This window comes from Mucilaginibacter sp. P2_A5, assembly GCF_056404995.1.
The window spans coordinates 56,527-113,570 of the sequence record NZ_JBFUCY010000020.1 but is presented as its reverse complement, the minus strand read 5'-3'; the positions used below and the strand labels follow the sequence as shown (position 1 = coordinate 113,570).

General features: G+C 43.3%; 61 protein-coding genes (2 of these 61 only partly in view). 42 read left to right on the top strand and 19 right to left on the bottom strand.

Annotated elements, in window-relative coordinates:
* Positions 1-993, bottom strand: partial view of a RagB/SusD family nutrient uptake outer membrane protein gene (locus AC1DXF_RS18625; protein ID WP_477450209.1) — the 5' portion only. The gene continues 486 nt to the left of window position 1, outside the view; only the first 993 of its 1,479 coding nucleotides appear in the window; its start codon is at positions 991-993; its stop codon lies off the left edge, out of view.
* A gap of 11 nt (positions 994-1,004) precedes the next feature.
* Positions 1,005-4,139 (bottom strand): SusC/RagA family TonB-linked outer membrane protein, encoded by a 3,135-nt coding sequence (locus tag AC1DXF_RS18620; RefSeq protein ID WP_477450208.1) that lies wholly within the window; start codon positions 4,137-4,139, stop codon positions 1,005-1,007.
* Between the two features lie 892 nt (positions 4,140-5,031).
* On the opposite strand from AC1DXF_RS18620, the gene AC1DXF_RS18615 reads away from it, so the two are divergent.
* The 5 genes from AC1DXF_RS18615 to AC1DXF_RS18595 all read left to right on the top strand — a co-directional run bounded on the left by AC1DXF_RS18615 (position 5,032) and on the right by AC1DXF_RS18595 (position 8,558).
* Positions 5,032-5,592 carry an NUDIX domain-containing protein gene (locus AC1DXF_RS18615; protein ID WP_477450207.1) on the top strand — a complete coding sequence of 187 codons (561 nt, stop codon included), beginning with the start codon at positions 5,032-5,034 and terminating at the stop codon, positions 5,590-5,592.
* Positions 5,593-5,631: 39 nt separating this feature from the next.
* Positions 5,632-6,363, top strand: a complete 732-nt coding sequence (locus AC1DXF_RS18610) for a lysophospholipid acyltransferase family protein (RefSeq protein ID WP_477450206.1) — start codon at positions 5,632-5,634, stop codon at positions 6,361-6,363.
* A gap of 322 nt (positions 6,364-6,685) precedes the next feature.
* Positions 6,686-7,159, top strand: a complete 474-nt coding sequence (locus AC1DXF_RS18605) for a ribonuclease H-like YkuK family protein (protein WP_090652302.1) — start codon at positions 6,686-6,688, stop codon at positions 7,157-7,159.
* Between the two features lie 62 nt (positions 7,160-7,221).
* Positions 7,222-8,058 carry a sulfurtransferase gene (locus tag AC1DXF_RS18600; protein ID WP_477450205.1) on the top strand — a complete coding sequence of 279 codons (837 nt, stop codon included), beginning with the start codon at positions 7,222-7,224 and terminating at the stop codon, positions 8,056-8,058.
* A 35-nt stretch (positions 8,059-8,093) separates the two neighbouring features.
* Positions 8,094-8,558, top strand: coding sequence for an SRPBCC family protein (locus tag AC1DXF_RS18595; RefSeq protein ID WP_477450204.1), 465 nt, complete (start codon positions 8,094-8,096; stop codon positions 8,556-8,558).
* Between the two features lie 824 nt (positions 8,559-9,382).
* Here AC1DXF_RS18595 and AC1DXF_RS18590 read toward each other — a convergent pair.
* The 4 genes from AC1DXF_RS18590 to AC1DXF_RS18575 form a co-directional block, all read right to left on the bottom strand.
* Positions 9,383-10,165 carry a hypothetical protein gene (locus AC1DXF_RS18590; protein ID WP_477450203.1) on the bottom strand — a complete coding sequence of 261 codons (783 nt, stop codon included), beginning with the start codon at positions 10,163-10,165 and terminating at the stop codon, positions 9,383-9,385.
* A gap of 70 nt (positions 10,166-10,235) precedes the next feature.
* Positions 10,236-10,973, bottom strand: coding sequence for a hypothetical protein (locus AC1DXF_RS18585; protein ID WP_477450202.1), 738 nt, complete (start codon positions 10,971-10,973; stop codon positions 10,236-10,238).
* Positions 10,974-11,460: 487 nt separating this feature from the next.
* Entirely contained in the window at positions 11,461-12,414 is a 954-nt protein-coding gene (locus AC1DXF_RS18580) for an acetyl-CoA carboxylase carboxyltransferase subunit alpha (RefSeq protein ID WP_477450201.1), read from the bottom strand.
* 48 nt (positions 12,415-12,462) lie between these two features.
* Positions 12,463-12,963: a hypothetical protein gene (locus tag AC1DXF_RS18575; RefSeq protein WP_477450200.1), complete on the bottom strand. Its 501-nt coding sequence runs from the start codon at positions 12,961-12,963 to the stop codon at positions 12,463-12,465.
* A 185-nt stretch (positions 12,964-13,148) separates the two neighbouring features.
* Here AC1DXF_RS18575 and AC1DXF_RS18570 point away from each other — a divergent pair, with 185 nt between their 5' ends.
* Positions 13,149-13,625: a Fic/DOC family protein gene (locus AC1DXF_RS18570; protein WP_477450231.1), complete on the top strand. Its 477-nt coding sequence runs from the start codon at positions 13,149-13,151 to the stop codon at positions 13,623-13,625.
* 189 nt (positions 13,626-13,814) lie between these two features.
* On the opposite strand, the gene AC1DXF_RS18565 is transcribed toward AC1DXF_RS18570, so the two are convergent.
* Positions 13,815-15,572 carry a family 43 glycosylhydrolase gene (locus AC1DXF_RS18565; RefSeq protein ID WP_477450199.1) on the bottom strand — a complete coding sequence of 586 codons (1,758 nt, stop codon included), beginning with the start codon at positions 15,570-15,572 and terminating at the stop codon, positions 13,815-13,817.
* Between the two features lie 234 nt (positions 15,573-15,806).
* On the opposite strand from AC1DXF_RS18565, the gene AC1DXF_RS18560 reads away from it, so the two are divergent.
* Positions 15,807-17,891: a beta-galactosidase gene (locus AC1DXF_RS18560; protein ID WP_477450198.1), complete on the top strand. Its 2,085-nt coding sequence runs from the start codon at positions 15,807-15,809 to the stop codon at positions 17,889-17,891.
* 438 nt (positions 17,892-18,329) lie between these two features.
* Positions 18,330-20,738, top strand: coding sequence for an ABC transporter permease (locus tag AC1DXF_RS18555; RefSeq protein ID WP_477450197.1), 2,409 nt, complete (start codon positions 18,330-18,332; stop codon positions 20,736-20,738).
* Positions 20,739-20,787: 49 nt separating this feature from the next.
* On the opposite strand, the gene AC1DXF_RS18550 is transcribed toward AC1DXF_RS18555, so the two are convergent.
* The 4 genes from AC1DXF_RS18550 to AC1DXF_RS18535 form a co-directional block, all read right to left on the bottom strand.
* On the bottom strand, positions 20,788-22,155 hold the full coding sequence (locus AC1DXF_RS18550; protein ID WP_477450196.1) for a right-handed parallel beta-helix repeat-containing protein: 1,368 nt from the start codon (positions 22,153-22,155) through the stop codon (positions 20,788-20,790).
* Positions 22,156-22,253: 98 nt separating this feature from the next.
* On the bottom strand, positions 22,254-23,459 hold the full coding sequence (locus AC1DXF_RS18545; protein WP_477450195.1) for a hypothetical protein: 1,206 nt from the start codon (positions 23,457-23,459) through the stop codon (positions 22,254-22,256).
* An 18-nt stretch (positions 23,460-23,477) separates the two neighbouring features.
* Positions 23,478-24,278, bottom strand: a complete 801-nt coding sequence (locus AC1DXF_RS18540) for a hypothetical protein (RefSeq protein WP_477450194.1) — start codon at positions 24,276-24,278, stop codon at positions 23,478-23,480.
* A gap of 325 nt (positions 24,279-24,603) precedes the next feature.
* Entirely contained in the window at positions 24,604-25,863 is a 1,260-nt protein-coding gene (locus AC1DXF_RS18535) for an NAD(P)-binding domain-containing protein (RefSeq protein WP_477450193.1), read from the bottom strand.
* Between the two features lie 127 nt (positions 25,864-25,990).
* On the opposite strand from AC1DXF_RS18535, the gene AC1DXF_RS18530 reads away from it, so the two are divergent.
* Both AC1DXF_RS18530 and AC1DXF_RS18525 read left to right on the top strand, forming a co-directional pair.
* Entirely contained in the window at positions 25,991-26,740 is a 750-nt protein-coding gene (locus AC1DXF_RS18530) for a hypothetical protein (RefSeq protein ID WP_477450192.1), read from the top strand.
* A 164-nt stretch (positions 26,741-26,904) separates the two neighbouring features.
* Complete coding sequence (locus tag AC1DXF_RS18525) at positions 26,905-27,528, top strand: NUDIX hydrolase (RefSeq protein ID WP_477450191.1); 624 nt, start codon at positions 26,905-26,907, stop codon at positions 27,526-27,528.
* Positions 27,529-27,627: 99 nt separating this feature from the next.
* Here the strand turns inward: AC1DXF_RS18525 and AC1DXF_RS18520 are convergent, their stop codons facing one another.
* From AC1DXF_RS18520 to AC1DXF_RS18505, 4 genes are all read right to left on the bottom strand, one after another.
* The gene (locus tag AC1DXF_RS18520; RefSeq protein WP_477450190.1) at positions 27,628-28,329 is read right to left on the bottom strand and encodes a carboxypeptidase-like regulatory domain-containing protein; all 702 of its coding nucleotides are present in this window, start codon (positions 28,327-28,329) and stop codon (positions 27,628-27,630) included.
* A gap of 200 nt (positions 28,330-28,529) precedes the next feature.
* The gene (locus AC1DXF_RS18515) at positions 28,530-29,507 is read right to left on the bottom strand and encodes a LiaI-LiaF-like domain-containing protein (RefSeq protein WP_477450189.1); all 978 of its coding nucleotides are present in this window, start codon (positions 29,505-29,507) and stop codon (positions 28,530-28,532) included.
* Positions 29,508-29,509: 2 nt separating this feature from the next.
* Positions 29,510-30,103, bottom strand: a complete 594-nt coding sequence (locus AC1DXF_RS18510) for a PspC domain-containing protein (protein WP_477450188.1) — start codon at positions 30,101-30,103, stop codon at positions 29,510-29,512.
* Between the two features lie 345 nt (positions 30,104-30,448).
* Complete coding sequence (locus tag AC1DXF_RS18505) at positions 30,449-31,153, bottom strand: SDR family oxidoreductase (RefSeq protein WP_477450187.1); 705 nt, start codon at positions 31,151-31,153, stop codon at positions 30,449-30,451.
* A gap of 214 nt (positions 31,154-31,367) precedes the next feature.
* Here AC1DXF_RS18505 and AC1DXF_RS18500 point away from each other — a divergent pair, with 214 nt between their 5' ends.
* From AC1DXF_RS18500 to AC1DXF_RS18475, 6 genes are all read left to right on the top strand, one after another.
* Positions 31,368-32,099, top strand: a complete 732-nt coding sequence (locus tag AC1DXF_RS18500) for an MlaE family ABC transporter permease (protein WP_147052939.1) — start codon at positions 31,368-31,370, stop codon at positions 32,097-32,099.
* Positions 32,096-32,848 carry an ABC transporter ATP-binding protein gene (locus AC1DXF_RS18495; RefSeq protein ID WP_477450186.1) on the top strand — a complete coding sequence of 251 codons (753 nt, stop codon included), beginning with the start codon at positions 32,096-32,098 and terminating at the stop codon, positions 32,846-32,848. Before AC1DXF_RS18500 ends, AC1DXF_RS18495 begins: the two co-directional genes overlap by 4 nt.
* A 140-nt stretch (positions 32,849-32,988) precedes the next feature.
* Entirely contained in the window at positions 32,989-33,342 is a 354-nt protein-coding gene (locus AC1DXF_RS18490; protein WP_477450185.1) for a four helix bundle protein, read from the top strand.
* 216 nt (positions 33,343-33,558) lie between these two features.
* Complete coding sequence (locus tag AC1DXF_RS18485) at positions 33,559-34,449, top strand: class I SAM-dependent methyltransferase (RefSeq protein ID WP_477450184.1); 891 nt, start codon at positions 33,559-33,561, stop codon at positions 34,447-34,449.
* Positions 34,450-34,572: 123 nt separating this feature from the next.
* A complete protein-coding gene (locus tag AC1DXF_RS18480; protein WP_477450183.1) occupies positions 34,573-35,640 on the top strand; it encodes a hypothetical protein in 1,068 nt (355 codons plus the stop codon).
* A gap of 197 nt (positions 35,641-35,837) precedes the next feature.
* Entirely contained in the window at positions 35,838-36,803 is a 966-nt protein-coding gene (locus AC1DXF_RS18475) for a Gfo/Idh/MocA family protein (RefSeq protein WP_477450182.1), read from the top strand.
* 212 nt (positions 36,804-37,015) lie between these two features.
* Here AC1DXF_RS18475 and AC1DXF_RS18470 read toward each other — a convergent pair whose 3' ends face one another.
* A complete protein-coding gene (locus AC1DXF_RS18470; protein ID WP_477450181.1) occupies positions 37,016-37,864 on the bottom strand; it encodes a metallophosphoesterase family protein in 849 nt (282 codons plus the stop codon).
* Between the two features lie 68 nt (positions 37,865-37,932).
* Positions 37,933-39,174, bottom strand: coding sequence for an alkaline phosphatase family protein (locus tag AC1DXF_RS18465; protein WP_477450180.1), 1,242 nt, complete (start codon positions 39,172-39,174; stop codon positions 37,933-37,935).
* A gap of 126 nt (positions 39,175-39,300) precedes the next feature.
* On the opposite strand from AC1DXF_RS18465, the gene AC1DXF_RS18460 reads away from it, so the two are divergent.
* Both AC1DXF_RS18460 and AC1DXF_RS18455 read left to right on the top strand, forming a co-directional pair.
* Positions 39,301-40,974, top strand: coding sequence for an ArnT family glycosyltransferase (locus AC1DXF_RS18460; RefSeq protein WP_477450179.1), 1,674 nt, complete (start codon positions 39,301-39,303; stop codon positions 40,972-40,974).
* 56 nt (positions 40,975-41,030) lie between these two features.
* Positions 41,031-42,248 (top strand): serpin family protein, encoded by a 1,218-nt coding sequence (locus AC1DXF_RS18455; protein ID WP_477450178.1) that lies wholly within the window; start codon positions 41,031-41,033, stop codon positions 42,246-42,248.
* Between the two features lie 103 nt (positions 42,249-42,351).
* On the opposite strand, the gene AC1DXF_RS18450 is transcribed toward AC1DXF_RS18455, so the two are convergent.
* Complete coding sequence (locus tag AC1DXF_RS18450) at positions 42,352-43,773, bottom strand: C45 family autoproteolytic acyltransferase/hydolase (RefSeq protein ID WP_477450177.1); 1,422 nt, start codon at positions 43,771-43,773, stop codon at positions 42,352-42,354.
* Between the two features lie 318 nt (positions 43,774-44,091).
* On the opposite strand from AC1DXF_RS18450, the gene AC1DXF_RS18445 reads away from it, so the two are divergent.
* Together AC1DXF_RS18445 and AC1DXF_RS18440 are read left to right on the top strand one after the other, a co-directional pair.
* A complete protein-coding gene (locus tag AC1DXF_RS18445) occupies positions 44,092-44,337 on the top strand; it encodes a hypothetical protein (RefSeq protein ID WP_477450176.1) in 246 nt (81 codons plus the stop codon).
* A complete protein-coding gene (locus AC1DXF_RS18440) occupies positions 44,327-44,653 on the top strand; it encodes a type II toxin-antitoxin system RelE/ParE family toxin (RefSeq protein ID WP_477450175.1) in 327 nt (108 codons plus the stop codon). The genes AC1DXF_RS18445 and AC1DXF_RS18440 overlap by 11 nt, the downstream gene beginning before the upstream one ends.
* Positions 44,654-44,867: 214 nt before the next feature.
* Here AC1DXF_RS18440 and AC1DXF_RS18435 read toward each other — a convergent pair whose 3' ends face one another.
* Entirely contained in the window at positions 44,868-45,887 is a 1,020-nt protein-coding gene (locus AC1DXF_RS18435; protein WP_477450174.1) for a hypothetical protein, read from the bottom strand.
* Between the two features lie 330 nt (positions 45,888-46,217).
* Here AC1DXF_RS18435 and rplC point away from each other — a divergent pair, with 330 nt between their 5' ends.
* From rplC to map, 22 genes are all read left to right on the top strand, one after another.
* Entirely contained in the window at positions 46,218-46,835 is a 618-nt protein-coding gene (gene rplC / locus AC1DXF_RS18430; protein ID WP_477450173.1) for a 50S ribosomal protein L3, read from the top strand.
* Between the two features lies 1 nt (position 46,836).
* Positions 46,837-47,469, top strand: coding sequence for a 50S ribosomal protein L4 (gene rplD / locus AC1DXF_RS18425; protein WP_147052926.1), 633 nt, complete (start codon positions 46,837-46,839; stop codon positions 47,467-47,469).
* A gap of 2 nt (positions 47,470-47,471) precedes the next feature.
* Positions 47,472-47,762, top strand: coding sequence for a 50S ribosomal protein L23 (gene rplW / locus AC1DXF_RS18420; protein ID WP_090643376.1), 291 nt, complete (start codon positions 47,472-47,474; stop codon positions 47,760-47,762).
* 8 nt (positions 47,763-47,770) lie between these two features.
* Positions 47,771-48,598, top strand: coding sequence for a 50S ribosomal protein L2 (gene rplB / locus AC1DXF_RS18415; RefSeq protein WP_477450172.1), 828 nt, complete (start codon positions 47,771-47,773; stop codon positions 48,596-48,598).
* Positions 48,598-48,864, top strand: a complete 267-nt coding sequence (gene rpsS / locus AC1DXF_RS18410; protein WP_076377419.1) for a 30S ribosomal protein S19 — start codon at positions 48,598-48,600, stop codon at positions 48,862-48,864. Before rplB ends, rpsS begins: the two co-directional genes overlap by 1 nt.
* Positions 48,865-48,870: 6 nt before the next feature.
* On the top strand, positions 48,871-49,299 hold the full coding sequence (rplV, locus tag AC1DXF_RS18405; RefSeq protein WP_477359146.1) for a 50S ribosomal protein L22: 429 nt from the start codon (positions 48,871-48,873) through the stop codon (positions 49,297-49,299).
* Positions 49,300-49,305: 6 nt separating this feature from the next.
* Complete coding sequence (gene rpsC, locus AC1DXF_RS18400) at positions 49,306-50,217, top strand: 30S ribosomal protein S3 (RefSeq protein ID WP_090643390.1); 912 nt, start codon at positions 49,306-49,308, stop codon at positions 50,215-50,217.
* A 48-nt stretch (positions 50,218-50,265) separates the two neighbouring features.
* Positions 50,266-50,688: a 50S ribosomal protein L16 gene (rplP, locus tag AC1DXF_RS18395; protein WP_090643396.1), complete on the top strand. Its 423-nt coding sequence runs from the start codon at positions 50,266-50,268 to the stop codon at positions 50,686-50,688.
* 125 nt (positions 50,689-50,813) lie between these two features.
* A complete protein-coding gene (rpmC, locus tag AC1DXF_RS18390; RefSeq protein ID WP_090643399.1) occupies positions 50,814-51,023 on the top strand; it encodes a 50S ribosomal protein L29 in 210 nt (69 codons plus the stop codon).
* A 20-nt stretch (positions 51,024-51,043) separates the two neighbouring features.
* Positions 51,044-51,298, top strand: coding sequence for a 30S ribosomal protein S17 (gene rpsQ / locus AC1DXF_RS18385; protein ID WP_008506277.1), 255 nt, complete (start codon positions 51,044-51,046; stop codon positions 51,296-51,298).
* Between the two features lies 1 nt (position 51,299).
* Positions 51,300-51,668, top strand: a complete 369-nt coding sequence (gene rplN, locus AC1DXF_RS18380; protein ID WP_073405786.1) for a 50S ribosomal protein L14 — start codon at positions 51,300-51,302, stop codon at positions 51,666-51,668.
* 2 nt (positions 51,669-51,670) lie between these two features.
* Positions 51,671-52,015: a 50S ribosomal protein L24 gene (rplX, locus tag AC1DXF_RS18375; RefSeq protein WP_477450171.1), complete on the top strand. Its 345-nt coding sequence runs from the start codon at positions 51,671-51,673 to the stop codon at positions 52,013-52,015.
* Entirely contained in the window at positions 52,015-52,578 is a 564-nt protein-coding gene (gene rplE, locus AC1DXF_RS18370; protein WP_090529254.1) for a 50S ribosomal protein L5, read from the top strand. Before rplX ends, rplE begins: the two co-directional genes overlap by 1 nt.
* Entirely contained in the window at positions 52,571-52,840 is a 270-nt protein-coding gene (gene rpsN, locus AC1DXF_RS18365; RefSeq protein WP_090643411.1) for a 30S ribosomal protein S14, read from the top strand. Before rplE ends, rpsN begins: the two co-directional genes overlap by 8 nt.
* 201 nt (positions 52,841-53,041) lie before the next feature.
* Positions 53,042-53,440: a 30S ribosomal protein S8 gene (gene rpsH, locus AC1DXF_RS18360; RefSeq protein ID WP_090643415.1), complete on the top strand. Its 399-nt coding sequence runs from the start codon at positions 53,042-53,044 to the stop codon at positions 53,438-53,440.
* Positions 53,441-53,456: 16 nt separating this feature from the next.
* Complete coding sequence (gene rplF, locus AC1DXF_RS18355) at positions 53,457-54,014, top strand: 50S ribosomal protein L6 (RefSeq protein WP_090643419.1); 558 nt, start codon at positions 53,457-53,459, stop codon at positions 54,012-54,014.
* 5 nt (positions 54,015-54,019) lie between these two features.
* Entirely contained in the window at positions 54,020-54,373 is a 354-nt protein-coding gene (gene rplR, locus AC1DXF_RS18350) for a 50S ribosomal protein L18 (RefSeq protein WP_477450170.1), read from the top strand.
* A gap of 12 nt (positions 54,374-54,385) precedes the next feature.
* Positions 54,386-54,904 carry a 30S ribosomal protein S5 gene (gene rpsE / locus AC1DXF_RS18345; RefSeq protein ID WP_090643427.1) on the top strand — a complete coding sequence of 173 codons (519 nt, stop codon included), beginning with the start codon at positions 54,386-54,388 and terminating at the stop codon, positions 54,902-54,904.
* A 6-nt stretch (positions 54,905-54,910) separates the two neighbouring features.
* On the top strand, positions 54,911-55,090 hold the full coding sequence (rpmD, locus tag AC1DXF_RS18340; protein ID WP_090643431.1) for a 50S ribosomal protein L30: 180 nt from the start codon (positions 54,911-54,913) through the stop codon (positions 55,088-55,090).
* A gap of 4 nt (positions 55,091-55,094) precedes the next feature.
* Entirely contained in the window at positions 55,095-55,541 is a 447-nt protein-coding gene (gene rplO, locus AC1DXF_RS18335; RefSeq protein ID WP_090643436.1) for a 50S ribosomal protein L15, read from the top strand.
* A gap of 7 nt (positions 55,542-55,548) precedes the next feature.
* Positions 55,549-56,889 carry a preprotein translocase subunit SecY gene (gene secY / locus AC1DXF_RS18330; RefSeq protein WP_477450169.1) on the top strand — a complete coding sequence of 447 codons (1,341 nt, stop codon included), beginning with the start codon at positions 55,549-55,551 and terminating at the stop codon, positions 56,887-56,889.
* A 6-nt stretch (positions 56,890-56,895) separates the two neighbouring features.
* A protein-coding gene (map, locus tag AC1DXF_RS18325) for a type I methionyl aminopeptidase (RefSeq protein WP_477450168.1) crosses the window boundary here: on the top strand, positions 56,896-57,044 show its 5' portion. It continues 643 nt past the right edge of the window; only the first 149 of its 792 coding nucleotides appear in the window; its start codon is at positions 56,896-56,898; its stop codon lies beyond the right edge, outside the window.

The following is a 57,044-nucleotide window of genomic DNA, read 5'->3' as shown; positions in this document are numbered from 1 at the left end:
AACCGAATCATAAAAAGTTACCGCGCGGCGCGTATCTGTTTTGGCAAACAGTTTTGATACGCTGCTATCGGCAGGAATATCAATAGGGAATGTACCGGTGTTGAACGATGTAAAGCTCTGGCTTAAGTTTTGGGCGCTGTTGGCTTCGCCCAGGTTGGTTTCAAACTGAACAGAAAAAATATGTTCAGCACCGTTTTTGGTTGCTTTTTGAAAAACATCCCTGTAGTTGTTAAACAAGGCATAACCGTAGCCGCCGTTAATTACGGTGTTCAATTCTGTTAAAGCCTTAGTGTACTCTTTGCGGGTTAAATAAACTTTGGCCAGCAAGGTATGTGCTGCCCCGCCGGTTGCACGGCCCAGGTCAGTCCCGCTGAATGATTTGGGCAGGCTGGTAGCATCCTTCAGGTCGCTGATGATCTGGGTATATACATCTTCGGCAGGGCTGCGTTTTACAAAAAGCTGGCTTAAATCAAGGCTGGCCGGATTATGCAAAACCAGTGGCACATCGCCCCAAAGCCTTACGGCGTTAAAGTATAACAGGCCACGTATAAATTTAGATTCCCTTACCAGCCGGGCACGTAATGCTGTATCTATCTGCACATTGGGTATGTTATCAATGGCAATATTAGCGCGGTTGATGCCGTAATAAATTTGCTGCCACACCTTTTGCACCCGGCTGTTTGATGCAATGTAGGTGGCGGTGCCTAATGCCCGTACATCGGGGTTGGTATTACTTGGGCTAAATACCTGGTTGTCGCTGGCGTTTTCAACCAGCAGGTTAAGCTGGCGGCCATAAAGCGGGAAATCGCCTGCCGGATCGCTGTTCAGCGTGCCGTAAATAGCGTTTACGGCCGATGTGGCATCTGATGCTGTTTTAAAAAATTGTGAAGTTACAATTACCGATGTAGGGTTTTCATTTAGTTTATTGCATGATAACAGCGCTGTTGCCAGCGATGCTGATAGGAGGAGGATATATGTGGATAATTTTTTCATGTTGATGTATATTAAAAAGTAACCGATAAGCCCGCCAGGAAGGTGCGTACCGATGGATAGGTACCGTAATCAATTCCCTGCTTGGTGTTGTCGTTATCATAAAAGCTTACTTCGGGATCAAGCCCTTTATATTTGGTTATGGTAGCCAGGTTTTGTGCCGATACATAAACGCGCAGGTTTTTGGCATGAATTTTTGAAAGCGCCGGGCTGGTAAAGCTGTAGCCCAGCGAAGCGTTTTTAAGTTTCAGATACGATCCGTTTTCGATATACCTATCGGTAACCTGTGGTACCGGCGAGTTGGTAGCGCGGGCTACGGTGCCGCTGGTGTTATCAGCCGTCCACCGGTTTAACAATGCCGCCGAAGCGTTATTGCTTAGCGTAGGCCGCTCCAGCGTTTGCTGCAGCAGGTTAAATACCTTGCTGCCATAGGAGCCCTGGAAAAATACCGACAAATCAAAATGGCCGTAAGTAAATGTATTGGTAATGCTACCGGTAAACTTAGGCTGCGAGCTGCCAAGGCTATGCTTATCTGCAGTGGTAATTACACCATCATGATTGGTATCTACATATTTGGTATCGCCGGCTTTTTGCGGTACACCGGCCAAAACGGGCGTGCCGTTGGTTAGGTCAGCGGCAGTAAGCAGCCCGTTGGTGTTATATCCCCAAAAAGTACCTACCGGCAAACCTACCTGTACAATTACCGGCGATAGCTGGCCGGTGGCTGCCAATGGGAAAAAGCTTTGAATGCCCTGGCCAAGGTTTAATACCTTGTTACGGTTAAGGGCAAATACAATGTTGGTTTTCCAGCTAAAAGTTTCGCCTTTAATGTTATCGGTATTTAATGCCAGCTCGATGCCTTTATTTGATACACTGCCCACGTTTTCGAGCGCGCTGGCGTAACCGGTATAAAGCGGCAGCGGCACGTACAACAGCAGGTCGCGTGTTTTTTTGTAATAAGCATCAAACACCAGGTTTACCCGGTTATCAAACAGGCCAATATCAAGGCCGACATCATATTGGGTTGTGGTTTCCCATTTCAGGTTGGGGTTGGCCAGCTGTACCGGCGATACACCGGTTACCAGCTTGCTGCCAAAATAATAGTTGGTGGGCGATAGGGCGGCAAGCGAACTGTAAGGCGGCACTTCGGAGTTGCCGGTTTGCCCCGCGCTTAACCGTAGCTTTAAATTGCTGATAGTGTTGCTGAGCGGTTTAAAAAAATCCTCGCGGCTGGTATTCCATGAAAGTCCCGCCGACGGGAAATAGCCCCATTTGTTGTTGACGCCCAGTTTTGACGAACCATCGGCACGGCCGGATAAGGTAACGTTGTATTTATGCAGGTAAGAATAATTTATCCGGGCCAGGTAGGAGTTTAAGGTTGACTGATGTGCCGATGACGAAGGCAGGTTTGCTATGCCGGCATATGACAGGTTATCGAACGAAGTAAGATCATTGGGGAATTTTTGTGCCGATGCTACAGATGCATTGTCGTGGTTATACTGTGTAGTGTACCCTGCCAGTACATTTAAAAAATGTGTTTTGTTAAAGGCATGGTCGTAAGTAAGCGTGTTTTCATTAAGCCAGCTTAACGTATGCCCCGAACCTATAGAGGCGTAGCCCACAGCGGCATAGCCGGTTGAACCGCCCGCAGGCGAGCCTGTGTACGATGGCGCGTAATAATGCTGTTCGGCGTTAAGTATATCAACACCTGCGGTTACTTTTAAGGTAAGGTCGGTTAATAGTTTGTATTCGCCGGCAACATTGCCCAGTATGCGGGTAAGTGTAGTGGTGTTTGTGGTAGCGGCTATATCCTGCAAGGGGTTGGTAGCCGACGCGTTATAGGGGTTGGAGGTATTGTAACTGCCATCGGGATTTTTAATAGGCGCAACGGGCGATGTCAGGATCAGGCTGGCAAAAGCGTTGCTGAAATTGTTGCTGTTGTATGAACTGCCCGCCAGCTTGTTTTCGGTAGACTGGCTGCCGAATATGTTGGTAGATACTTTGAACTTTTCGGATACATTCCTTTCGTAATTGGCCCGGGCCGAATATCTTTTGAAACCGGTGTTTAAAATAGTGCCCTTTTGATTAAAGTAATTGCCCGAAATAAGGTAACGCGATTTTTCATCGCCGCCCGAGATGGATAGTTCGTCATTAAGTACCGGCGCGCTGCGCAGGGCCGAACTTTGCCAATCGGACCCGGCGCCAAATGCGGCTATCTGCGCATCCGTAAATGTTTTGGCTACGCCATCGCTGATGTTGATATCATTTACCAGCGAGGCCCACTGCCCGGCATTCATCAGGTTGAGTTTTTTGGCAACCCGCTGCGTACCGTAATAGGTATTGAAGCTTACGTTGTTTGTGCCTTTTTTACCCCGTTTGGTGGTAATGATGATGACTCCATTTGCCCCATGCGACCCATAGATAGCGGTAGCCGAAGCATCTTTTAATACCTCGATAGATTCGATATCATTGGGGTTGATGGTTGAGAGCGCGTTTACGCTGGTACCTATGGAACCGATGTTGGCATTATCGTTATTGTTGTACACAATAAAACCATCTATAACATACAAAGGCGCATTGCCAAACGAAATGGAATTGCCCCCGCGTACCCTGATGGTAGCGCTGCTGCCCGGTTGCCCCGAGTTTTGGGTTACTGCCACACCGGATACGGCGCCCTGCAGTAAATTATCAAAACCCGCCGCGGGCTGGTTCAATATGTTTTTAGGGACGGATGCGATGGAGCCGGTGATATCGCTCTTTTTTTGGGTGCCGTAGCCTACTACCACTACATCGTTCAGCTGGTTTAAGCTTTCAGAAAGGAAAATTGTAATCGGGCTGCCGTTGGCTACTACCTCTTTGGTTTTGTAACCAATAAAAGTAATAACCAATGTATACGGGAACTTTTGGCCGGTAACAAACGAGAAGCTGCCGTTTTGAGCCGCGGCCACGGCATGTGTTGTGCCCAATATTTTGATAACCGCGCCCGCTATGGGCTGCTTGGTTGCCGAGTCGATCACTTTACCCTCCAGGCGTGAATTAATGGTCGGGGGCGGTTCGGTTTGCGCCCGCAATAAAGCCGGAAAGGTTAGGAGAAGCAGGAGTACAAAGAACTTAAAGGATATACTTTTTGCATGGATATATATTTCCATATATTTAACTGTTTTATGTTAATGACGTTAGTTGTTAGTAAAGCGAGGAGGATAAGGGCCGGTGGTGATTGGCGTTACAGCCGGCTTTTTATCCTGGTGACCGGCAAGGCTTCCTTGCCGGTTTTTTTGTATATTAGTTGGGCTATCTGTTCATTTTAATTGCAGTTTTTTTGAATAAAACCGGATTTATCTTATACTTTTTTGGAGTATCCGGTAATTCTTAATAATCAATAGAAGTATTAACTGGGAGAGGGCGCCTGTTAGCAACAACAGGTACAACACATTCGCACAGCACCGGCAGGTGCATGTAGTGCGGGTAAAGAATGGAGATGTAAAAGAGTCTTCATCGTGGTTGTTTAACAGCGCAAATATATAAATTATTTTCAATTACTATAAAGTCTATGGTTTTTATAGTAATTTATTGAATTTTTATGAATTTGATAATTTTGCACCCATTAGTCACCAATTTTAAAGTCAAAATTCAAAACTCGCCATCCATTACTCAAAACTCACTACTCAAAACTCATCACTCACAACTCATTATTGTCCGGGTAAAATCTAAAAGTGTTATAAATCTTTAAAATCAGCCTGGAAACAACGTTTTTGTAAGGCATTTGAAAAGTAAGCCCCCTTTTTTTCTATTTTTCTATTTAATTCGGCTGTCCGGAGAAAAACAGGTCATTTACGCATATTTTGTTCATTTAGACCGTTTATAGCTTCAATATTCATGAAAATAAATTTTCAGATAGCAAATATCGCAGCCATTTACAATTCGGCTGTCCGGCTAAAATTCATCAAAAACTTTTACCGGACAACAGTGACTCACAACTCATCACTCGCAACTCCCCACTCCCCATTTGCTACATTACCACTAAAATGCTAATTTCCACCCATGCATCAACCTGAAGATAATCCCTGGAAAATAACCTCCCAAAAATCAGTTTACGACAACCCCTGGATCAACCTTACCGAGTACCAGGTAATTAACCCATCGGGTAACCCGGGCATCTACGGCAAAGTTCATTTCAAGAACCTGGCTATAGGCGTTTTTCCCCTGGATGATGATCTGAATACCTATTTGGTTGGTCAGTACCGCTTCCCCCTTAACCAATACAGCTGGGAAATGCCAGAAGGGGGAGGCCCCGAGGAAACCGATCCCCTGGAATCGGCCAAGCGGGAATTGCTGGAAGAAACCGGACTTAAAGCCAGCAGGTGGACAGAGTTAATGCGCCTGCATTTGAGTAACTCTGTTAGTGATGAGCTTAGTATTATATACTTAGCCCGCAACCTTACCCAGCACGAAGCCGAACCGGAGGATACCGAGCAGCTCATCATCAAAAAAATTCCCTTTGCCCACATTTATCAAATGGTTTGCGACGGCCAGATTACCGATGCCATGACGGTTGCTGCGGTGCTTAAAGTGCAATTATTGCTTTCAGAAAACCTTTTGTAACCTTACACGTTTGCAAAAAATGCCTAAATTTGGCAGTCGATGAAAAAGTTTTTAGGCTATTTTCTTACCCCCCTGGCAACGGGAGTGTTTTTATTGGTACTGATTATATTTCAGCCTATTCAATGGGTATGTTTTCGTTTTTTTGGTTATTCGGCACACAAAAAAGCGGTAGATATCCTCAACCTGTTTTTATTGCGGTCGGTTTATTTACTGGGTAACACGGTAACTTTTGTTAACAAGCAAAACCTGCCTGTTGGCCGCCCTATTATATTTTTAGCCAATCACCAGGGCTTGCTGGATATACCGCCAATGATCTGGTACCTGCGTAAATACCACGCCAAGTTTATCTCCAAAATCGAGCTTACCAAAAATATACCCTCCATATCCTATAACCTGAGGCACGGTGGCGGCGCCAATATCGACCGTAAAGACCAGCGTCAATCCATCACAGAAATTATGAAGCTGGCTGTGCGGATGAAGGAAAATAAATGGTCGGCCGTGATATTTCCCGAAGGTACACGCTCTACCGATGGAACAATAAAAACCTTCCAGGCAGGAGGTATAGCAACTATACTTAAAAAATGTCCCGAGGCGTTATTGGTGCCTGTTGCCATTAAGGATTCATGGAAGATGATCCGCTATGGTCAATACCCCCTGAATACATTTACGCCCATGAAGTGGGAAGTACTTACCCCCATTGAACCAGCCGGACGCGCCACAGAAGAAGTGGTATTGGAAGCCGAGAACCAGATCAGGGCCGCGCTATCCTGATTTCGGAAGTCGGAATTTCGATTTCGGATTTTTCTTAACCTTTTTTCTGAACTCGGATTAAGCAGATTTATCAGATTCTTTTGATTTTGATTGTTGTCTCGTATTATCTCTTTTCCATTCCTGTTAATTCTTTAATCCGATGAATCCTGCTTCAGACATCATCTGCACATCTGAAATTTGCATATCTGCACATCAATTGTGTTGATATTCAGCCAAATGTTAACAAATAAATCACACCATCTTTACGTTTATATGAAACGTTATCGCTTATTTTTATAGACCTATAAAATGGGTCGGTTAAAATTTACTAAAAACAATTTTTATGACCTGGAGAAAATTTAGCGGAGAGGTGATCCAAACACCCATCATGGAGGAGGTTGAAAAGGCGATTGAACGCGAAGCCGCCCTCGGCAACAAGCTCAAAGTATGTATCGGAACAGATTCGCAGGTAAAAGGCAGCGTAACTGATTTTGCTACAGTTATCGTGTTTCTGCGCGAGAAACGTGGCGCGTTTATGTTTATCCACCAGGAACGTACATCGCAAAAAATGACAATTAAAGAAAGGATGCTGAGCGAAGTGCAGAAATCGATAGACATCGCCTACAAACTTTGCGACCTGCTTGACCTGTATGATGTGGAACTGGAAGTACATGCCGACATTAACACCAACCCGATGTTTAAGTCGAACGCGGCGCTGCATGAGGCTATGGGCTACATCTTAAGCATGGGCTTTGTATTTAAAGCTAAACCCGAAGCTTTTGCAAGCTCGTACTGTGCCAATAAAATAGTACAGTAAAAGCGTTGAAGTAAACGGCGGGGTATTTATATTTGGTCTTTTAATTACAGACCGAACAGACTATGTCGCCACTAATTGAGATTAACGATCCGGCCCTTGCCGGCCCGAACACTATACTTATCGACGCCCGCGCCGGTAAAGATACCCATGACCGCTACCTTGCCGGCCATCTTAAAAACGCTGCGTACGTTGATCTGGATCACGATTTGGCAGCCCACGTTACCGATGCCGCACAAGGCGGAAGGCACCCCTTACCCGCCATTGAAGATTTTGCCGCCCTTTTGGGCCGTTTAGGAATTACACCCGATAGCCACGTAGTAGTTTATGACGATAAAGCTGCAGCCTTTGGTGGTGCCCGCTTCTGGTGGATGCTGAAAGCCATTGGCCACGCCAATGTACAGGTATTGAACGGAGGATTACAGGCCGCCAAAGACGCGGGTGTTGAACTGAGTACTGAGGAGTATACACCAACGGCTGTAGCGCCTTATCCCGTACCTGCCGGGTATGCCGGTATTGTAACAATTGACGAAGTTGGTACGGCCGCCCATGATCCTAAACGTATTGTAATTGACGTACGCGAAACCCCACGCTATTTAGGCCAAACAGAACCTTTGGATTTGATTGCAGGCCATATCCCCGGCGCATTTAACCTGCCTTATGTTACCAACCTGGGTGCCGATGGTAAATACCTTAATGCAGATACCCTGCGTAAGGTTTATGATGATGCTATTGGTAATGTTGCACATAAGGATATCATAGTTCACTGCGGATCGGGGGTTACGGCTTGCCATACTTTGCTGGGGATGGAGTATGTCGGGATAAGCGGGGCGCAGTTGTATGTGGGATCGTGGAGCGAATGGTCGAGGCGGGATTTGCCGGTTGGGACTACGGAGCGATAGCGTGAAACATTAAATCCTTACCTTATGCCGCGATATTGAAAACATACGTTTTAAAGACAGAACAAAAAATCCCCATAAGTTTAGACGAGGCCTGGGACTTTTTCTCCTCGCCATTAAACCTGGCTAAGATTACGCCGCCCGATATGGGTTTTGTGGTAACATCTGATTACGCCGCGGATGCTAAAGTGTATACCGGCATGATCATTACATACAAGATCTCGCCCTTGGCGGGTATCAAAATGGATTGGATGACCGAAATTACCCACGTTGCCGATAAGCAATACTTTGTTGATGAACAGCGCTTTGGCCCCTATGCCCTATGGCACCATCAACACCATTTTAAAGAAATAGAGGGTGGGGTGCAAATGAATGATATTTTACACTATGCTATACCATACGGCTTCATCGGCACCATTGCAAATAATGTTTTTGTGGGCAAGGAAGTGAACAGGATTTTTGCCTACCGGGAGAAAGCCATCGAGAAGCTATTTGGGTACTAACGGTGCCCATCAGTTGCATAACGGAGTTAGCCGGACAGTTACCTATGACATAGTTAATTTTCCTTTCATCCTGAGGAACGAAGGATCTATCAGCAGTGCATGACCGATAGAAAAGTTAGCGAGTAGATGCTTCGTTTCCTACCCATGAAATATCCAAATTCCCCTGTCATCCTGAGTAAGTTTTATTTGCGCACAAATGATCGCATTGCAAATGACATTTTTTTACAATTGATAATCAGCTAGTTACAAATGTGTCAATGGCAGGAACGAAGGATCTATCAGTTGTGCATGACCGGCAGAAAAGTTCGCCAATAGATCCTTCGTTCCTACCCATGACAAGTTGAAAATCCCAGACTTACGAAGTTTTAAAAACTTCGTAAGTCTTTCGCCGGCTTGTCACTCTACCTTCAGAATTTCGCGAAATTTTACCACTCAGCATGACAGTCTTTTATTTTTGAATGCATGCCTCCTTCAGCGTTTACCTAAATTTGATAACTGCTCATGACAACTCAAAAAACGGAAGTCATCCCGATTACTTGTTTCGGGATCCCACAGGACAGGTGACCCGCATGAAGTACACTTAGCATCTGGGGTGCCGACCCGTTAGCTAACGGACGGCATGACATTGGGGGATTAAATCGTTGTCATTTTCCTATTTTGCCAAATGTTTAACATGTTGATAATCAGCCGAAATGGTGTTCCATGTCGCTTTTTGTATAAATGTAAGTATTTGATTATCAACGGCAAAGCGTTCCAAAGCGTTCCACATGATCCAAGCGTTCCGGTGGAACACTTATTGCCCGTTGGCGATTCATTTATAATCGTTACCAGATAAACAATGGTACCAGCCAAATTGGCGAAATATAATAGGGATCGTAGTAGGGTTCGTAATATTCGATGGTTTCTTCTTCAACAACGGTAGTGGTGGTAGTGCCGCCTCCTCCATAGTTGTTATTATTGTTATTCTGTTTCTGCTCTTCCTCCATCAGCCTGATCATCAGTTCCGATCCCTGGTTTATCATATCTACCATGGCATCTTCGCCAACATCTTCGGGCTTTATGGCGCTGTTACAAATATCTTCTATCTCGGCCCAGGCGTTACCGTTCATCAAATCATTTTGCCAGCCCGATGCGCTGGTATCAAACCTGTTTTCGTTGATGAACGACATAAATACAATTTCAGCCGGATCGGCCTTTTTGAACATGGCTACGGCAATGCGCAGGTCGTCAAAACGTTCATTATCGGTAAAATTGAACCAATCGTCGTCGGTATCAAAATCAAAATAACTGTCGAAGGCAAACTCCCCTTTTTCAAGGTCGACAAACGAAAAAACGTCATAAACCTTCAGGTATTCAGTATAACGCTTCATGAACGTATCAAACACGCCCCGGCCTTTTGAGCTCACCTTATAGGCCGACCCTGAGCTAATTACATAGCCCTTGGCCACAAGGTCGGTAAATAAGGGTTGCAGTACTGCATCGTCGCCATAAGCACTGCTGCTAAACTGGTGGTTGCCATTTATCATTTCGTTTAAAACAATGATTGCTTTAAACGTTTTTTTATTATCCTCTGTCAGGATGGTATTTTTTCTTAATTGGATAGCCATAATGTGAGCCCCCTCTAAATCTCCCCCGGTAGGGGAGAATTAAGATGAATAAATTAATTGAAAAATGATATTATCGCCTGCGGCCAAAACCACCACGGCTACGGCCAAAGCCCGATCTGCTGCCCGAACTTCTTCCGCTGCCGAAGCCGCCGCTCCTTACCCTGCTGCCCGAGCTGCGGTTGCTGAACGATCTTTGCGATCTGGTGGGCTGACTTAAGCTGCTGCGGCTGCTGCTCCTCGACGACATGTGCGAAGACGTAGTTGGCCTGAATGTAGTATAGGTACGTGTGCGGGTATAATAATGCGGATAATACCCGTAGTGGTACATCGGCACATAGTAGCTGTGCGGGCGTAAAAAGTAGCTTAATATCAAAAAGTCGGTTAAGCCGAATGAGGAGTGATAATAGTTGTTATACCCCACATAAGTTGGGTTACCCTGGATATCCAGGTTGGCAGTATTGTTATTGCCCGTAGGCTGAATGTTAACACTGGCCACCGTTACCGATTGTGAATTGCTCACATCGTCAATGATGTTCAGCTTGTTGTTATCGGCTTCCTGTACCTTCAGGTAATCAATGTTACCATCTTTATCCAAATCAAGGTTATTGATCTGGTTGGCGGGGTTGTTAATAGCTTTTTCCAGGGTTTGCGGGTCGGTACTGTTTTTTACAAACTGGGCAAGCTTATTTACATCAAAACCGGCAGTGGTATTGTTTTCGATAGTAACGTTATTTTGCTGTGGCGGGTTTTGGCTGCATGCCGAAACACTCAACACTAAACCTGTAAGCGCTATAAATATTTTTTTCATGATGATTTTTTGACATTGGCCGGCCTGGCAATTGTGTTGGTTTATTGGTTTGCACCTGCTGGCTTTTGTATTTATTTTTTTTATTTAGATGTAAGAGGGCATACGATGTTACAAAAAATTTCAAATAGCGTCAAGAATTAAGCGGAAAGATTCAGGACTTTTGAAACGCCGGGTGGTGGAATTTTACGAATTATGAAGGGGAAATGGCCTCGGAAAAAGGGCTGTCACGGGTAGCCCGTCGAGCCATAGCGGGCAAAGGCCTCTCCGCGCGACCCTTCGACAGGTTCAGGGTTGACAGGCCTCCCGGCTCGAAAATAATTAACTATGTCATAGGTAGAAACGAAGGATCTGCGAACTTTTCTATCGCCCATGAACAGCCTACAGATGCTTCGTTCCTCTATATGACATCAGCAAACGAAAAGGGTGATAACAAAAGAAGCGGCAATCGCCGCTTCTTTTGTTTATGCTATTCAAGTCCAAAAAATCCTTAGTCATTCACTACGCCCATCGAGCAGAATTTTTCGATGCGCTCGTTAACCAGTTCGGTAACGTCTTTTTCTTTTAGTATTTTAAGGTCTTTTAGTAATTGTTTTTTTAGTGTGGCAGCCATAGCTACAGGGTCCTGGTGGGCGCCGCCAAGGGGTTCTTTAATAACACCATCTATCAATTTGTTTTTCAACATTTCTGTAGATGTCAGTTTCAATACCTCTGCTGCACGTTCTTTGTTTTCCCAGGTTTTCCACAGGATGGTTGAGCAGTTCTCCGGCGAAATTACCGAATACCAGGAATTATCCAGCATCATTACCTTATCGCCAATACCTATACCTAATGCGCCGCCTGATGCACCTTCGCCTATGATAACGCAGATGATAGGCACTTTAAGTACCGACATTTCTAACAGGTTGCGGGCAATGGCCTCACCTTGTCCGCGTTCTTCGGCTTCCAGGCCGGGGAATGCTCCGGGGGTGTCTATTAAAGTAACAACAGGTTTGTTAAACTTTTCTGCCATTTTCATCAGCCTCAGGGCTTTGCGGTAGCCTTCGGGATTGGCCATACCGAAGTTGCGGTATTGGCGTTCTTTGGTGTTACGGCCTTTTTGCTGGCCTATAAACATCACTGTCTGGCCGTTTAACGTTCCGAACCCGCCTATGATGGCTTTATCGTCCCCAACTGTGCGGTCGCCGTGCAATTCAATAAAATCATCGCACATCAGCTCAATATATTGCAGCGTATAAGGCCTTTCGGGATGGCGGGAGATTTGTACCTTTTGCCAGCCGGTAAGATTGCCGTATATTTCTTTTTTGGTGCTTTCCAGTTTGGCTTCCAGTTCTGCAACCGTTGCCGACATATCCAGCTTGTTTTTATCTTCAACCTGCTTCACCTTTTCAATTTGCTGCATCAGCTCGGCAAGGGGTTTTTCAAAATCAAAAGTTATTTTCATACACTTTATTTGGGGCCGCTAAATTAAACAAAACCAACGGCAAATTTATCAATTATGATTTTGCAAAGTTTCCAACTTTTTTATCTGCGCCGGCGATAGCAGTTTCCAGGTATTATAGCAGGCAACTAAAATGGCATCCCGCAACTCGCCATAATATAAACCCGACCGGTTTCCATAAAAAATAAGGCTGCCTTCGTCCGTTCCTTTGCTTAGCAAATCATCCAGTCTCTTTTCGTTGGTAACAATAAATCCCCCCATTTCAATTCGTTTACGCTTCAACTCCTTAGCTATAGCTTCAAGCTTAGTAACCTGGATAGGGCTAAGGCCTGCCTCTTTCTTAAACCGGATAGCTACATCCGGCATGGGGTAATGGTTCAGCAGCGCCACCGGCGGCATATTATAAATATCCTCGCCGTTTAACAGTGCGGTAAACTGTGCATCAGTTAAAGTTTTAACGGGCGATTTTTTCAGGGTGCTGTCAGGCGCCTGCGCAGCAATTCCGCTATAAATAAACAGGAAAATTATAAATACAGGTATTGTTTTCAGCATAGATGGTGCAGTTTACAAAAAAAGCGCAACTATCGGGCCAAGAGCCCCCCAATTTTCTTAAATTGCCATAGTAGTATGAAATACGATACGCCTAATAATCAAACTGAAATCCTACCTAATATCCTTGGCTTAAAATCAGCTAAAGAAGTCTTCTTATCGGAATTTAACGGTTTTGTTGACGCGGAATTGATATTTACGAGTCGCTAACTAAAAGAACAAAGTTCAATATCAAGTATATTAATAACATCCATAAGACCGCCTTACGCCATTTATATACATTTGCCGGCAAATATCGCGATGTAAATCTATCTAAAGGAGGCTTTCCATTTCCAGCCGCGCGCTTTCTTCATGAAAGTATGTTAATGTTTGATCGCGATATCCTTGCTAAACTACCCAACAAATATGATAGTCAAACCGAATTGATTAAAGATATTGCCACAGTACATGGCGAGTTATTATTTATACACCCTTTCAGGGAAGGAAACGGGCGAACAGCTCGAATACTGGCCAATTTGATGGCAAGAAAACAAGGTTACCATGCGTTAAAATTCGAAAAAATCAGCGAAAAAGAATTTGAATTTTATGTAGCTGCGGTCCAACAATCAGCCGAAAAGAGATATGACAAGATGGAACAATTTATCGCATCTATTTTCCCTGCTTAGTCTCTAACCTCTTTAATGAGGCTACAGCATCGTCTTCTGATATATGAATGCCTTCAATTTTAAAAGACGCGATCATCGACTTTACAATTTCCTGACGTAAAGAAGCGCTGGGCTTTATTATCTTGCTACTTTTCGATTTCATAGTATAAAGATAAAAAATATTTCACTAAAAAGGGACAGAACGCTTTCCTATTCCACCTTTACCACCTTTGTCCGTGCCGAAATCCCGTTTTCATTAAAGGCCTCTATCTGGAAATAATAGGGCAAGTCCCTGTCCATCCCGCTAAAATAATACTCATTTTTGCCGTACACCATTATGTTGTTGTATAGCTTATCGGGCGCTATGCCAAAATAAATGGTGTAGCCCGTGGCGTTATCATTGGGCTTCCATTTAAGCCAGGAGTTGCGGCGTTCGCTGTCGCCACGCAGCACAATCAGGCTTTGAACGGTATTGGGTTTTGCACCTGCTCCCTTACCAAACACCCTGAAACCGGATAGCGCAAATTTTCCCGTTGGCATGTGCATATTTACCATTTTGAGGTAACGCGCTTTTGCGGGTGTTTTTAGTTCGATATAGTCATGCGGTACATCTTTTTTGTTTTGGCTTTTGTCAATCAGTGTTTTCCATGATTTGCCATCTACCGACGAGTAAATTATATATTGATGATAAACGCCCAATGATTTGCCCATGAAAGTGGCATCCTGATCGGCATAATTAATTTGCACTGCGTTGATGGTGCTTGTTTCGCCCAGGTCGGTTTTAAACCATTCGCCTTTGCCGGCGGTTTTGGCGCTCCAATAGGTTTTAATATCCTCGTCGACAGCATTATTGGCATAATACGCGCCCAGGGTTGATGATACTTCTACCGGTTTATTGTAGTTGAGCATCATCCATCCGGTAAAATTACTTTGCAGGTGGTCTTCCGCCCCTGTGGCCAAATATTGCGGATAATCGCCATAAGCAGTGTTGCAATACAAGGTTCCATCTTTATCAAAACCGGCCGGCCAAAAACCAATGCGGCGCTCAAAATTGTTTTTTACCGAGATGCCCATGGTGCTGATATGCCAGTAATTGCCAAACTTATCGGCCCAGGTTGCGCCATGCCCTGCCCCTTTGGCAAAGCCGCCGGGCTTGTACGAGAATGGATTATGCTTTTGATAAGTAAAGGGCCCAAGCGGTTTATCGCCTGTAAAAACGCCATCGCCATAGCCGCTTTGCTCGGTACCAGGTGCGCCAAATTGCAGGTAGTATTTGCCGTTGTGCTTGTTCATCCACGATCCTTCAATAAAGGGCAGCAAAAACACATTATCATTATGCTCGCCAAAACGTTCCCAGCCATGCTTTTCGGGGTCGAGCTTAATCATTTCTTTTTTGGGGCCAATGGGCTCAAATGTTTTCCTGTCTATCTCCTGCCCGTAAAGCGGCAGCGTATTGCTCGATCCATGGTAAATGTAAACCCGGCCGTCATCATCGGCAAACATGCCGGGGTCCCAGGCGCCTACTTTAAAATAGTCTTTAGCGGCTTTCCAATCATCTTTGGTGGGGTTGGTGCTCATCCAAAGGGTAAAATCTTTATTATAGGTTGATCCTATTACCAGCAGGGTATCGCCCAAAACCAATGTAGCGGGCGCGCAAAGCTCATCGCCTGCAACCTGGTTGTAAGGGCGTACAAACTTACGGTATACAAAGTTCCAGTTCAGCATATCGCCGCTCCACCAGTAACCAAACTGGTTGGTGCTAAACAGGTAATATTTGCCTTTAAACAAAGTCATGGTTGGGTCGGCAGTGGCGCGGTGTTTGCCCCAGCCAGCAAAACTATCAAAGGGGGTGTAACCGTAATCGAGGTTAAGGGGGTTGCAATAAGTTAACCTTTTGGTTTGCGCGCTTGCATCCCGCAGGAAAAAGCAAAGCAGCAGTATGAATAAAATACGGGCGGCCATCTTCATGATATATACACTGGTTTATATAGGTAATAACAGGATGCTAATATCTGTTTTTAAACAACAATTAAAAGATGGCTTACTACTACATCTACTGCACAAAACGCCCGGTTTGGCTAAAAGTTTACCCAAACCACGTTAACCATTATTCAAATTGTAAACTTTTTGTTATTATGTGTTAAAAACACAATTAATTTGTAGATTCATGGCGTAAACCAATTTGTACCAAAAACCAATTTTATGAAAAAGAGATGCCTGCTGCTTTTCATTGTGCAATTATTTTTTTGCGCCGCTTCATTTGCGCAATACCCCAAAATGGATAAGTTGCTTTACGGCGTAGCTTATTACGATGAATATATGCCTTACGAGCGCCTTGACAAAGACGTGCAGATGATGAAAGAAGCGGGCATAAACGTGGTGCGCATTGCCGAATCGACCTGGAGCACCGTTGAACCGCAAGATGGTGTTTTTGACTTTACCCATATCGACAGGATGCTGGCCGCCATGCAAAAAGGCGGCATTAAAGTAATCGTCGGCACACCTACTTATGCAATACCTACCTGGATGGCCAAAAAACATCCCGAAATATTAGCCATTACACCACAGGGTCAAAACCAGTACGGGCCAAGGCAAAATATGGATATTACCAATACCGATTTCAGGATGTATGCCGAGCGGGTGATCCGTAAGATAATGGAGCATGTAAAAGATAATCCCGCGGTTATAGGTTACCAGGTTGATAACGAAACCAAATCATACGGTACATCGGGCCCAAATGTACAGGCGCTATTTGTAAAATACATGCAGGCTAAATATAAAACGCTCGATAATATTAACCACATCTTCGGGCTGGATTACTGGAGCAACCGCATTAACGCTTGGGAAGATTTTCCATCGATGAATAACACCATCAATGGCAGTTTATCATCAGAATTTGCTAAATTTCAGCGCCAGGTGGTTACCCAATATTTAGGCTGGCAGGCAGCTATTGTGCGCGAATACAAGCGGCCCGACCAATTCATTACCCAAAACTTCGACCTGGACTGGCGTGGGTCCTCTTTTGGTATCCAGCCTGATGTTGACCATTTTGCAGCTGCCAAAGCCATGGATATTGCAGGGATAGATATTTATCACCCCAGCCAGGATAAGCTTACAGGTGCTGAGATTTCTTTTGGCGGCGACGTTACCCGCTCCATGAAGGGCGGCAAAAACTATTTGACCATAGAAACCGAAGCACAGGGATTTGCTCAATGGACACCTTATCCGGGGCAGTTAAGATTACAGGCTTTCAGCCACCTGGCCTCGGGCGCCAACATGGTGGGCTACTGGCCTTGGCATTCTATCCATAACTCGGCCGAGACCTATTGGAAAGGCCTGTTAAGTCATGATTTTGAGCCCAACCCGGTTTATAACGAGGCAAAAACCATCGGTAAGGATTTTGACCGGTTAAGTCCGAAACTGATCAACCTGAAAAAGAAAAACGATGTAGCCATACTATTCAGCAACGAGGCCCTTACCGGCTTTAAAGCTTTTGGCTTTGGCTGGGGTGTACGCACCGGCTACAATGAGGTATTGCGGCAACTGTATGATGGCCTGTACCACATGAACGTAGGCTGTGATTTTGTTGACCCTACGAGCCAAAACATCGAAAATTATAAACTACTGGTAGTACCGGTTTTATATGTGGCACCCGACAGCTTGTTACAACGACTTAACCGCTATGTAAAAAACGGAGGCCACATCATCTACACCTTTAAAAGTGGCTTCAGCGACGAAAATGTGAAAGTGCGCACAACCCACCAGCCCGGCATTATTAACGAAGCATTAGGGATTTACTACAGCCAGTTCACTGTGCCCGAAAACGTTGGCCTTAAAGGCGATGATTTTAACCTGAAACCCGAGGATAAAAAGCTTAATACCTGGATGGAACTCATCACCCCCACAACCGCAAAGGTGCTGGCTTATTACGACCACCCGGTTTGGGGCAAATACGCGGCCATTACCGAAAACACCTACGGCAAGGGCCTGGCAACTTACATTGGCTGCGTTACAACCAGCGCCGTTACCGATAAAGTATTGACCGACGCGGTTAAAAAAGCAGGCCTTTGGGGTACCGACCAGCAATTGGCTTTCCCGCTGATTACCAAGTATGGGGTAAACCAGGCAGGTAAAACAGTGCACTATTATTTCAACTATTCCGATAAAGAAGCAAGCTTTACTTATCCTTACGGAAACGGCAAGGAACTGTTTTCGGGAGCAAGCGTAAGCAGTAATTCTGCTATGCAATTGGAGCCCTGGGGGATGAAGATTGTGGAGGTGAATTGAGAGCGATTTTGTCTGAACCTGGATTAGGCCGATTCTTCAGGTTTTTTGGATTTGATATAGAACGAGACTACACCCAGCGACGAAACTTACGAAGTTTTTGAAACTTCGTAAGTTTAAAATCCGTTTTACACCGCTCTCTTCAGCGTAAAGGCAAACCTGCTCCTTGCCTCTGTTTCGTTATCAACTTCGATGTGCCCGGATGAGTTGTGAGTTGTATTTAAATGGGGGATTGTAAATTTAAGCATTTAAGTTTTAAGTGCCAGGTTTTTGGTGGGCCAGGATCCACAAAATTGAAAAGTACCAATGACCAATGACAGCGTAGCGAAACGACCAACGACTAAATGACCGCGCAGCAAAATGAACTAAAAGGTTAAATAATGTTAACATGCCTATTTACCTGCCACAATCAATTTATCTTTAGGTGATAAATTGAACCTTATGCTGCAAAACTACTTTAAACTGGCCTGGCGTAACCTTTGGAAAAACAAGGTGTTTTCTGTCATCAATATCCTGGGGCTATCTGTTGGCATCGCTTTTACCTTACTTATTGGAGCCTATATATGGGGGCAGATGCAGGTAAACCACCAACTTAAAAACTACAGTAACCAGTATATTTTAACCAGTAAATGGAAAGATCCCGGCCAGGGAAACGAAATTGCCTCTGCTGGGCAAATGCCCCGGGCTTTGTATGAAAACTATCCTGATTTGGTTGCCAACTATTATCATTTCGACGGCGTAACTACCAACGTATCTAAAGGGGATATGCATTTTAGGGAAAGCCTGCAACTGGGCGATAGTACTTTTTTTAAGATGTACGGCTTTAAATTGTTATATGGCGATGCCAAAACCGCACTTAATGATCCTTTTGCCGTTGTAGTTACACAAAAAGCGGCCTTAAAATATTTCGGCAGACTGGATGTGGTTGGCCAGACCCTCAATTTTGAAAGTTTTGGGGGAGAGAAGCATGATTTTACTATCAGCGGGGTGTTGGGCGAAGTGCCCAAAAATTCGGTTACCAACCTTGATCAGAATAATAATTCCGATTTCTTTTTTACGTCAAGCGCGGCCAGGTACTTTAAACGCAACCTGGAAGGGTGGACGAATTTTAGCACTGTAGGTTATATCGAATTGAAAAATGGCTTCACCCCTAAGGACCTGGAACGGCCCCTGCGCGAGCTATTACGCAAAAACGCATCGGCAGACATCAGTAAAAACCTTACAAATATGGCTGTACCGCTCAAAAACTATTACCTGGACGGCTGGGGCGGTGCCGTTAAAAAGATGTGTTACACGCTGGGATACATTGCGCTTTTTATTTTGCTGATGGCTGTCATCAATTTTATAAACATTTGTATTGGCCGCTCGGCAGGCCGGATTAAGGAGATGGGGATCCGGAAGGTATTAGGCGGTTTGCGGGGGCAGCTTATCTGGCAGTTTTTAACCGAATCTGTTTTGATGGTATTGATAGCCACAATTATTGCCCTTGTGCTTTACGCGCTTGCCCGGCCCTATTTTAGCCATGTACTGGGCGAGCAAATAACCGGCCTCTTCGCCTTCCCGGTTTATTTTATAGTAATACCTTTTTTGTTTGCCGCATTGGTGGGGCTACTCGCCGGCATTTACCCCGCGCTGGTACTGTCGGCATTAAAATCAATTGATTCGTTAAAAGGTAAGCTGGCGTCGGTAAAAGAGCGGGTGGTGTTCCGCAAAACGCTTGTAGCTTTTCAGTTTGGCACGGCGGCCATTGTGTTTATTGGCGCGCTTATCGTTTCGCAACAAATAAACCTGTTTTTTACCGGCAAGCTGGGTTATAATAAAGATTACCTGGTATATGCCCAGGTGCCCAGGGATTGGTCGGTAAAAGGGGTGCAAAAAATGGAATCGGTAAGGGAACAGCTGGCGCAAATGCCGCAGGTAAGCAGTGTTTCGCTTTCGTGGGATATTCCCAACGGGCAAAACGGAGGTAACTATATCCTGTATAAACAAGGGGGTAGCCCGGCGCAATCTGTCACTGCAACGGGTTTAATGGTTGATAACAAATATGCTGATACCTATGGCATCCCTATGCGAGCTGGTACCTTTTTTAAGCCGGTTTTTATCCCGGCTGATACCACACAGGTGGTAATTAACGAGATGCAGTCCAAATTGATGGGCTATAAAACGCCGGAAGATGCAATTGGTAAAAAAATAATGCAGCAGGGGGGCAGTGTTCCGCTTACTATTTGCGGTGTTACGGCTGATTTTCAATTCGGATCGATGCATGACCTGATGCCACCCATCACCTACATGAATGTAAACTATACTACTTATTACCGTTACTTTTCCATCAAACTAAAACCTGGTAACATGCGGCAAAGCCTTGCCGGGCTGCAAAAAAAATGGGCTCAGCAGCTTCCTGGCGCACCCTTTGAATATGGTTTTATGGACGACGCGTTGAAAAAGATGTACCAATCCGAAATTCAGCTGAAACAAGCAGCCTATATTGCAACAGCATTGGCTATTATCATTGTACTGTTGGGTGTGCTTGGGTTGATATCTTTAAGTATTCAAAAACGTACCAAAGAAATAGGCATCCGCAAAGTATTAGGCTCGTCGGTAACGGGCATTATCGGCTTGTTTATGCAGGAATTTTTAGGGGTAATAGTAATTGCCTGCCTGGTAGCTTGCCCGCTGGCTTACTGGCTGATGAGCAGCTGGCTTACCGGCTATGCCTACAGGGTAGCCATATCTATTAATCCATTTATAATAGCCATTGCAGGACTTACTTTAGTAACCGCAGTATTGATAAGCATACAAACTGTTAAAGCTGCCCTGGATAGCCCGGTGAAAAATTTAAGGAGCGAATAACTTTTAGCTGCTGGTTATTATAACAATGGATAGTAGTTATTAACACCTATCAATACTCGGTGGCCCCGATGTCAAAAGCATCCGCAGCAGGGCGTTGGGTGCCATAATAATCAAATGCTACGCCATATGATAAAACGTTTGCCCCTGCATTGATAAGGGGAGACGATGACAGCAGATGGAAATCATCTTCGTTATAATTTACAAATTCACAGGCGCTTACATTGTTGGTCACATAATTATTTGACGCTGTAAGCTTAACATTGCTGCTCTTTTTAATTATCGGAAGCACCGATTCCGACTGTATAATTGCGTTGTTGATTACGGTGTTCATTGGGATAGTTTCGGAATTTAATTTTATGCCACCCAACGCTGAAGCAATGATGGTATTATTAATAAACTGGAAATTGGGCCCCGGCGTGTATCTTGAATCTGCAAAAATGCCATAGGCTTTTGAATTGATGATATAGTTATTAAACACCAGGTTATCCCCAAGTCCCAGTACAATAATGCCATTGCCGGGTGCATCCTTAACCAGGTTGTTATAACATTTTCCCCCGGTACCTTCGCCTATTTGTATACCGTTATTTTGATAAGATGCAAAAGGGCTTATCCCGGGCGTTTTAACCGTATTGTTATAAATTTCACAGCCTAAAATAGCGCTGCCAACCTGGATCCCTTCGGCACCGGTAGAATCGGTGATATTTTTGTATAGCTTAACGTTCACCACATCGCCTGGCCAAACCTTACCGCAGGAAAGCGAGACGCCGTTGGCATAAAACGAATTGCCCACATAAAACCCTTCGCCACCTGTTTTGTGAACATAATTGTCATGAAGAATTACATTTTGCAGGGTAAAATGGCCACGCCATGTTGCTTCATCACAATTTGGATCTGTTTTGGCCATAATACCGGCAAAGCCACTATTACGCACCTCCACATTTGCGATTTCAAAATCCGAGCTCAGGTTATCCATCGTCATGCCGATATTGCCGCCATTTATATCAAAGCCATACTCGGTATCGGGATCGCCATTGCCCAGTATCTTAAAATACTGGCAATTTTGAGTTTTGAACCCATATGAAGCAGTAACAGCGGTAGAAAAAGTTACTTTACCGCCCTTGTTAATAATAACGATGGGGGCAGCCGCGGTTCCTTTAAAGTTTTTAAGCAGCAAAGCGCCTCTTTTACCGGCGGGGATACACACAGTAGATCCCGCGGGTATGTTAGTGCCGTCAACCATCCATTCAGAAGGCTGAACGGTATAAGTGCAGTCGGTAATAGCTAAGGACGAAAATTTGGCGTTCGTAACCGGGGGCGGGTTCAGCGGTTCGGCAAATTTATTTTTGGTACACATCGCGAACGACGATAAAACTAATACACCGGCGATGGTGCGTATCAGGTAACTTTTATTTTTCATGGTATAAATTAAAAAAGGAGCGTAAAATATACCAGATTCAAAGAATCATCCTATTTCAAGCTTTCCCGGCTTTAAAAAAAAGTTGTTATACGTGACTTTTAGTGAATAGTTACTGGAATTTGATTTATAAGAACGGCCTTATTTAAAAATTTGGAGGTGAGTCTCCTTTTCTTCCCGGGTTGATCATCTCTTAGCCGGTAACATAGCAGAATGAGTAGAAATATGGCTGAGCCAATGCCGAAAGATCCAAAAATCCAAAATAGCCTGTTGCCATTGTGCCTGGCAAATGGCTCGTAAACTGGTAAAAAGACAAGGGGACTTCCTTCTGCCACGTCATTCCTGGAGCGGATAGCGCCAACGTAATATTTCAACTCATTATCATTTAAAGAGATTTTATTCAGATATCTAAATTTATCCAATGGCTCACGTTTAAAATCAGCTTCGCATTTGGCCGCGAATACCTTGAAATTTAAATCCTTTTCGGCCAAAGAGAGGTTGTTCTTAACTGTTTTGGTATATTTAATCGCCAGCCATGCTGGTGGCCATATCTTCATTGGTTCAGGATCTTTCTTTAGTTTGTAATTTATGGTCACCACGGCCAATGCACCATATTTGCCGGCTTCGCCATATTTTGGCATCACCTGCGATGGATTTACGTAGCGCATGAATTTTATCGAATCGGCAGGCAGTTTTTTTAGCCGCTGCATGGTGCTTAACTTATTATCAATAATTACCAGCGTGTTGATGTGTGCACGCTTGCGCATGGCTGTTATGATATTGGTATCGGGGAAAAGATGATCAAAAACTGGTACGGCCGCGTAGGCCGTCATCACAAAATCGGTGTGGTTTTTTCCTATCACCGAAAATACCATCTTAACGTGCACCGCTTTTTTGGCGCTGTAATACTGTTTAATAGTATAGTATTTTGTGATGGGTAAGGTGTTAATCTGGCTGATACTATCCAGGGTAGTCAACTTACCTGTAGCTGTTTCTACATATTGCTGCGCAATACCTGTTGGAATGGCCCAGGCAAGCCCGGCTATATAAATAAAGAACGGAAGAGGGCTTTTTCCACCGGAGGCACCGTATTTAAGTAATTTTAAACGTGGGCGTAACCAAATGATAAGTACAATGAATACCAATACGCCAGGTATGGCAAAGTTTATATACCATTCTGGAAGGTTCACAACTTGAAACCGGATTCCCAATAACCGGTGCAAAAAAGTGTATGTGGCCAAAGTAATGCCACCTATATATACAAAGGGCAGAAATATCAGCTTAAGCTTGGCCTTAAATTGATGCATTTATCTAATCGGGTTTTATTATAAAGCGGCTTTTATCCAGCTGTGAGCAAACTCAATAAAAGCTTCGTTCACAAACGGGAATACGGTAACATTTGGAATATGATTAACTTCCAATAAATACTTTTCGCCATTGGAACCTATCATATAATCGACACCCACGGTTTGAAGGTTAAAGTGCCTGGCTATTGCCCGGCTATCTTGTAGTAATCCTGCATCAACTTCCATTTCCCATGAACCTTCGTTATGGATAGATTTTAACCAGGTATCGCCTGTAAGCCGTATCTGCCAGTATTTATCGCCTACAAGCATAATTCTTACAGCTTCGCCGTCAATAAATTCTTCGATAACCGAGGTTTCAGTACTTGTCCATTCGCCGGTGAACCGGCTTTTATCTTCGCCACAATGCCAGATGCCCCACTTGGCAACAACTTCTGTCGCCGCAATATATTCCTGGGTGCCAATAACCATTCCTCTTTTTATGCCCGAATAGGTTGATACTGATAAAGCTCGTACCAATCCCGGGATTCGTTGCCGAAGATCCATCATTCCGATAGCATTTGGCAGACATGGCCCGTCCCATAATGCTAAAAGGGTTATAAAGTCGAAATCATTGTCGTAAATACCATGAAATATTACCTTATCGACAAGCAGGTATTTGTCGGGCACAGACGGGCTTTCCACAAACAGTTGCCCCTCTACAAGTTTAGCCTGCGGCACCTGATCGTATTGTACAATTAGATATTCGAAACCAAGGTTTTGTTTTATCGCGTTAACTTCGGCTTCTTCTAAGCCAACTATCAAAATTCGTCGCTTGTCCATTTTTCAAATATCGGGATATTGTGTGTTTGTTGATGTTGTACTGAATATTTTAGGTGCTTATTTTCGTGTTAGGGATCGGCGCGGATACCGGCCAGGCGCTTAAGGCCTGTGTAGTATGAGCAAAGAGCCCGGCCGCAGGCAACACCCAAGGGAAGAATCAAGAATTAAGAGTCAAGAATCAAGACAGGAGGAAAAGGTCTTTCTGCGATCTTAAAGATCACCTCCGGATTTTATGCTTTAAAAATCCGAAACGGCGTAGCCCTCTTTAACACCTCTTAAAAACTACCAACAGTTAAAAATCGACACTCCCAATTCCGAAATCAAACTACTCCATCATCAGCCGCCTAATCAACTCGGCGCTTTGGGCTTTGCCTTCTTCCAGCCTGTGGCTGAAAAAGGATTGTACTTCGTTGAAGTGCTTTTTGTAGCCTTCCATATCGCCGTAACCAATAATGGCCGACCATTCCCTTACCGCCGAGTGGAACTCCAGATCATCGCCCCGGATGGTTTTATCGTAAAGCGCGGTTTCGATGGATTCTTCTAACAGTTCTTCGTTTTTAAACAGGTATTCGGCAATGCCAAGTCTTAACCTGAATGGCGGGGTTTGGCAAATGAGGTTATCATATGGGTTTACGCCAAGGTGGTACCAGGCATCAACCATACTCAGGATACTCAGGTGCGAGTTGGGTTTCTGGTGATCGGCATGTTGCGATAGCGAAAACTCCTTCATCACGGTATCGCTCAGCATAATAGGTTTGCGGCTTTCATGAAAAACAAAGTCGCGCGCCTTATACAGCCGTTCCCTGAAGGTTTGCGCTTCTTCCTTGATCATCAGTTTAAATAACTCCGATTCGGATTCTGAATAGCGTTTAACCTGCTGGCGCGCGTAAGGGTTTAAAATAGCCAACCCGGCGTACACGTGCGCTTTGTAACTAAAAATGCGCAGGGTGGTCAGGATTTTTACATTGTCGATACCACCCAGGTATGATGCGTTTTCCCAGGGGAAAAAACCGGCGGCCTTCCAGGCGGTGCCCATACTTTCAAAACCTACGTGGGTAACGGCCTGGGTATCGGCCACAATTTTATCGTGTTCATGGTAATCGGTAATCTCCACAATGTCGCTGCCAATGGCGGTAAATAAATCGTACATGCGCTGGTAAGCATCGGGTTTGGCCCGGTGCGGTATCAGGATCAGGGTTTGCCCTTTTGGTTCAAAGCCCGGCCCGTGCATGGCATGAAAGGTGATTATTTGTACATCGGCGGGCAGGTATTTTTCAAATATGGCTATCTCGGGGTGTTTTACCGATGTTTGGCCGGCTACAATTGCGCCATACTTGGTTAAGGGGCCACACTCGGCCACTACCTGCTCCAGCTTGTCGGCCTCAACCGAGTAAATAACAAGGTCGTTTGTGCGGGATACATCGCGTGCGCTATCCATAATGGTAATGCCGAAAGGGTTAAGTTCCTCTTCCAGCTTATCGCGGTTTTCGGGTAAATCGCAGCCGCAAACGGTGTAACCAGCTTTTGCAAAAGCCTTTGCGTACAAACGCCCCATATCACCCAGCCCAATGATGCCTATATTCATGCCGCTAATATAACTATGAGTAGCAAAATTCCGTATGAAACCTTACATTAGCGATCAGAAACATGGAGGATAATAAAATAAAAACCATTAAAATCCTGTTTTGTTAATAACAGGTACCTAATTTTACATGATGAACAAGCATTCTACATTCCGTATCTCTGTTTTAATGGTCGTTATTTTAAGCATCTGCGGTATGGGCTTTGCCCAGGATACTGTTAAAAAAGATGCTGCCAAACCGCCTGCCACCAGGCCTGCCGTTGCAAAACCGGTGGTGAAATACGGTGCTGTACCCGCCGGTACCGCTAAGCCCGCCGTCGCCCCGCCAAAATACAACTACCAACCCCGCCCAACAGCTGCCGATTCGGCACTGGCCAAAGACAAAAGCCTGAACGGACAATACCAATACCTGTTAAGTAAATTATATCATTATCAGCAACCGCTGGTATCGGCCTTGTGGAAAAACCTGCAGGATACTTTAAAAACAGAACGCCGCAACCTCAAAGAAGCCCAGGCCAAATTGTCGGCGCAAACACAGGATATTACCGGCCTTAAAACCGATGTAGCCACCAAAAGTCAAACCCTTTCCGAATCAAACGCCAAACGCGACGAGATAAACCTGGCCGGTATAAGCTTTACCAAAGCCACCTATAATTTGATGATGTGGGGCCTGGTAATTGTTTTCGGACTAACGGCAGCCATTGTGATAGCCCGATCGGGTGCACACAGCCGCGAAGCCAAATACCGCATAAAATTGTACAACGAACTTGATGAGGAATACAAAGCCTACAAAGTGAAATCCAACGAAAAAGAAAAGAAACTGGCCCGCGAACTGCAAACCGAGCGTAATAAGCTGGATGAGTTGTTGGGTAGGGGGTAGGCTTTTAGATGTGCAGATTTCAAATTTCAGATGTGCGGATGTCTTCTCATTGTTATGTCGAACTTGTTTGGGAATCCTGCGTGCTAAGGGCTCATTAAGTCGGGTACCTGCCATACGGGATGCTGAAATAAATTCAGCATGACCTTTTCCTATAATTTCTTTTGATGGACAATACAGAACTTTTAACACTAATAACCCGCCTGCGTTCGGTGGCCGATGTAGGCTTACTGTATGCCAAAAACGAGTATGATATTGAGCGTTATGCCGAGCTGCAACAAATTGCCATCGAAATGCTGGACAACGTTACAGGTTGGGGCGTGGATGAAATCAAATTCAACTTCGCGATGCCTCATGATTACCCCACAGTTAAGGTTGATGTACGCGGGATATTATTAAATGGCGATGGCAAAATATTGCTGGCCAAAGAAAGGGCCGATGGCAGATGGAGCCTGCCGGGTGGCTGGGCCGATGTGGGCTACAGCGCCAAAGAAGTGATTGTTAAAGAATTTGAGGAAGAAACCGGTTTAACGGTTGTTGCCGATAGGTTATTGGCGGTATTTGATAAAAAAATGCACCCTCACCCGCCGCAGCCCTTTTACGTTTACAAAATGGTGTTTTACTGCAAAGCGGTGTCAACCGCTGTTAGCAAAGGTTTTGACATGCTGGATGTTGAGTATTTTGACATTGATAACCTGCCCGAACTTTCGGAAGACAGGATACTGAAAAGCCAGATAGAATTGCTGTATCAAAAGATTATCAGCGGGGATTTGGCGGCGACTGTCGACTGAGCCCCTCCTAAATCCTCCCCGGTAGGGAGGACTTTAATTCCTATGCAGGATGCAAATCAAAAGTCTCCCCTACCGGGGGAGATTTAGGGGGGCTGCTGCTTACTGCAAACTGCCCGGTGCCGGCGCCAATTGAGGCAATACTTTTTTATTGGCAGGCAAGGCCTGGTATTTTTTATAGGCATCATTAATGTAAGCCGTCATGCTTGGGGCGTTGTTGTTTTTGAGGAAGGCATAGCTTGGCCGGTATAACGACATGAAGTTTTCCAGTTCGGCACCCCGTAGCGGTATTACGCTTTTTACATAATCTACATTAAATGCTTCATCAATTTGCCTTTCTTCTTCTTCGCGTTTAAAATATCTTTTTAACCGCCGCGCATCTTTGCCTTCTTTACTGAACCAGGTTGACGGCGACATTACAGATACCCTGCTTTTGGTGTAAACTTCAGGATACTCTTTACGCGGATCAAAAGCTTCTTTGGTGGCACTTACGTTTACCTGCCTTAATGATATGGTTTGCGATATCATGTAGATCCGTTTTGGCCTCATATCCGTAATGTACAAAGTATCTGATACATAGCCTGGCGAATTAAATATCAGCGTATGGCCTGTTGCCGCGCGGATGCTGAAATTTCCGTTATTATCGGTGATGCTGATCTGTTTGTTGGTGATATCCTTCACAAAAACATTGGGCAGTTTTTCGTTTTTGCTTTTTTCATAAACCGACCCTTTTAACACATCCTGGGCGCTGGCGGTTGCGGCAATAAATAAGGCCGCTATCAATATTAAATACTTCGGTTTCATAGTAGATGAATTAGGCTGTAAAATAAACTTATTTTTTGTGCATATGGTTTTCAATTTAACATATTTAAATGTGGATGGTGGTTTAATGACAAAGGCGTGAGGTTTGTTGGATTCGGTGGCCCACAAAAAAACCGCCTCATTTTCATGAAGCGGTTAATAGAATATATATTAGTTCTGTCCCGGTTTGTGGTTGGGCAGGTTTAATAACGGTTTACTTTAAAATCGGCCAGGGCACCACTTATGTGAATGATGATCTTATTTTTTGCCGAGCTGAAGCCTTCTGTTTCGTAAGTATTATCATCTTTTTTGGTAAAACCATCAAACTTATTTGAAGATAAACCTGTATTGGCCTCAATACTGCATGCCGCATCTTTTGGCACATTGATAGTACTTTCAGACATGCCTGTTGCAATCTCTACATTTGTGGTTGTTAAAGGCATTCCAAGCTTCACATCAAATGATGCTGCGCCACCCTTTAAAGTTACACTTTTTATTTTAAATTTACTTAAATCAAAATTTACTTTTGTTGCGCCTGTTTCTACATTAATATCCCAGATAGGGTTAGGATTTAATTTAATGTCGGCGGTGTTTGATTTATTATCGTCCGAATCAAAGTGCCAATCCTTGTTATTGCTTTTCATTCTGAGGTTTAATACATAAACCGAATCTACCAAATCGTTAGTGAATTCGTATTTGCCGTAAAATTCCTTTGTTTCGGCTTTAAATAACTGGTTGGTGGTATCATTTAACGTATAAGTGGTAGCCCCTCCGCTAATGTTCAATCGTGCCAGTTTTGCATCCGGGGTATAATCTTTATTAAAAGTGCTGCTACCTTCAATTTTTGTTACACCATGATCAACATTGGTTGTATCGTTGTTGTCATCATCATCATTATCATCAAAATGAATAAAAGTGCTGGGCCAAAAATGATAACGGTTACCAAAGTTGCCAAACAGCAGCAGCGAGAAACCTCCAATTATTACGGCCAGTTTTATTATGGTTGCCAAAGGCGACCGGTTGCCCGCAAACACCAGGTTTACGCCGCCTATAATTAAAAATATAGGCCATAGGTACAGTATGTTCATCCATTGAAACTGTACAACATGGAAGTTGTGGAGTAATATGATAGCTCCTATACAAACCAGGATGGTACCTGGTACTAATCTGTCGGTTTTCATGGTTATACGGTTGGAGGGGTATTGTTAAAATTATCGTCTTTTTTCTCTTCTGTACTCAATGGCTGTTCGGTTGCATTTACTTCGGGCTCAGCAGTTGTATTTTGCCAGCCTTCTTTCTCCCATGGCTGTTTTTTTTGACCCGATACGATCATTGCCAGTCCGCCAACTACCAGTATTACCGGCCATAACCTGGCTACATGCCAAAAGCGGAAGATACCTAATTCATGGAACAAGAACACCGCGCCAAAGAATATCAGGATACATCCAAAAATGATGCCCGCCGGTGTGGATGATTTTTTAGGGGTAAGTGGCGCAAAGGGTTGGCCTTGATTTACAGTACCCTTATCCTCAAAAGGATTAAACGGCTGTTGTGGCGGCACACGGTAATCAACATTCGGGTTAAAGTAGGCAACGCTTTTGTTAGGTACTACAATCCAGAGTACAAAGTATGCCAAAAAGCTGCTGCCCCCGGCAAAAAATGTAATCACAAATAAAGCCCTTACAATGGCTACATCTATATCAAAGTATTCGGCAAGGCCGGCGCACACACCGCCTATTTTTTTCCGGTATTCGTCCCGGTATAGTTTCTTTTCCATAATTAATATCGTACAAGTTTGTGTTTGATGATATAAAGGTATAGTGTGTAGCCAAAAACACCTATGCAATATAGGTTAGCAGGGCCAACAAGTCGGTGAACTGCCGGGTTTCGGCGGTGAAAAAGTTGTGAGTTGTGAGTTGTGAGTTGTGAGTTGTGAGTTGTGAGTTGTGAGTTGTGAGTTGTGAGTTGTGAGTTGTGAGTTGTGAGTTGTGAGTTGTGAGTTGTGAGTTGTGAGTTGTGAGTTGGATTATGTTAAATAGTTAAAACAATCTCTGTCAAATCAACTTTTCACACTGCCCACTGCCCACTGCCCACTGCCCACTGCCCACTGCCCACTGCACATCTACAACTGGCCCGGCGCGGGTTTGATAATTATCTCATCTACGTTTGCGCCGGGGCTCATCCTGTAAATATTGATAATTGCCGATGATATGTCTTCGGGCAAAACCATGGTGTTTTTATCAACAACCGCATCTTTCCACGAATCCGTTAATGTTGATCCGGGAATTATTGCAGTTACTTTTATCCCATGCTCCTGTGTTTCAAGCCTCATCACCTTTGTTAAGCCCAGCAGTGCGTACTTTGTTACGCTGTAACTACCGGCCTGCACAACAGGATTTAATGCAGCTACCGAGCAGATGTTAAAAAAGTGCCCTTTGCGTGCAGTCATCATGGTTTTGCCAAAAAAACGATAAAGTTCATAAGCAGGCATGAAATTGGTTTTCAGTTGTTTATCAAAGGTGTCATCGGTATCGTCCAATATGCTCGATGGGATAAATGTGCCCAGGTTGTTTACCACCACATCAATAAAGCCAAGTTCCTGCTGTGCGGCCGCTGCAAAGGCCAGTAGCTGCGCTTTGTTACTGCCATCGGCAACCTGCACAAAAACTTTAATGCCGGGATTTGACCTGTTAAGCAGGTCTCCGAATTCCTGTAATTCTTTTTCGTTTCGCGAACAAATTGCCACGTTTAATCCTTCATTAGCAAAAGCTACGGCAATGGCGCGGCCCATGCCTTTTGTTGAACCGGTGATGAGGGCGTTTTTCATGATGACGTACTATATTTTTTTTGTTAAATGTTCGTTATTGCAGCGTCGGGGTTAGCGGCGCCGGTTTTATTTGCTGTTGTTGAAGCGTTAAAGCGCTAATTTACGTAAGCTGTAATAATAGCTTGCAAAAAGCGCCTATTTTAGGCAATTAAACAATAGCGGCTGGGAAGCTAAATTTAAAAATGTAATTTTATCCAATTTTTAACACATACCTATGATTCAAAGTTTAGGCAGATATATACTTTTATTACGTTTAAGTTTTCGAAAGCCCGAAAAATTTTCGGTGTACTGGGCCGAAGTAATGCGCGAAATGGTTTCGGCAGGCATCGGTTCACTGGGAATCATCATGATTATATCTGTATTTATTGGCGCCGCGGTAACTATTCAAACCGCTTTCCAGTTAATCTCTCCTTTAATCCCCAAATCCGTTGTAGGTGGTATCACCCGCGATAGTATGGTTTTGGAGTTTAGCCCAACTATATCATCGCTGGTTTTGGCCGGTCGTATCGGCTCAAGTATGGCATCGCAAATAGGCACCATGCGCGTAACCGAGCAGATAGACGCTTTAGAGATCATGGGGGTAAATGCACCCGGCTACCTGATATCGCCAAAGGTGATTGCAGGGGTTACCATGTTTCCGTTGTTGGTTATAGTATCTATATTATTGGGTTTTATAGGGGGCTATGTAGCCTGCTTTACATCAAGCGAAGTTACTACCGATGATTTCCTGATTGGTTTGCCCGATGGCTTTAACCCGGTAATTATTACCGTATGTATGGTTAAAGCAGTGGTGTTTGGCTTTATTATTACTACAATATGCAGTTACCAGGGGTTTTACACATCAGGCGGCGCCCTTGAGGTAGGCCAGGCGGCAACGCGCGGGGTTGTATTTAGCTGCGTAATGATACTCATGTTCGATTTAATTATCTCCCGCCTCTTCCTATGATAGAAATACAAGACATCTATAAAAAATTCGGAGACAACGAAGTACTTAAAGGCATCAGTTCTACTTTTGAACCTGGCATAAACAACCTTATAATAGGCGGATCGGGATCGGGGAAAACTACATTATTGAAATGTATAGTCGGCCTGCACGAACCTACCCAGGGCGATGTGCTTTTTAACGGCGAAAACTTTACCGATATGGGTTTTGAGCAGCGCGTACCCATCCGCACCCACATAGGCATGCTTTTTCAAAACTCTGCCTTGTTTGATAGCATGACTGTAGAGCAGAACATCATGTTCCCGCTTAACCTGTTCACCAATCAATCAAAGGCCGAAAAACGCGACCGCGCCAATTTTTGCCTGGAGCGTGTTAACCTTGCCGGAAAAAACAAACTTTATCCATCCGAACTTTCGGGCGGGATGAAAAAGCGGGTAGGTATTGCCCGCGCTATATCCATGCAGCCCAAATACCTGTTTGTTGATGAACCAAACTCGGGCCTCGACCCGGTAACCTCTATCCTGATAGATGACCTGATAAGCGAGCTTACCGTAGAATATAACATGACCACCGTTGTAGTAACCCACGATATGAACTCGGTAATGGGCATAGGCGACCATATTGTTTTCCTGCACCAGGGCAAAAAATGGTGGGAGGGAAGCAACAAGGAAATTGCCCACACCGACAACAAAGAACTTAACGACTTTGTATTTGCCAGCCGGTTTATGCGGGCGGCGAAAGCGAAATTATAAGGGAGTATCAAGTAGTTAGTATCAAGTATCAAGACTTTTTTATTGGTTAGTTTGAATTATCGGCCAATACAATATCTTTAAAAAAGATACAGGCGCTGCTGTCTTGATACTTGATACTCGCTACTTGATACTAAAAAGATATGCACAATTTCAAGGAACTAAAAGTTTGGAAAGTTGGGATCGAGGTGTCGAAGATCACATTTCAACTGTGCCGAAATTTTCCATCCGATGAAAAGTACGGTTTGATTTCCCAAATGGTTCGTGCGGCCATTTCTATCCCCTCAAATATCGCCGAAGGATGCGGCAGAAAATCAAATAAAGAATTATATCAGTTTTTAAGTATTGCCTTAGGTTCTTCCTTTGAATTGGAAACTCAATTTATAATTGCCAAAGAATTTGGCTATATCACTCAAGAAGCATTAGATGCTACCTGCATTCAGATCACCGAGATTCAAAAGATAATATACGGTTTTCAAAAAAGCCTCAACGTTTAGTTGGTATCAAGTCGCAAGTATCAAGATTTTGATCGGATTGATCATGAAGCGATGCACTATTCAAATCTCTTATCCAAAAAAAGATACTAAATTTGCGCCAAACAAGTGTAGCTGTCTTGATACTTGATACTCGCTACTTGATACTAAAAAAGATAATTTGCGCCGTACAAGCGCAGCAGTCTTGATACTTGATACTAACTACTTGATACTAAAAGAATGATTCAACTACTTACCCCAACGCACTGGAAAGATTACGAGCTGATTGATTGCGGCGATTTTGAAAAGCTGGAGCGTTTTGGGAATGTTATATTGATACGCCCCGAGCCACAGGCCGTTTGGAGCAAGGGCCTGCCGGCATCTGAATGGCAGCGTTTACATCATATCAAATTTAAGGGGAGGTCGGCAACGGCGGGTGACTGGGTGAAAAAAGACCAAAAAACGCCCGATCGCTGGCACATTGAGTACAAAAATAACGATGCGGCCATTAAATTCCGGCTGGGGTTAACTTCATTTAAACATCTGGGTATTTTCCCCGAGCAGGCTGTTAACTGGGATTACATTACCCAAAACATCAAACGGTTTAAAACTCCGCAGCCCAAAGTACTTAACCTGTTTGCCTATACCGGCGGAGCTTCGCTGATTGCGCAGGCTGCCGGCGCCGATACCACACACGTGGATTCTATTAAGCAGGTAGTTACCTGGGCCAACGAAAATCAGGAGATTTCGGGCTTAAGCAACATCCGCTGGGTGGTTGAGGATGCGCTAAAATTTGTAAAGCGCGAATTGAAACGGGGAAAAAAATATAACGGTATCATCCTCGATCCACCTGCCTATGGTAATGGCCCCAATGGCGAAAAATGGAAACTGGAGGATAATATTAACGAGATGATGGCCGATGTAATCCAACTGCTTGATCCGGAAGAACATTTCCTGATCCTGAATACTTATTCGCTTGGTTTTTCATCAGTCATTATTGAAAACCTGATCAAAAGCGCTTTCCCGAAAGTTGAAAACCTGGAAATTGGAGAGCTTTACTTGCAGGCCACCGCAGGATCAAAATTACCACTTGGGGTTTTTGGAAAGTTTCATAAACTTAAAAGTAATTAATTATCAATATTTATATTTGCCGCAAACTAAAGCGGCTTTTATTGCTTTATAAGTAGCTGAAAATTAGTTTGCATTTACAATACATCTTACATACACCTGCCATTTACCGAACTTCGAAGACATATGAAATTAAAAAACGTCCTACTATCTGCAACCCTGCTCTTATTCTCCGTTATACTATTACCCGGCTGTTCGCAAAGCGACAAAACCGGGAAAACAGATAGTAAGAAAACCGCTGCTAAAACCGATGCCGCCACAGCCGAGGCTGCTGACACGCTTAGCGTTAAAAAGTCGGAATATCCGCCGGTAGATAAAAAACTGTACGATTCATTAATAAAAGTTAATGCACATGGTGATACAACAGGCAGATGGCCGGTTAAGAACACGCCATATCCTGTAGGTGGTGCTATTTTGCCATTTAAGCGTGTAGTTGCTTTTTATGGCAACTTATATAGCAAAAAGATGGGTATCTTGGGCGAACTGCCCCCTAAGGAAATGCTGGCCAAATTAAAAGGTGAAGTTAAAAATTGGGAAAAAGCCGATCCTAAAACGCCAGTGCAGCCTGCTTTACATTACATAGCGGTAGTAGCCCAGGGCGATGGCGGAAAAGATGGTAAATACCGCTACCGGATGCCGTTTAAACAAATTGATAGTGTATTGGTATTGGCCAAAAAAGCGCATGCTATTGTTTTTTTAGATGTGCAGGTTGCTTTGAGCAATATACAGGCCGAATTACCTTTATTCGATAAATACCTGGCTATGCCACAGGTTCATTTTGGTATGGATCCGGAGTTTTCCATGAAAGATGGCAGCAAACCCGGCAAAAAGATTGGAACCTATGATGCCGCAGATATTAACTTTGTATCTGACCATTTGGCAAAAATTGTAAAGAAAAACGGCCTGCCGGCTAAAATTTTGGTGGTTCATCGCTTTACTAAGAAAATGGTGACCAATTACAAAAGCATCAAACTACATCCCGAAGTGCAGGTGGTAATGGACATGGATGGCTGGGGCGAACCAGATTTGAAAACCGGTACCTACCGTTATTTCATTAACCAGGAGCCGGTACAGTTTACAGGCTTCAAATTGTTTTACAAAAACGATATCAAGAAAGCCCCTCATCATATGCTAACGCCCGAGGAGGTTTTATCAAGATATAAGCCGTACCCTATTTATATTCAATATCAGTAGTGAGTGGTGAGCAGTGAGTGGTGAATGGTTAAAAGGACAAGTGTTCTCAAACTATTCAACGCTCACCAATTTGGTATAAGTCCGCAGTAAAAAGTCTCATGTCAGGAATATTTATATTTTTGACCTGGGACTTTTTGCTTTAATATACTTTTGACTGATAACTAAATTACCGGCTTAAGACTACAGACTTGAAAAAGATGATCAAATTCGGAATTATAGGCTGCGGACGGATAGCCCAACGGTTTATGCAGGGCTTTGTCGCCGTAGATGGTGTAGCGTTGGTGGCATCTTACTCAAGGCGAGCCGTTACGGTTGATGATTTTGTAAGTAAATATGGGGGAACGGCTTGCTATAGTATTGACGATTTGCTGGCGAGTGATATTGATGCCGTTTATATTGCAACCTTGCCGGATAGCCACGCCGTATATAGCATAGCTGCCCTTAAGGCGGGGAAGCATGTGCTTTGCGAAAAACCAGCCACCGTAAACTTAGCCGAACTGGATGAGGTTTTAAAAGTGGTTAAGGCAACAGGCTTATTATTTATGGAGGGAATGAAACCGCCCTTTTATCCATTGTACACCAAACTGAAAGACTACCTGGCAACAGATCCCATTGGGCCGGCCGGTTATGTAAGGGCCGGATCGGCTGTTGCCGATTGCCCGCCCGATCATCCAAATTATAACCTGCAGCTTGTTGGCGGCAGCTTAATGGGGATAGGTATTTATGAAGCTTTTTTGGCGATAGACTGGCTTGGCGATTTGCAGGATGTACAAACCATGGGGCGATTTGGCCAGACAGGTATTGATATGTTTGCCATATTCCAAACGATGCATAAAGGTGGGTATTCACAGCTGTATGCAGGTTTCGATTTGCATGGCAAAGGCGATGCGCTGATAGTTGGTCCGCTTGGCCATGTTACCATTCACAAAAACTGGTGGAACCCGGCAAGGGCTACAATTGATTATTTGGATGGCCGTTCGGTCGAAATCAACGAACCTTTTATTGCGGGAGGGTTGAATTACGAACTGGAGCACTTTTGTAATTTGATAAGGAACGGGTTAACGGAAAGCCCGGTAGTGCCACATCAGATGTCGCGCCAGATGATAGATATGATAGATAGGGCGAGAGCGCAGGTGGGGTTGAAATATCCTTGTGAGAAATAGAGTCAAGAGGTTAGAATCAAGAATTAAGACTTTGACCAACTGACCAACTGTCGCGGGGTTTTAACCCGTGACCAACACGGTTTCAGCTTTCAGCTGAACCGCGAAGCCACAGGCTTCGGCCAGGTCTACCCACGAGTTACGCTGCGCTAACCTCGCGGGAGATAAGGTCTGTTGGCGTTGCGGTTAAATTACCTTTTTTAAAGTTATCCCTCTTAAAACTTATTTGAATTCAGCACCGGGTTTTGGCTGGCATTTACCTGGTAGGTATAAATAGCGTTTTGCTCATCAATTTCCACTATTCTGTAGCCCTTATAGTCGGTACCCCAGTTGCCACCAATATGGGAGTCGAAGAAATGAGGGAACTTGTTGCCGGTATAACGCACGCCATCCAGTAAATGATCGTGCCCGTGAAAGGCGGCTTTTACGTTGGGATATTTATGAAGTAATTCGATAGTTTCGGGACAATCCACAAATACATCATTTTTATTCCAGTTTATCGGCGGGATGTGCAGTACCACCAACACAACTTTTTTATCGGTAAACTTATCAAGGGCCGCTTTTATAAATACGTTATCAGGGCAAATGAAGGTGCCTTTAGTGTTGGCGGTATTGGCCAGTACAAAACCAACGTCGCCAAATTCAAGGGTGTACTTATCCTCGTAACCAAAGTTGTTTTTCCAAACCGAGGCATCGGCAAAGTCATGGTTGCCCGGTATAGTATGATATGGCACACTCAGCTTATCAAAATATCGGGATTTAATTTCGGGCAGCAGGTCGGGGCGGTTATGTACCAGGTCGCCGTTTACAATAACCATATCCAGGTGATTTTTATCATGGTCCTGGTTTAGCCACTTTACCATATTGCCGGTATTGGTTGCAAAATCGGTTTCGGGCTGGCCGTAATGGATATCAGAAACCAGCGCAAAGCGTAGTTTAAGTTTGTTTTTTGGGCTGCGCCGATAGCCGTTGCCTGTATTGGCGAATGAGTTAACAGCCGGTAGTAAAGTTAAAGCCGCCATGCCGGTAAGGCTTGTGCCAATGAAGTTTCTGCGGGTGCTCATTTAATGAATGTTGAATTTTTAAATAAAAAACGCTTGGATAATAACTTTCGGGCTTTCATTCCCCCGCTTTATTTCACCACAACCCATCGGTTAACCGTATTCAATTCGCCTTCAATAACTACCTTGTAGAAGCTGGATGGCATGTTTTTTACATCGATTAAAGCATGTTCGGTAGTAACCGGTACTTCGGATGATAATTTATATTCATCGGGTTTGCCGTCCTTATAATTATTGGCAGCAGCCACCCAGATCTTTACTTTGCCTTTGCTATCCATGGCTTTCCAGCTCACATCAAGCGAACCCTGAACCAAATTGGCGTCTGGCTGGGCCACAGTCACCGCGCCGATGAGTGAGATTCCATCTACCTCGCGCAATTGTGCTTCCGGGACTTTTACATTTAAGAAGCTATTGATGGATGGGGTGATATCGACAATGCCGGGTGTATAATATTTAGCATAATTGTTTAGCGGCTTATAGTTGGTTATCATCCAGGTGTTACGTTGCCTGGCGGTTTGGCCGCCGTGGCCTTTACCGGTTTGCTCATCACGACCATGGTCTGTAGTAACAAATATCACCCAATCCTCTTTAAAGTTTTTTTGGCGATATTGTATAGCCTGCCAGATGCGGCCAACCTGGGCGTCCATTTTTTCTATTGCATCATAATATTGCGGGCTATCGCCATGCTGGTGACCCATATCGTCGGTATACTCCAGGTATACCCATGACAAATCCGGCGCCTTATCTTTAATACATGTTGCTGCTGATAATGCCACTTGTTCATCAATCAGGTGCATATAATTGCCGGCCTTATCGTGTGGGAATTTTACGGTATCCAGCTCATAACCATCGTAGGCATAATCCGGATGAACGCTGCCGGCTTCGGGCAGGTTATCGCCAATGAGTTTGGTGCGGTTATCGGTCCAGCTTGAAAATATGGCGGTTTTTTTATTGGGATATGCGTCTTTAAACATCCGGAAAATATTCCAGTAGTTGTAATTAGGCGCTTTAATATCGTTACCCCAAACATTATGTTTATTAACCCATGTAGCGGTAAGCAGGCTGTTGTAGCCGTTGGCAGATATAGTAGGTGTTTGCGAGTAGCCGCCTTTTTCGCCACCAACATGCGCCCGTAAATAAGTACCCTGCGCGGCTATTAGTTTAAGATTGGGCGTATTTAGTTTTTCGATAACATCGGCCGGGATGCCATCGGCAATAATGAATACGGCTTTTTTTACGCGCGTTTGGGCGTTTAACGTAATGGTTGCCAGGCAAAGCAGGCTAAGCAATAATAGTGGAGTACGCTTTTGCATTATAATGTATTAATGTGCTAAGCTAAGATGAAGAAAAAACCGCTGAGTTAATAAATTGTTATGTTTTGGCTTAGCGTATAGGTATACCGAAGCCTGATTGGCATTTTTTTTATCTTTACAACACAAATGAAACCGGATACAAGCGCAACCCAAGCAAAGTGGATTTACCTTTTTATAGGGATGGCGGTTGTTATTAATTTCAGCGGCCTGTTTACCACCATTATGGGCCCCGACCCAAGCCTTTATGCAACCATCGCCAAAAACATGGTGTTGCGCAATGATTACGCTGACCTGTATGCCTGGGGCTCCGACTGGCTGGATAAACCGCATTTTCCATTTTGGGTAATTGCCTTATTTTTTAAGTTTTTTGGCTTTAAAACATGGGCCTATAAACTATCCGCTATATTGTTTATGATGATGGGAGCAGTTTATACCTACTATTTGGCAAAAGCATTATACAATAAACAGATAGCGTTGTGGGCGGTGCTGATATTACTTACCGCCCAGCATATCATCCTATCCAATACCGATGTACGGGCCGAAGCTTATTTAACAGGGCTCATTATTGCAGCTGTTTATCATTTTTATAAGGCCCAAAGCGGCAATAGCATTTGGCACCTGCTGCTGGCTTGCGCATTTACGGCCTGCGCGGTGATGACAAAAGGAATGTTTGCCCTAATCACCATTGGCGGCGCCATTGTTGGTCACCTGCTTATTACCCGGCAATGGAAACAGCTGTTTCACTGGCGATGGTTGTTGGCCATAGTGCTGGTACTTATTTTTATTTTGCCCGAGATATGGTGCCTTTACCAACAGTTTGATCTGCATCCCGAAAAGATTGTATTTGGCCGCACAGGCGTATCGGGGGTTAAATTCTTTTTTTGGGATAGCCAGTTTGGCCGGTTTTTTAATACAGGGCCCATCAAAGGGAGTGGCGATCCGTCGTTCTTTATTCATACTACCCTTTGGGCTTTTTTGCCCTGGTCGCTTTTATTGTTTGTAGCTGTATTCCAGTTCATCAAAAAGGGTATTAAAAATGTACAATCGCACGAGTGGTATTGTATCTGTGGGGCGTTGCTTACGTTTTTACTGTTTTCGACGTCACAATTTCAGTTGCCTCATTACCTTAATATTGTATTCCCTTTTTTTGCCATCATTACCGCCCAGTATCTTTATGGCCTTGCATCGCCTAAAAACATTAAGGCTATACAAATCACCCAAACAGTGGTTATAACAATCATGTTGATTATTATAAGCGCTTTAGGCTACTTTTTTAGGCCATCGGCCCTTAACTGGCTAACTGGGGCTATTATTTTGGTGTTTTTGCTGTTGCTGTTGTTTTTGCCCGGCCGTATTTCCACAGGCATACAGCAAACCATTTTTAAAACAGTGCTGACGTCATTTATTGTAAACCTGTTTTTAAACCTGTGTTTTTACCCCACATTGCTGCATTACCAGGGTGGGAGCGAGGCGGCTATCTACATCAACCATAATAATCCGGGCAAGCTGCCCGTATATGTAACTGCCGGCCAGTTTCACGATGATTTTAACTTTTACCTTGACGCTTCTTTTAAAGAAACCACCCCGGATGGGATGGCTAACCTGCCCAATCAGGTAATACTGTATGCCGATGCAGGGTTGATGAAGGAGTATGTTAACAAAGGGTATAATGTAAAACCGCTAAAAATCTTTAAAAGCTATGCAATTACCCACCTGGCTCCTGCATTTTTAAATAAGGCAACCCGTGATAAGGAATTATATAATATGGAGGTAGCAATCATTCAATCGCCAAAAAAATAAAACAGGTGTAGCGTTTAGGGGATAGTTTATCGTAATGTAGATATAAACCTATCTTTATGATCCGTAAAACAATTTCCATCCTAAGCTTATCACTCGTTGTAATTACTGGCTGTAAGAAAATTGACAGCACCCCCGATACCGGTAAAGATCTTGTATTAACCACGACAGAACAGCAAAAGGTTGCTGCAGATAATGCCTTTTCCCTTAAACTATTTAAAGCTACTTTAAGCGGGAATGGTAATGATAACCTTTTTATATCTCCGTTAAGCGTGAGCATGGCCATAGGCATGACCAGTAATGGAGCAGCTGGCCAAACCCTGCATGATATCCGCAACACGATGGATTTTAACAATTTTACGGAAGACCAGGTAAATAGTTACTACCACAAAATGATAACCGAGCTGCCGCAACTCGACTCAAAAACTACTTTAAAGTTCGCTAACTCCATTTGGTACGCCAATAATTTTACCCCTTTGCCTGCATTTTTGCAAACAAATTCTGCTAATTACAACGCCAGGATTGAATCTGTCGATTTTAAGAACGCGGGCACCAAAGATGTTATCAATAATTGGGTAAGTAGCGCCACCGACGGTAAAATTGCTACGATCATTGATAAACCGACGGATGGTGTAATAATGTACCTTATCAACGCCATTTATTTTAAAGGCAGCTGGGCAAATAAATTTGATGCGGCTAAAACCCAAAAAAGTGTTTTTTACCTGCCTTCAGGCGGTACCGTACAGGCCGATTTCATGGATCAAACTGATTTGCCTTTAAATACTAATATTGTTAACGATGCCCGGGTGCTGGAATTACCCTACAGCAATAAAAAATTCAGTATGGTAATAGTAACACCAACTTCTCAATCGGTACAGGAATACGCAGCCGGCCTCGATTCTGCCAAATGGCAAAGCCTGATGACTGGTTTATCCGGCAGTTATGTTAATGTAAGCATGCCCAAATTTAAGTTTAGTTATGATAAGGAGTTAACGGGGATTTTATCAAACCTGGGTATGGCCAATGCATTTAGCGACCATGCCGATTTTAGCCGGCTAAGCGCCGGTGGCCTCACTATTACCGAAGTAAAACATAAAGCATATATTGAGGTTAACGAAGAAGGTACAACTGCCGCTGCCGTAACTTCGGTAAGTGTTGGCACCACTGCTGTTTTGCCTTATAACTTTAATTTAGACCATCCCTTTATTTTTGCAATCCGCGAAATGAAAACCGGACTGGTGTTGTTTACAGGAGTAGTGAATGACCCAACGAAGTAGCAATGCCGATACATTACCATATTTAAAACAAAAAAGCCTTGCAAAGTTTCAAACCTGCAAGGCTTTTTTGTGTTCATCATTTTGAATTCTACAAACTCTGATTTTATTTCGCGGCAAACAACGTCCACGGATAGGCTTTCATATCGCGCAAATATTTGGCTTGGTAATTATATTCAGGGTGTTGCTTTAGGAAGGGTGCTGCCAGGAAATCATCGCCGCTTGGGTGGCCCATATGCGCCCATAGTTGTAGTTTGCTTATCATATCGGCAGTGGCTACTTTGCCCTGTACGGCGCCCATAGGGTAGTAGGGGCCTTCGCTCCACTCGGGGCAGCCTTTGGGGTCTTTGTCAATATGACCATCAATAACGCAACGGTTTAGCGCGGTTTTATTGTTGAGCGCATCAAAGGTATCGCCTTCTATCGTTTTGCCGTTTGCGGCGTCCAGTTTGCCTTTGTAATTCACGCAAACCAGTTTTTCCATCCTGAGCTTGCGGGCGTTGGGCGAGTTGGTTTTATCGTTTACATCAAAAGTGGTTTCCTGTTTTATCAGGTTGAGGTCGGCAGGGAAGTTGGAGCCTATCATGGCGGTATCTTTTGATCGCCATACTTTCATGGTTTTAAGGCCCAGCTCCAGTTTGGCCACCTCGTTGGTTTTGGTATCGCCAATCAGCCAGTCGTTGGCATAGCCACCGTTATTATCGGTAGTCATTATTTTTATCACATCATCAATACTATTACTGTACTGGGCTGCTTTCCGGGCACGTACAAACTCGGGGGTGCGGGTGGTATCAAAACCTTTAAAACCGGTAATGGTGGTTTCGGTTATTACAATGCCGCTGCTGGTTTCCACAAAATCGTCGCCGCTATGGATAAAGCCAGGTGCGGTGTCCATTAATATATGATTGCCTTTTTCGGGTACGATATCGGCAATTACATTCCAGCGTTCGCCCACAATATAATCTGTCCAGTTATTATGGCCTATAACTATTTTGCCATCTTTGGTATACTTACCTGTGGCTATAAAGGCGCTGCAATTGCCGGGGGCTTTATTATCGCCGCTGCCTGGTTTTACTTTATTCATCAACCCCGGGACATAATATTGCGCAAGCTCGATGTTGGCATTCAGCGCGGTGATATCCAATGTGTCATAATTCATGCCTTTGGCTTTCAAGCCTTCGGTGATACCGCGGATCTCGTCCTGGTATTCTTTACCAATTTTGCCCCACATAAATCGGGCCGATGCCTTGCGGTAAAATGCCCAATCCTTTTTGCTGGTATAGGGCAGGTAATACTGCATCACTTTTATTAACGTATCAATTTCTTTAGATAACAGGTAGCCGTGCTGGTAGCCGATATCGGCAGGCGAACCCGCCAGGTGCACGTAAACCCATCCGTTTTTGTCCTCACGGGAGGCTTTGCCCATGCGGTCATGTGCTACGGTAGTTTTTTCTGTGGGTTTTTGCTTGCAGGCAAATAATAGGGTGGTGATAAAGATGATGGAAAGCGTTTGGGCAAAGTGTTTCATCGTGTTTAACTGCTTAATTGTTAGATGGATGAATATAGGGAAAGAAAATGATAATATCGAAGGAGGTTATGGATGTAACAACGAAATCGATTTAAAAGTTGATCTTGAAGAAAGGTAGCTCCTAAGGAGCAAAAAAGTATTAATTATTTGTTTTCTACAAACAGGTAGCCTCTACGAGGCAGCTTAAAAGTATATTATTTTTTAAAGGCTGACCGTTTGCGGATGAAAAAGTTTAAAAGCAATTTCCTCGATGGATGTAATTTAAAAGCCAAGTAGAACGTCTGTTATATTTTGTGATAAAATGTTTAAATTTGTTATATGACAACGTTTACAATTGAAGTACCCGAAAAAGCACGACAGACACTGGCTGATGTGGTAGAGCAGTTAGGGGGAAAGGTGATTGCCGTAAAGGAAGATGAAAAACTGGATAAGGCCAAAAAAAAATTAACTGTTAAAGAAAAAGAATTTTTAAGAGGATTTGATGAAGCTATCGAGTTTGTAAATCAGTATAAGCCTAATACAACTAACCCTAAAACAATTGACGAGTTATTGAATGAACTATAGCGTTGTTTTTACGCCTTTCTTTAAGCGCGAGTTTAAAAAGCTTTTGAAACGTCACCCTTCCTTAAAAGCTGATTTAGAAATAATTATACGTTTATTGGATGCAGATCCCCGGATGGGTGAATCAATAGGCAATAATTGTTACAAAATACGCATGGCGATAGCCTCTAAAAATAAGGGAAAATCTGGCGGTGCCCGAATAATAACATATGTTAAGTTTGTGAATGAGGAAATTTTCCTGGTATCTATATATGATAAAACGGACTTAGGTAATATTTCAGAAGATGAATTATTGACAAGGCTTAAAAGCATTAAGTAAAGTCCGGCTATTGATTTTAATATTCTGAGGGAGATTTTGGTTCAAAAGGACGGTGATTTTAATAAACGAAAGCAAAATAGACGTTTACCCAACGTAAATATTTGTCCATTGCGCATTTCCGCAATAGGGATGGCAGCGAATACCGGCCTTGAGTTTAATGCCTGTGCAGTATAAGCGAACAGCCCGGGCCGCAGGCATTGCCCTTAAATATCAATTAAGCTTTTTCTCCAGTATTTATGATTTCAGCAAATGCTTCGTAATTGTCAATGTTCATCAATATAGTGTTAGCCATTTTGCTTTTACCGTACAGCTTATCTACCTGCACCGGTTCTTTAAAAGTTATAAGGAGGTTGCCACTACTTTTTATTATTCCCCCTTTAAAGTAAATATCATCTGAATGGTAATCGTTAACAATTTTGTTTATGGAGCAAATGTTAGCTATATCAATTATTGCTCGCCAGCGTAAGCCTGTGCGTAAAAGCAACGTGCTTTGGTTAATTTCCACCCGTCTTTTAATTACTGCGGATAGATCGGCAACCAGGAAAATAACACCGTAAAGGGTAAGTCCCGTAACGATCATGGCCGCCAAATGGCTCCATTTTAGCAGCAGCAGGTGAAAGGCAAACGTTTCGACCATAATAGCCACGAAAAGGATGCACCAAATAGCTATGTAACCAAAATCTGAATGTGTACTAAATGAGCGGCTTTGTGTAAGCGCCGGTTTTTCTTTCGTCCATAGTAACAAGCCATATTTTAAGACAGCCAATTCCGAAGCAATAACTTTTACGCCTAACGAGTCGCCCATGGTGTTGACCATTGCCAGTCGCAGATTGTAAATAGGGTCGGGGAGAAGTGCCTTTTGTGCTTTATACGCTAATCGTAGCCTATTAAATTTCGTGAAGGCGTATATAACAAATATCAGTTCGGCAAGGGCCGATAGTTTACGAATTTGCAATATATATGCTTTTTGCTGCGTGGGAAGCACTATGTAGGCGATCACCGAGCATATGCTTACAACAAACAACAGCCGTTTTGCGGATGTTCGCGAGGGGCGAATAATTATAAGGTAGTATAAAAGAGGAAAAGTAACGATAAAATCGGCCAGCAAGCCATCTGCAACTTTGTTCCTCATGTTTAATGCCACCGCATGTAGTAATGCCCATCCACCAAAAAATATCAAAATGGCTATTATGGTAATTAAAATAATGTTTCGGGCAGATGAGGCTACAGCCATAATATAGTCTTTTTATTGATGTTGTTTTATTAGATAAAATCAGCTAACGCGTGTAATTTGACATCCGATATTTACGCCTACGTGTGCTTATATTAACGCATGGCAAAATACGATAAACTACTTTGCTTTTACATCAATTTAAATCAATTAGGCTCCAACAAGATAACTCGAAAATGCAGGTTAAAACAACTACATAAAATTTATAAAAAAATAACTCACTAACTATTTGATTATTACTGTAAAGTTTCTATCTTTGCCGTCCCTTTCGGGGGGAATAATATGTCTTGAACGAAGCCCTACTGCTTCGATGGACACAAACAAATTAAAGAAATGTCAGGAATTATTGGTAAAAAAGTAGGAATGACCAGCATTTTCGACGAAACAGGGAAGAATATTCCTTGCACCGTAATCGAAGCTGGCCCTTGCGTGGTAACACAAGTTAAGTCTGTAGATACAGACGGATATGCTGCTGTACAGCTGGCATATGGCGACAAAAAGGAAAAAAACACTTCTGGTCCGTTAAAAGGACACTTCCAAAAAGCCGGTACAACTCCAAAGCGTAAGCTTGTTGAATTCAAAACTTTCCAGGATGAAAAATCATTAGGTGATACTATCACTGTTGATATTTTCGCTGCGGGAGATTTTGTTGATGTGGTTGGTACTTCAAAAGGTAAAGGATTTCAGGGTGTGGTAAAACGTCACGGTTTTGGTGGTGTGGGTATGCAAACTCACGGTCAGCACAATCGTTTACGTGCGCCAGGATCTTTAGGCGCGTCATCATGGCCGTCGCGTGTATTTAAAGGCATGCGCATGGCAGGTCAAACCGGTAACGTTCGTGTTAAAACACAGAACTTACAAGTGATTAAGGTTTACGCTGAGCAAAACCTGTTGGTTGTTAAAGGTTCCATCCCCGGAGCTAAGGGTTCATTCGTAATAGTGGATAAATAAGATGGAAGTAAACGTATTAAACGTATCAGGTAAAGAAACAGGTGCCAAGGTGCAGCTTCCTGAGTCGGTATTCGGTATTGAACCAAACGATCACGCGATCTATCTTGATGTTAAGCAATTTTTAGCTAATCAGCGTCAGGGTACACATAAAGCAAAACAGCGTAACGAGATTGCAGGTTCAACCCGCAAATTATATAAACAAAAAGGTACAGGTGGTGCCCGTGCAGGTAGCGTTAAATCTCCATTATTTAATGGTGGTGGTCGCGTTTTCGGTCCGCAGCCCCGCGATTACAGCTTCAAGTTAAACAAGAAGTTAAAATCACTGGCCCGTAAATCGGCTTTATCATACAAAGCAAAGGATAACAACATTTTAGTATTGGAAGATTTTAATTTTGATAGCATCAAAACTAAAAACTACATTAAAATGGAGGCCGACCTGAATGTTACTAATGACAAAACATTATTAGTAGTAGCAGGCGCCGAAAATAACAATGTGTATTTATCAAGCAGAAACCTGAAGAAAACGAAAGTAATTTCGGTTGAGCAGCTAAACACTTATGATGTGTTAAACGCTGGTAAACTGTTATTAACTACAGGCGCTGTTAAAACTTTGGAGGAAGCATTAGCTAAGTAATTATGGAAATTTTAAAGAAACCCCTACTTACTGAAAAAGTAACTCAATTAACCGAGAAACTTAACCGTTATGCTTTCAAAGTTGATCACAGAGCAAACAAAATTCAGATTAAAGGCGCCATTGAGGCAATGTACGGTGTTAACGTTAAGGCGGTAAACACTATGAAATACGTCGGCAAACTTAAAACTCGCAATACTAAGGCAGGCGCCGTATCTGGCCGTGCTGCTACGTATAAAAAAGCGATCATTACTTTGAATGACGGACAAACAATTGATTTTTACAGCAATATATAATTATAGAGATGGCAGTAAAGAGATTTAAACCGGTTACACCGGGTACCCGCTTCAGAGTTGATGTATCTAACTCAGATATTACAACAAACGTTCCTGAAAAGTCGTTGGTTGTATCAGCCAACACAAGATCGGGTGGTCGTAACAACAGCGGTAAAATGACTATGCGCTACTTAGGTGGTGGTCATAAACAAGCATACAGGTTAGTTGATTTTAAACGTAACAAGTTTGATATCCCGGCAAAAGTTGCAACTATCGAGTACGATCCTAACCGTTCGGCACGTATAGCACTGTTACATTTTGTTGATGGTGAAAAACGATATATGATAGCTCCGGAAGGCTTAACAGTTGGAACGGTAGTTGTAGCCGGCGAGACAGCTACTCCAGAGGTTGGTAACACCATGCCTTTGAAGAACATCCCGCTTGGTTCTATCATCCACAACATTGAGTTAAACCCAGGCCAGGGTGGTGTTATTGCCCGCAGCGCCGGTACTTATGCCCAGCTTTCGGCGCGCGATGGTAAATATGCTATCATCAAATTGCCTTCAGGCGAAACACGTATGATACTGTCAACTTGTTTGGCAACTATCGGTACCGTTTCAAACGGCGAAAGAGCAAACGCGGTGTTAGGTAAAGCAGGCCGCAAACGTTGGTTAGGCCGCAGGCCGCGTGTTCGTGGTGTTGCCATGAACCCGGTAGATCACCCTATGGGTGGTGGTGAGGGTAGAGCCTCAGGTGGTCATCCACGTTCACGTAAAGGTTTGTTAGCTAAAGGCTACAAAACTCGTGATAAGAAAAAAGGGTCGGATCGTTATATCATTGAAAGAAGGAAAAAATAATGGCACGTTCAATTAAAAAAGGACCTTATATTGATCATAACCTGGAAAGAAAAGTTCTGACCTTGAATGAATCAAGCAAAAAATCAGTTGTAAAAACATGGTCACGTCGTTCCATGATCTCTCCTGATTTCGTTGGTCACACATTCGCAGTACACAATGGTAACAAGTTTATCCCGGTGTATGTAACAGAAAACATGGTTGGTCACAAGTTGGGAGAATTTGCTCCAACCCGTACATTCCGCGGTCACGCAGAGAAGAAAAAATAACAGGCAATGGAAGCAACAACAAAAATTAAAAAGTCTGTACTAATCAGGCAACAAAAAGAAGCTGCAAAAGCCCTAACCGGTGGTGCATCTGTTGCCAAGTTACAGGACTGCCCAACTTCACCACGCAAGATGCGTTTGGTAGTTGACCTGGTTCGTGGTAAAAATGTATTTTCAGCTTTAAGTATCTTAAAGTTTACTAATAAAGAAGCTGCCATCCGCGTAGAGAAATTATTAGTATCGGCAATTACTAACTGGGAAGCAAAAAACGAAGGTAAAAAAGCCGAAGATCATGGCTTGTTTATTAAAGAAATCTCAGTAGGCGGTGGCCGTCAGCTAAAAAGGTTACGCCCTGCTCCGCAAGGAAGGGGATACCGTATCCGTAAACGCTCAAACCATGTAACACTGGTTGTGGATAGTAAAAACGAAAACAATTAATTTGAAATGGGACAGAAAGCACATCCAATAGGTAACAGATTAGGAATCATCAGAGGTTGGGATTCTAATTGGTTCGGTGGCAATCATTATGCCGACAAATTAGTTGAAGACGAAAAAATCCGCAAATACCTTTCAGCTCGTATAGCTAAAGGTGGTGTATCAAAAGTGGTTATCGAACGCACATTAAAACGCATCACTGTAACTATCCACACTGCCCGTCCGGGTATTGTGATTGGTAAAGGTGGCGCCGAAGTTGATAAGATTAAAGAAGAGTTGAAAAAACTTACCAAAAAGGAAGTTCAGATCAACATCTTCGAAATCAAACGCCCCGAGCTTGATGCACAATTAGTAGCAGAAGGCATTGCAAAACAATTAGAAGCACGTATCTCTTTCCGTCGTGCCATGAAAACTACCATCGCTTCAACCATGAGAATGGGTGCCGAAGGTATTAAGATCATGACATCAGGCCGTTTAGGTGGCGCTGAGATGGCACGTAGCGAACAATATAAAGAAGGAAGAATTCCTTTGCACACTTTCCGTGCTGATATTGACTACGCATTGGCAGAAGCATTAACCACTTATGGTAAAATAGGTGTTAAAGTATGGATCTGTAAAGGCGAAGTTTACGGCAAACGCGATTTATCACCAAACATTGGTGGTGCAAGCAGCGCAAGCGGTAAAGGTGGCAGGCCAGATGGTGCACCGGCATTCGGTGGTCGTGATAACGCTCGCGGTGGCGAACGTGGCGGCGAACGCAGAAATGACAGGAAACCAGGTGGTGGCGATCGCAGAGGCGGTCCCGGAGCAGGTGGTCAAGGTGGTCCTCGTGGTGGCGGTAGCCGTCCGGGTGGTCAAGGTGGCAGCCGTCCAGGTGGTCAAGGTGGCGGTAACCGTCCAGGTGGCCCAGGAAAGAGATAATTATAAAATAGAAAGACAAATATCGTAACGATATAAAAGCTTAAGAAAATGCTACAGCCAAAAAGAACGAAGTTCAGAAAGATGCAAAAAGGCAGGATGAAAGGTTTAGCCACTCGTGGTGCTGAACTTTCATTCGGATCTTTCGGTGTAAAATCACTCGAAGCGGCATGGATTACCAGCCGCCAGATCGAGGCTGCACGTATTGCTGTAACACGTTTTATGAAACGTGAAGGCCAGGTGTGGATCAGGATTTTCCCTGACAAGCCTGTAACCAAGAAACCAGCAGAGGTACGTATGGGTAAAGGTAAAGGTGCTCCTGAGTACTGGGTAGCGGTAGTACGCCCCGGAAGGATCATTTTTGAGGCCGAAGGTGTGCCTATGGAAGTTGCTAAAGAGGCTTTACGCCTTGCAGCACAGAAACTTCCGGTACAAACAAGATTTATTGTACGTAGGGATTACGTAGAAGCATAAATTGGAAGAGTTGAAAAGTTGTAAAGTTTTCTCATGTTGTAAAGTTAGATGCCGAACTTTCAACCATCAAACCAAAACAATACAACGTTGAAACTTTCTACTATTACAACAAATAACACAAGAAGATGAAGAACTCAGAAATTTTGGGACTATCTACAGAAGAACTGGTAGCAAAAATCGGCGAGGAAAGGTCAACCCTTACCAAATTGAAATTTGCTCACGCAGTATCGGCTATCGAGAATCCATCCCGTATAACAAAGGTACGCAAGGGAATTGCTCAGTTAAATACTGAATTAACAAAACGCAAAGCGGCGTCGGCTTCTGAAAAGAATTAATTTTTTAAGCATTCAGAAAAATGGAAAGAAATTTAAGAAAAACACGTACCGGCCTGGTGGTTAGCAATAAGATGGAAAAATCTATTGTAGTGGCTGTTGAGCGTAAAGTGAAACACCCTATCTACGGTAAATTCGTGAAAAAAACCACAAAATTTATGGCTCATGATGAGACCAACACTTGTGGCATTGGCGATACCGTATTGATTATGGAAACCCGCCCGCTGAGCAAGAGCAAAAACTGGAGATTAGTTCAAATTTTAGAAAGGGCTAAATAAGATGGTACAACAGGAATCAAGATTAAACGTAGCCGATAACAGTGGCGCTAAAGAAGTTTTAGTGATCCGCGTGTTAGGTGGTACCGGCAAAAGGTATGCATCTATAGGCGATAAGATAGTAGTAACCGTAAAAAGCGCTTTACCATCAGGTAACGTAAAAAAAGGTACTGTATCAAAAGCCGTAGTAGTACGCACCAAAAAAGAGATCCGCAGAAAAGATGGTTCATACATCCGTTTCGACGATAACGCAGCTGTTTTGTTAAATAACCAGGATGAGCCAAGAGGCACACGTATCTTTGGCCCTGTTGCAAGAGAACTGCGTGAGAAACAATTTATGAAAATTGTATCATTAGCACCGGAGGTATTGTAATCATGGAAAAGAAAAAAATTGCAACACCAGGCAAATTAAAAATTCGCAAAGGCGACCTGGTAAAAGTTATAGCCGGTGATTCAAAAGGATCGCAAGGTAAAGTAGTTGAGGTGATAATAGCAAAAAACAGGGCTGTTGTTGAAGGTGCCAATATGGTATCAAAACATACCAAACCTAATGCTGCTAACCCTAACGGCGGAATTGTTAAACAAGAAGCTGCTATACATATTTCAAACCTAATGCTGGTTGACCCTAAATCAGGTAATACAACCCGTGTTGGCCGTAAATTGAACGATGCCGGCAAATTAGTAAGGGTAGCAAAAAAATCAGGGGAGGAAATTAAGTAATGACTTACGTACCAAGATTAAAATCAAAATACAAGGACGAAATTCGTACTGCACTGAAAGATAAATTTCAGTACAAAAGCGTAATGCAGGTTCCTAAACTGGAGAAAATTGCCATTAACCAGGGTGTTGGCGGTGCTACTACCGATAAAAAACTTATCGAGAACACCATCACCGAGTTAACAACCATCACTGGCCAGCAGGCAGTATCTTCAAAATCTAAAAAAGATATCTCGAACTTTAAATTGCGTAAAAATATGCCGGTTGGCGTACGTGTTACCTTGCGTGACAACACAATGTATGAGTTTTTAGATCGTTTAATCGCTGTTGCCCTGCCACGTATCCGTGACTTTAAAGGCATCAACGACAAAGGTTTTGACGGCAGAGGTAACTATACTTTAGGTATTACAGAGCAAATTATATTCCCTGAGATAAATATTGACAAAATCAATAAAATCCAAGGTATGGATATTACCTTTGTAACCTCCGCAACAAACGATGTTGAAGCATTGGAGTTGTTGAAACAATTTGGATTACCATTTAAAAATCAAAATAGCAATGGCTAAAGAAGGTGTAAAAGCTCGTGAAGTAAAGCGCGCTAAATTGGTTGCTAAATACGCAGAGAAAAGAGCAGCCCTTAAAGAAGCCGGCGATTACGTTGGTTTAGATAAATTACCTAAGGCATCATCTCCGGTAAAATTACACAACCGTTGTAAATTAACCGGCCGCCCACGTGGTTATATGCGTCAGTTTGGTATTTCACGCGTAACATTCCGTGAAATGGCTCTTGATGGCAAAATCCCGGGAGTAAAGAAAGCAAGCTGGTAATTAGTTCAGTAGCAAGTATATAGTATCTAGTAGCAAGACATACCTTGCGAACGGTATTAAAGAGTAGAGGTAGTTAGCATCAAAAAACAAGACAAAATCTTGATACTTGATACTAACTACTTGATACTATAAAAAAGAATTAACCGATGGAAGGTCGCCCCGGATGTTACGGGAAGGAAACCACCATCATAACACAATAAAATGAATACAGATCCAATCGCAGATTATCTTACAAGAGTAAGGAATGCTATTAAAGCCAACCATAGGGTTGTTGAAATTCCTGCATCAAATCTGAAAAAGGAAATCACTAAGGTGCTTTTCGACAAAGGTTACATTGCCAATTACAAGTTTGAGGAAAATGGTCCGCAAGGCAGTATTAAAGTTGCTTTAAAGTACCACCCGATAACTAAAATTTCTGCTATCCGTAGCATTACGCGCATCAGTAAACCAGGTTTGAGGAAATACGCAGGCATGGAAAAAATGCCAAGAGTATTAAATGGTTTAGGTATCGCCATCCTGTCAACTTCTAAAGGCGTAATGTCTGATAAAGAAGCCCGTCAGCAAAATGTAGGTGGCGAAGTTTTATGCTACGTTTATTAATAGGAGAAATTAAGCAATGTCAAGAGTAGGAAAAGCACCGATAGCAATGCCAGCAGGAGTAACCGTTACCGTATCAGCAGATAATGTTGTTACCGTAAAAGGCCCTAAAGGTCAGTTGCAGCAAGCGGTTGATAGCGATATCACCATTGCACAGGAAGACGGTCAGTTACTGGTTCAACGCCCGTCTGATCAAAAACGTCACAAAGCATTACATGGTTTATACCGTGCGCTTATCAACAACATGGTAGTAGGCGTAACCGAAGGTTACAAAATCCAACAGGAATTGGTTGGTGTAGGTTACCGTGCTACCAATACAGGTAATACATTAGATTTAGTGTTGGGTTACTCTCACCACTATGTATTTGAATTGCCAACAGAAATTAAAGTTACAACCACTGCTGATAAGGGTAAAAACCCAACTATCATACTTGAATCAATTGACAAACAGTTAATTGGCCAGGTAGCTGCAAAAATACGTTCGTTACGTACTCCAGAGCCTTACAAAGGTAAAGGTATTAAGTTTGTAGGCGAGATATTGAGAAGAAAAGCAGGTAAATCAGCATCTAAAAAATAATCGTCATGGGAGCTAAATTATCAAGAAGAGACAGGATTAAAAAAGGTATCAGAAAACGCCTTTCAGGATCAACAGAGCGTCCTCGCCTGTCAGTATACAGGAGCAATAAAGGTATTTACGCGCAGATCATTGACGATTTAACCGGTAAAACTATCGTATCAGCATCATCTTTATCAAAAGATTTCGTTGCAGCTGATGGCACAAAGTCTGATCAATCAGTAGCCGTAGGCAAACTGGTAGCTCAGAAAGCTATCGCAGCAGGTATCAAGGATGTGGTTTTCGACAGGAACGGTTATTTGTACCATGGTCGTGTTAAGTCACTGGCCGAAGGTGCACGTGAAGGTGGTTTAAACTTTTAATCGAACAGAGAAATGTCAACAATCAACATAAAAAGAGTAAAAACAAGCGAGATCGAATTAAAAGACCGCTTGGTAAGCATACAGCGTGTTGCCAAAGTAACCAAAGGTGGCCGTACTTTCAGCTTTTCTGCCATCGTGGTAGTAGGTGATGAAAACGGTGTTGTAGGTTACGGATTAGGCAAAGCAAAAGAGGTTACCGAAGCAATTGCAAAAGGTATTGATGATGCTAAAAAGAACCTGGTAAAAGTTCCTATTATCAACAACACAATCCCTCATGAGCAAATTGGTAAATTCAGCGGTGGTTTTGTTTTCTTGAAACCAGCAGCAAACGGTACCGGTGTTATCGCGGGTGGAGCAATGCGTGCAGTATTAGAGTCTGCAGGTATCCACAATGTGTTAGCAAAATCAAAAGGTTCATCAAATCCGCACAACGTGGTTAAAGCAACCGTATCTGCGTTATCACAATTACGTGATGCCCATACCGTAGCACAGCAACGTGGCGTTAGTTTAGGTAAAGTATTTAACGGATAATCAGTCATGGCCAAAATCAAAATAACACAGATTAAGAGCGTGATCGACAGAAGTGAGCGCCAAAAAAAGACTATCGAAGCATTAGGCTTGCGTAAAATTAACCACAGTGTGGAAGTTGAGGCAACTGCAGCTATAATTGGTATGGTTAGAAAAGTTAACCACCTGGTAGCGGTAGAAAATATTTAATATCATGAATTTAAGTAATTTAAAACCTGCAGAAGGTTCTACTAAAAATAGGAAAAGAATTGGCCGTGGTACAGGTTCTGGCCGTGGCGGTACGTCAACCCGTGGCCACAAAGGCGCCGGTTCACGTTCAGGTACAAGCAGCAAGGTAGGTTTTGAAGGCGGTCAGATGCCTTTACAACGCCGTGTGCCTAAGGTTGGTTTTAAAAACCCTAACCGCGTAGAGTATACTGGTGTAAACCTTGATGTATTGCAAGAATTAGTAACAAAATACACACTTGATGTTGTTGATTTTGATACTTTGAAATTACATGGTTTGGTATCCCGTAACGACCTGGTTAAAATTCTGGGCCGTGGCGAATTAACTGCCAAATTAGAAGTTAAGGCACATGCATTTACTGCTACAGCTCAAAAAGCTATTGAAGCAGCTGGTGGTACCATAGTTAAGCTATAATTTTAGGATGAAGAAATTTTTCACCACATTATCCAATATCTGGAAAATAGAAGATTTAAGAGTGCGTATTATAAACACACTCTTATTTCTTGTAATATATCGTGTAGGTTCCTTTGTGGTACTACCGGGGGTTAATCCTGCGTCAGTAGCTAACCAAAAAGCAGAAGGATTAGTAGGATTGCTGAATATGTTTTCAGGAGGTTCATTTTCACATGCCTCTATTTTTGCATTAGGCGTTATGCCTTATATTTCGGCTTCAATTGTGGTGCAATTATTGGGTATCGCGGTGCCTTATTTCACCAAATTGCAAAAAGAGGGTGAAAGCGGCCGTAATAAACTTAACCAGTGGACACGTTACCTAACAATAGGTATAACTGCCCTGCAGGCTATAGGTTATTTAAAATCGCAGATCTCTGCTGATGCTATGATGATCAGTAACCCATTCTTTACTGTTCTTAACATCTTTGTTTTAACGGCAGGTACATTATTTGTAATGTGGCTGGGCGAGAAAATTACAGACAAAGGTATTGGTAACGGTATATCGCTTATCATCATGGTTGGTATCATTGCCCAATTGCCGGTAGCGTTTTTAGCAGAGTTTAGCTCACGGACCAGCGGTACAGGTGGGTTAATCACATTCATTGTTGAAATTGTGGCCTTAATTGGGGTTGTAATGTTTACTATCCTTATTGTACAGGGCACCCGTAAAATTGCTGTACAGTACGCTAAGCGTATAGTAGGTAATAAACAATATGGCGGCGTGCGCCAGTATATACCGTTAAAGGTAAATGCTGCGGGTGTAATGCCTATCATATTTGCGCAGGCATTAATGTTTATACCGCAAACCGTACAACAGTTTATGCCAAACATTTCATCAAACGGTATATTAATTGCGTTATCAAATTATAATTCATGGCAGCATAATACGCTGTTTGGCGTCCTGATCATCCTGTTTACTTACTTCTACACAGCTATTACGGTTAACCCTAACCAGATGGCTGATGATATGAAGAAGAACGGCGGGTTTATTCCGGGCGTTAAACCAGGTAAATCAACTGCCGATTATATAGATGGTGTAATATCAAAAATTACCTTACCTGGATCTATTTTCCTGGCTATTATAGCAATTATCCCGGCAATTGCCAGTTTAGTGGGTGTATCTCCAACCTTCGCAAGATTTTTTGGCGGCACATCGTTAATTATCCTGGTAGGTGTTGTGTTGGATACCTTGCAACAAATAGAAAGCCACCTGCTGATGCGCCATTATGATGGTTTAATGAAAACCGGACGGATTAAAGGACGTACAGCAATGCCTGCTGCTGCCGGAACAAGTCCGACAGCGATCTAATAAGGAATGTCAAAAATAATTTACAAGTCTGCCGAGGAAATAGAGTTGATCCGGGAAAGCGCGCTGCTGGTGTCCAGAACACATGCAGAGGTTGCTAAAGTAATAGGCCCGGGTGTTACCACTATCGAACTCGACAGACTTGCTGAAACCTTTAT

Coding starts and splice junctions, on each gene's coding strand:
- AC1DXF_RS18620 (WP_477450208.1), bottom strand. CDS start 4,139: ATGGAAATATATATCCATGCAAAAAGTATATCCTTTAAGTTCTTTGTA.
- AC1DXF_RS18615 (WP_477450207.1), top strand. CDS start 5,032: ATGCATCAACCTGAAGATAATCCCTGGAAAATAACCTCCCAAAAATCA.
- AC1DXF_RS18610 (WP_477450206.1), top strand. CDS start 5,632: ATGAAAAAGTTTTTAGGCTATTTTCTTACCCCCCTGGCAACGGGAGTG.
- AC1DXF_RS18605 (WP_090652302.1), top strand. CDS start 6,686: ATGACCTGGAGAAAATTTAGCGGAGAGGTGATCCAAACACCCATCATG.
- AC1DXF_RS18600 (WP_477450205.1), top strand. CDS start 7,222: ATGTCGCCACTAATTGAGATTAACGATCCGGCCCTTGCCGGCCCGAAC.
- AC1DXF_RS18590 (WP_477450203.1), bottom strand. CDS start 10,165: ATGGCTATCCAATTAAGAAAAAATACCATCCTGACAGAGGATAATAAA.
- AC1DXF_RS18585 (WP_477450202.1), bottom strand. CDS start 10,973: ATGAAAAAAATATTTATAGCGCTTACAGGTTTAGTGTTGAGTGTTTCG.
- AC1DXF_RS18580 (WP_477450201.1), bottom strand. CDS start 12,414: ATGAAAATAACTTTTGATTTTGAAAAACCCCTTGCCGAGCTGATGCAG.
- AC1DXF_RS18575 (WP_477450200.1), bottom strand. CDS start 12,963: ATGCTGAAAACAATACCTGTATTTATAATTTTCCTGTTTATTTATAGC.
- AC1DXF_RS18565 (WP_477450199.1), bottom strand. CDS start 15,572: ATGAAGATGGCCGCCCGTATTTTATTCATACTGCTGCTTTGCTTTTTC.
- AC1DXF_RS18560 (WP_477450198.1), top strand. CDS start 15,807: ATGAAAAAGAGATGCCTGCTGCTTTTCATTGTGCAATTATTTTTTTGC.
- AC1DXF_RS18555 (WP_477450197.1), top strand. CDS start 18,330: ATGCTGCAAAACTACTTTAAACTGGCCTGGCGTAACCTTTGGAAAAAC.
- AC1DXF_RS18550 (WP_477450196.1), bottom strand. CDS start 22,155: ATGAAAAATAAAAGTTACCTGATACGCACCATCGCCGGTGTATTAGTT.
- AC1DXF_RS18545 (WP_477450195.1), bottom strand. CDS start 23,459: ATGCATCAATTTAAGGCCAAGCTTAAGCTGATATTTCTGCCCTTTGTA.
- AC1DXF_RS18540 (WP_477450194.1), bottom strand. CDS start 24,278: ATGGACAAGCGACGAATTTTGATAGTTGGCTTAGAAGAAGCCGAAGTT.
- AC1DXF_RS18535 (WP_477450193.1), bottom strand. CDS start 25,863: ATGAATATAGGCATCATTGGGCTGGGTGATATGGGGCGTTTGTACGCA.
- AC1DXF_RS18530 (WP_477450192.1), top strand. CDS start 25,991: ATGATGAACAAGCATTCTACATTCCGTATCTCTGTTTTAATGGTCGTT.
- AC1DXF_RS18525 (WP_477450191.1), top strand. CDS start 26,905: ATGGACAATACAGAACTTTTAACACTAATAACCCGCCTGCGTTCGGTG.
- AC1DXF_RS18520 (WP_477450190.1), bottom strand. CDS start 28,329: ATGAAACCGAAGTATTTAATATTGATAGCGGCCTTATTTATTGCCGCA.
- AC1DXF_RS18515 (WP_477450189.1), bottom strand. CDS start 29,507: ATGAAAACCGACAGATTAGTACCAGGTACCATCCTGGTTTGTATAGGA.
- AC1DXF_RS18510 (WP_477450188.1), bottom strand. CDS start 30,103: ATGGAAAAGAAACTATACCGGGACGAATACCGGAAAAAAATAGGCGGT.
- AC1DXF_RS18505 (WP_477450187.1), bottom strand. CDS start 31,153: ATGAAAAACGCCCTCATCACCGGTTCAACAAAAGGCATGGGCCGCGCC.
- AC1DXF_RS18500 (WP_147052939.1), top strand. CDS start 31,368: ATGATTCAAAGTTTAGGCAGATATATACTTTTATTACGTTTAAGTTTT.
- AC1DXF_RS18495 (WP_477450186.1), top strand. CDS start 32,096: ATGATAGAAATACAAGACATCTATAAAAAATTCGGAGACAACGAAGTA.
- AC1DXF_RS18490 (WP_477450185.1), top strand. CDS start 32,989: ATGCACAATTTCAAGGAACTAAAAGTTTGGAAAGTTGGGATCGAGGTG.
- AC1DXF_RS18485 (WP_477450184.1), top strand. CDS start 33,559: ATGATTCAACTACTTACCCCAACGCACTGGAAAGATTACGAGCTGATT.
- AC1DXF_RS18480 (WP_477450183.1), top strand. CDS start 34,573: ATGAAATTAAAAAACGTCCTACTATCTGCAACCCTGCTCTTATTCTCC.
- AC1DXF_RS18475 (WP_477450182.1), top strand. CDS start 35,838: ATGATCAAATTCGGAATTATAGGCTGCGGACGGATAGCCCAACGGTTT.
- AC1DXF_RS18470 (WP_477450181.1), bottom strand. CDS start 37,864: ATGAGCACCCGCAGAAACTTCATTGGCACAAGCCTTACCGGCATGGCG.
- AC1DXF_RS18465 (WP_477450180.1), bottom strand. CDS start 39,174: ATGCAAAAGCGTACTCCACTATTATTGCTTAGCCTGCTTTGCCTGGCA.
- AC1DXF_RS18460 (WP_477450179.1), top strand. CDS start 39,301: ATGAAACCGGATACAAGCGCAACCCAAGCAAAGTGGATTTACCTTTTT.
- AC1DXF_RS18455 (WP_477450178.1), top strand. CDS start 41,031: ATGATCCGTAAAACAATTTCCATCCTAAGCTTATCACTCGTTGTAATT.
- AC1DXF_RS18450 (WP_477450177.1), bottom strand. CDS start 43,773: ATGAAACACTTTGCCCAAACGCTTTCCATCATCTTTATCACCACCCTA.
- AC1DXF_RS18445 (WP_477450176.1), top strand. CDS start 44,092: ATGACAACGTTTACAATTGAAGTACCCGAAAAAGCACGACAGACACTG.
- AC1DXF_RS18440 (WP_477450175.1), top strand. CDS start 44,327: ATGAACTATAGCGTTGTTTTTACGCCTTTCTTTAAGCGCGAGTTTAAA.
- AC1DXF_RS18435 (WP_477450174.1), bottom strand. CDS start 45,887: ATGGCTGTAGCCTCATCTGCCCGAAACATTATTTTAATTACCATAATA.
- rplC (WP_477450173.1), top strand. CDS start 46,218: ATGTCAGGAATTATTGGTAAAAAAGTAGGAATGACCAGCATTTTCGAC.
- rplD (WP_147052926.1), top strand. CDS start 46,837: ATGGAAGTAAACGTATTAAACGTATCAGGTAAAGAAACAGGTGCCAAG.
- rplW (WP_090643376.1), top strand. CDS start 47,472: ATGGAAATTTTAAAGAAACCCCTACTTACTGAAAAAGTAACTCAATTA.
- rplB (WP_477450172.1), top strand. CDS start 47,771: ATGGCAGTAAAGAGATTTAAACCGGTTACACCGGGTACCCGCTTCAGA.
- rpsS (WP_076377419.1), top strand. CDS start 48,598: ATGGCACGTTCAATTAAAAAAGGACCTTATATTGATCATAACCTGGAA.
- rplV (WP_477359146.1), top strand. CDS start 48,871: ATGGAAGCAACAACAAAAATTAAAAAGTCTGTACTAATCAGGCAACAA.
- rpsC (WP_090643390.1), top strand. CDS start 49,306: ATGGGACAGAAAGCACATCCAATAGGTAACAGATTAGGAATCATCAGA.
- rplP (WP_090643396.1), top strand. CDS start 50,266: ATGCTACAGCCAAAAAGAACGAAGTTCAGAAAGATGCAAAAAGGCAGG.
- rpmC (WP_090643399.1), top strand. CDS start 50,814: ATGAAGAACTCAGAAATTTTGGGACTATCTACAGAAGAACTGGTAGCA.
- rpsQ (WP_008506277.1), top strand. CDS start 51,044: ATGGAAAGAAATTTAAGAAAAACACGTACCGGCCTGGTGGTTAGCAAT.
- rplN (WP_073405786.1), top strand. CDS start 51,300: ATGGTACAACAGGAATCAAGATTAAACGTAGCCGATAACAGTGGCGCT.
- rplX (WP_477450171.1), top strand. CDS start 51,671: ATGGAAAAGAAAAAAATTGCAACACCAGGCAAATTAAAAATTCGCAAA.
- rplE (WP_090529254.1), top strand. CDS start 52,015: ATGACTTACGTACCAAGATTAAAATCAAAATACAAGGACGAAATTCGT.
- rpsN (WP_090643411.1), top strand. CDS start 52,571: ATGGCTAAAGAAGGTGTAAAAGCTCGTGAAGTAAAGCGCGCTAAATTG.
- rpsH (WP_090643415.1), top strand. CDS start 53,042: ATGAATACAGATCCAATCGCAGATTATCTTACAAGAGTAAGGAATGCT.
- rplF (WP_090643419.1), top strand. CDS start 53,457: ATGTCAAGAGTAGGAAAAGCACCGATAGCAATGCCAGCAGGAGTAACC.
- rplR (WP_477450170.1), top strand. CDS start 54,020: ATGGGAGCTAAATTATCAAGAAGAGACAGGATTAAAAAAGGTATCAGA.
- rpsE (WP_090643427.1), top strand. CDS start 54,386: ATGTCAACAATCAACATAAAAAGAGTAAAAACAAGCGAGATCGAATTA.
- rpmD (WP_090643431.1), top strand. CDS start 54,911: ATGGCCAAAATCAAAATAACACAGATTAAGAGCGTGATCGACAGAAGT.
- rplO (WP_090643436.1), top strand. CDS start 55,095: ATGAATTTAAGTAATTTAAAACCTGCAGAAGGTTCTACTAAAAATAGG.
- secY (WP_477450169.1), top strand. CDS start 55,549: ATGAAGAAATTTTTCACCACATTATCCAATATCTGGAAAATAGAAGAT.